Annotated in this window: 44 protein-coding genes and 1 pseudogene; 24 read left to right on the top strand and 21 right to left on the bottom strand. The window is 71.4% G+C overall.

Annotated elements, in window-relative coordinates:
- Positions 1-21: 21 nt before the first annotated feature.
- Positions 22-243, bottom strand: coding sequence for a hypothetical protein (locus J7F03_RS22770; protein WP_214952286.1), 222 nt, complete (start codon positions 241-243; stop codon positions 22-24).
- 230 nt (positions 244-473) lie between these two features.
- Here J7F03_RS22770 and J7F03_RS22765 point away from each other — a divergent pair, with 230 nt between their 5' ends.
- Positions 474-1,310 (top strand): hypothetical protein, encoded by an 837-nt coding sequence (locus J7F03_RS22765; protein ID WP_214952276.1) that lies wholly within the window; start codon positions 474-476, stop codon positions 1,308-1,310.
- A gap of 147 nt (positions 1,311-1,457) precedes the next feature.
- Positions 1,458-1,613, top strand: coding sequence for a hypothetical protein (locus J7F03_RS22760; protein WP_214952274.1), 156 nt, complete (start codon positions 1,458-1,460; stop codon positions 1,611-1,613).
- A gap of 36 nt (positions 1,614-1,649) precedes the next feature.
- Here J7F03_RS22760 and J7F03_RS22755 read toward each other — a convergent pair whose 3' ends face one another.
- Positions 1,650-1,994, bottom strand: coding sequence for a metal-sensitive transcriptional regulator (locus J7F03_RS22755; protein WP_251072319.1), 345 nt, complete (start codon positions 1,992-1,994; stop codon positions 1,650-1,652).
- A 193-nt stretch (positions 1,995-2,187) separates the two neighbouring features.
- On the opposite strand from J7F03_RS22755, the gene J7F03_RS22750 reads away from it, so the two are divergent.
- Positions 2,188-2,808 (top strand): DUF47 domain-containing protein, encoded by a 621-nt coding sequence (locus tag J7F03_RS22750; RefSeq protein ID WP_214952272.1) that lies wholly within the window; start codon positions 2,188-2,190, stop codon positions 2,806-2,808.
- Positions 2,809-2,813: 5 nt separating this feature from the next.
- Positions 2,814-3,815: an inorganic phosphate transporter gene (locus J7F03_RS22745; RefSeq protein WP_214952270.1), complete on the top strand. Its 1,002-nt coding sequence runs from the start codon at positions 2,814-2,816 to the stop codon at positions 3,813-3,815.
- A gap of 151 nt (positions 3,816-3,966) precedes the next feature.
- On the opposite strand, the gene pstB is transcribed toward J7F03_RS22745, so the two are convergent.
- The 7 genes from pstB to mshD all read right to left on the bottom strand — a co-directional run bounded on the left by pstB (position 3,967) and on the right by mshD (position 13,119).
- On the bottom strand, positions 3,967-4,743 hold the full coding sequence (pstB, locus tag J7F03_RS22740) for a phosphate ABC transporter ATP-binding protein PstB (RefSeq protein ID WP_112449306.1): 777 nt from the start codon (positions 4,741-4,743) through the stop codon (positions 3,967-3,969).
- Positions 4,744-4,799: 56 nt separating this feature from the next.
- Positions 4,800-5,882, bottom strand: a complete 1,083-nt coding sequence (pstA, locus tag J7F03_RS22735) for a phosphate ABC transporter permease PstA (RefSeq protein WP_214952268.1) — start codon at positions 5,880-5,882, stop codon at positions 4,800-4,802.
- Positions 5,882-6,871 (bottom strand): phosphate ABC transporter permease subunit PstC, encoded by a 990-nt coding sequence (pstC, locus tag J7F03_RS22730; protein ID WP_214952266.1) that lies wholly within the window; start codon positions 6,869-6,871, stop codon positions 5,882-5,884. The genes pstA and pstC overlap by 1 nt, the downstream gene beginning before the upstream one ends.
- 132 nt (positions 6,872-7,003) lie before the next feature.
- Positions 7,004-8,140: a phosphate ABC transporter substrate-binding protein PstS gene (pstS, locus tag J7F03_RS22725; RefSeq protein WP_214952264.1), complete on the bottom strand. Its 1,137-nt coding sequence runs from the start codon at positions 8,138-8,140 to the stop codon at positions 7,004-7,006.
- A 365-nt stretch (positions 8,141-8,505) separates the two neighbouring features.
- Entirely contained in the window at positions 8,506-9,453 is a 948-nt protein-coding gene (locus tag J7F03_RS22720) for a CHAD domain-containing protein (protein ID WP_214952262.1), read from the bottom strand.
- The gene (locus tag J7F03_RS22715; RefSeq protein WP_251072318.1) at positions 9,434-11,710 is read right to left on the bottom strand and encodes an RNA degradosome polyphosphate kinase; all 2,277 of its coding nucleotides are present in this window, start codon (positions 11,708-11,710) and stop codon (positions 9,434-9,436) included. Before J7F03_RS22715 ends, J7F03_RS22720 begins: the two co-directional genes overlap by 20 nt.
- Positions 11,711-12,186: 476 nt before the next feature.
- A complete protein-coding gene (mshD, locus tag J7F03_RS22710; RefSeq protein ID WP_214952261.1) occupies positions 12,187-13,119 on the bottom strand; it encodes a mycothiol synthase in 933 nt (310 codons plus the stop codon).
- Between the two features lie 215 nt (positions 13,120-13,334).
- Here mshD and J7F03_RS22705 point away from each other — a divergent pair, with 215 nt between their 5' ends.
- Complete coding sequence (locus J7F03_RS22705) at positions 13,335-15,158, top strand: bifunctional UDP-sugar hydrolase/5'-nucleotidase (RefSeq protein WP_214952259.1); 1,824 nt, start codon at positions 13,335-13,337, stop codon at positions 15,156-15,158.
- Between the two features lie 54 nt (positions 15,159-15,212).
- Here J7F03_RS22705 and J7F03_RS22700 read toward each other — a convergent pair whose 3' ends face one another.
- Positions 15,213-16,007, bottom strand: a complete 795-nt coding sequence (locus tag J7F03_RS22700) for an alpha/beta fold hydrolase (protein WP_214952257.1) — start codon at positions 16,005-16,007, stop codon at positions 15,213-15,215.
- Between the two features lie 105 nt (positions 16,008-16,112).
- On the opposite strand from J7F03_RS22700, the pseudogene J7F03_RS42720 reads away from it, so the two are divergent.
- From J7F03_RS42720 to J7F03_RS22685, 3 genes and pseudogenes are all read left to right on the top strand, one after another.
- Positions 16,113-16,187 (top strand): annotated as a pseudogene (locus J7F03_RS42720) (PT domain-containing protein); the annotation flags it as partial.
- Positions 16,188-16,236: 49 nt separating this feature from the next.
- On the top strand, positions 16,237-16,806 hold the full coding sequence (locus tag J7F03_RS22690; RefSeq protein ID WP_214952254.1) for a TetR/AcrR family transcriptional regulator: 570 nt from the start codon (positions 16,237-16,239) through the stop codon (positions 16,804-16,806).
- Between the two features lie 75 nt (positions 16,807-16,881).
- The gene (locus J7F03_RS22685; RefSeq protein WP_214952252.1) at positions 16,882-17,793 is read left to right on the top strand and encodes a phosphatidylinositol-specific phospholipase C; all 912 of its coding nucleotides are present in this window, start codon (positions 16,882-16,884) and stop codon (positions 17,791-17,793) included.
- Here J7F03_RS22685 and J7F03_RS22680 read toward each other — a convergent pair.
- From J7F03_RS22680 to J7F03_RS22660, 5 genes are all read right to left on the bottom strand, one after another.
- Positions 17,773-19,233, bottom strand: a complete 1,461-nt coding sequence (locus J7F03_RS22680; protein ID WP_214952250.1) for a cell wall metabolism sensor histidine kinase WalK — start codon at positions 19,231-19,233, stop codon at positions 17,773-17,775. The two genes, J7F03_RS22685 and J7F03_RS22680, sit on opposite strands and share 21 nt — an antisense overlap.
- Entirely contained in the window at positions 19,230-19,961 is a 732-nt protein-coding gene (locus J7F03_RS22675) for a response regulator transcription factor (protein WP_214952248.1), read from the bottom strand. Before J7F03_RS22675 ends, J7F03_RS22680 begins: the two co-directional genes overlap by 4 nt.
- A 53-nt stretch (positions 19,962-20,014) precedes the next feature.
- Positions 20,015-21,223: a S1C family serine protease gene (locus J7F03_RS22670; protein ID WP_214952246.1), complete on the bottom strand. Its 1,209-nt coding sequence runs from the start codon at positions 21,221-21,223 to the stop codon at positions 20,015-20,017.
- Positions 21,224-21,397: 174 nt separating this feature from the next.
- Positions 21,398-22,420 carry a LacI family DNA-binding transcriptional regulator gene (locus J7F03_RS22665; RefSeq protein ID WP_214952244.1) on the bottom strand — a complete coding sequence of 341 codons (1,023 nt, stop codon included), beginning with the start codon at positions 22,418-22,420 and terminating at the stop codon, positions 21,398-21,400.
- 70 nt (positions 22,421-22,490) lie between these two features.
- Positions 22,491-23,261 carry a response regulator transcription factor gene (locus J7F03_RS22660; RefSeq protein ID WP_214952242.1) on the bottom strand — a complete coding sequence of 257 codons (771 nt, stop codon included), beginning with the start codon at positions 23,259-23,261 and terminating at the stop codon, positions 22,491-22,493.
- A gap of 467 nt (positions 23,262-23,728) precedes the next feature.
- Here J7F03_RS22660 and J7F03_RS22655 point away from each other — a divergent pair, with 467 nt between their 5' ends.
- The 13 genes from J7F03_RS22655 (at position 23,729) to J7F03_RS22600 (ending at position 33,844) form a co-directional block, all read left to right on the top strand.
- On the top strand, positions 23,729-23,983 hold the full coding sequence (locus J7F03_RS22655; RefSeq protein ID WP_214952240.1) for a MoaD/ThiS family protein: 255 nt from the start codon (positions 23,729-23,731) through the stop codon (positions 23,981-23,983).
- Positions 23,984-23,993: 10 nt separating this feature from the next.
- A complete protein-coding gene (locus J7F03_RS22650; RefSeq protein WP_251072317.1) occupies positions 23,994-25,505 on the top strand; it encodes a hypothetical protein in 1,512 nt (503 codons plus the stop codon).
- A 178-nt stretch (positions 25,506-25,683) separates the two neighbouring features.
- Positions 25,684-26,400, top strand: coding sequence for a DUF2993 domain-containing protein (locus J7F03_RS22645; protein ID WP_214952238.1), 717 nt, complete (start codon positions 25,684-25,686; stop codon positions 26,398-26,400).
- Positions 26,401-26,559: 159 nt separating this feature from the next.
- Entirely contained in the window at positions 26,560-26,649 is a 90-nt protein-coding gene (locus J7F03_RS42715; protein WP_350875872.1) for an Ms5788A family Cys-rich leader peptide, read from the top strand.
- A 176-nt stretch (positions 26,650-26,825) separates the two neighbouring features.
- Positions 26,826-27,671, top strand: coding sequence for a sulfurtransferase (locus J7F03_RS22640; RefSeq protein ID WP_214952236.1), 846 nt, complete (start codon positions 26,826-26,828; stop codon positions 27,669-27,671).
- A gap of 53 nt (positions 27,672-27,724) precedes the next feature.
- Positions 27,725-28,015, top strand: coding sequence for a DUF1416 domain-containing protein (locus J7F03_RS22635; protein ID WP_214952234.1), 291 nt, complete (start codon positions 27,725-27,727; stop codon positions 28,013-28,015).
- A 155-nt stretch (positions 28,016-28,170) separates the two neighbouring features.
- On the top strand, positions 28,171-28,434 hold the full coding sequence (locus J7F03_RS22630; protein WP_214952232.1) for a DUF3099 domain-containing protein: 264 nt from the start codon (positions 28,171-28,173) through the stop codon (positions 28,432-28,434).
- 114 nt (positions 28,435-28,548) lie between these two features.
- Positions 28,549-29,355 (top strand): hypothetical protein, encoded by an 807-nt coding sequence (locus J7F03_RS22625; RefSeq protein WP_251072316.1) that lies wholly within the window; start codon positions 28,549-28,551, stop codon positions 29,353-29,355.
- A complete protein-coding gene (locus tag J7F03_RS22620; RefSeq protein WP_308379919.1) occupies positions 29,352-30,275 on the top strand; it encodes a hypothetical protein in 924 nt (307 codons plus the stop codon). Before J7F03_RS22625 ends, J7F03_RS22620 begins: the two co-directional genes overlap by 4 nt.
- A complete protein-coding gene (locus J7F03_RS22615) occupies positions 30,272-31,360 on the top strand; it encodes a hypothetical protein (RefSeq protein ID WP_214952230.1) in 1,089 nt (362 codons plus the stop codon). Before J7F03_RS22620 ends, J7F03_RS22615 begins: the two co-directional genes overlap by 4 nt.
- 276 nt (positions 31,361-31,636) lie before the next feature.
- Positions 31,637-32,209 carry an FABP family protein gene (locus J7F03_RS22610; protein WP_214952228.1) on the top strand — a complete coding sequence of 191 codons (573 nt, stop codon included), beginning with the start codon at positions 31,637-31,639 and terminating at the stop codon, positions 32,207-32,209.
- A gap of 162 nt (positions 32,210-32,371) precedes the next feature.
- Positions 32,372-32,842: a Fur family transcriptional regulator gene (locus J7F03_RS22605; protein WP_308379918.1), complete on the top strand. Its 471-nt coding sequence runs from the start codon at positions 32,372-32,374 to the stop codon at positions 32,840-32,842.
- A gap of 33 nt (positions 32,843-32,875) precedes the next feature.
- Positions 32,876-33,844, top strand: a complete 969-nt coding sequence (locus tag J7F03_RS22600) for a folate-binding protein YgfZ (protein WP_214952226.1) — start codon at positions 32,876-32,878, stop codon at positions 33,842-33,844.
- 46 nt (positions 33,845-33,890) lie between these two features.
- On the opposite strand, the gene dtd is transcribed toward J7F03_RS22600, so the two are convergent.
- Entirely contained in the window at positions 33,891-34,316 is a 426-nt protein-coding gene (dtd, locus tag J7F03_RS22595; RefSeq protein ID WP_136213713.1) for a D-aminoacyl-tRNA deacylase, read from the bottom strand.
- A 132-nt stretch (positions 34,317-34,448) separates the two neighbouring features.
- On the opposite strand from dtd, the gene J7F03_RS22590 reads away from it, so the two are divergent.
- The 3 genes from J7F03_RS22590 to J7F03_RS22580 all read left to right on the top strand — a co-directional run bounded on the left by J7F03_RS22590 (position 34,449) and on the right by J7F03_RS22580 (position 37,298).
- The gene (locus tag J7F03_RS22590) at positions 34,449-35,066 is read left to right on the top strand and encodes an AmfC protein (RefSeq protein WP_374104383.1); all 618 of its coding nucleotides are present in this window, start codon (positions 34,449-34,451) and stop codon (positions 35,064-35,066) included.
- Positions 35,067-35,176: 110 nt separating this feature from the next.
- Positions 35,177-36,421 carry a GNAT family N-acetyltransferase gene (locus J7F03_RS22585; RefSeq protein WP_214952222.1) on the top strand — a complete coding sequence of 415 codons (1,245 nt, stop codon included), beginning with the start codon at positions 35,177-35,179 and terminating at the stop codon, positions 36,419-36,421.
- 115 nt (positions 36,422-36,536) lie between these two features.
- A complete protein-coding gene (locus J7F03_RS22580) occupies positions 36,537-37,298 on the top strand; it encodes a putative protein N(5)-glutamine methyltransferase (protein ID WP_374104382.1) in 762 nt (253 codons plus the stop codon).
- 83 nt (positions 37,299-37,381) lie between these two features.
- Here J7F03_RS22580 and J7F03_RS22575 read toward each other — a convergent pair whose 3' ends face one another.
- The 5 genes from J7F03_RS22575 to J7F03_RS22555 form a co-directional block, all read right to left on the bottom strand.
- Positions 37,382-37,753, bottom strand: a complete 372-nt coding sequence (locus tag J7F03_RS22575; protein WP_214952220.1) for a hypothetical protein — start codon at positions 37,751-37,753, stop codon at positions 37,382-37,384.
- Positions 37,750-38,520: a hypothetical protein gene (locus J7F03_RS22570; RefSeq protein ID WP_214952218.1), complete on the bottom strand. Its 771-nt coding sequence runs from the start codon at positions 38,518-38,520 to the stop codon at positions 37,750-37,752. Before J7F03_RS22570 ends, J7F03_RS22575 begins: the two co-directional genes overlap by 4 nt.
- Before the next feature lie 64 nt (positions 38,521-38,584).
- Positions 38,585-39,382 (bottom strand): hypothetical protein, encoded by a 798-nt coding sequence (locus J7F03_RS22565; RefSeq protein ID WP_214952216.1) that lies wholly within the window; start codon positions 39,380-39,382, stop codon positions 38,585-38,587.
- 106 nt (positions 39,383-39,488) lie between these two features.
- A complete protein-coding gene (locus J7F03_RS22560; protein WP_214952215.1) occupies positions 39,489-40,289 on the bottom strand; it encodes a DUF6368 family protein in 801 nt (266 codons plus the stop codon).
- A gap of 308 nt (positions 40,290-40,597) precedes the next feature.
- Positions 40,598-41,506, bottom strand: coding sequence for an aminoglycoside phosphotransferase family protein (locus J7F03_RS22555; protein ID WP_214952212.1), 909 nt, complete (start codon positions 41,504-41,506; stop codon positions 40,598-40,600).
- Between the last annotated feature and the right edge of the window lie 201 nt (positions 41,507-41,707).

Here is a 41,707-nt window from a genome sequence, read left to right as displayed (position 1 = left end):
CCGCACCGGTTAAAGAACAAGTTAGGGCGAGCTGTGTCGGGCGGCGTCCTTGCGGGCCAGGTCGCGGGAGCGGCGGGCCGGGCCGCGCCAGCCGCAGGTGCAGGCGGCCAGCGAGAACGAGCCGCGGTCCGAGGTGCTCGTGGAGTGTCCGACGGGATCCTGGCCCACCGGTCCCACGGGATCGCGGGGCAACGGCACGGCGGCAAGCGGAGGGACGAGAGTCGCTTCGGTGTGCGGGTCCACGCCACCACGGTACCGGGCCGGGGCGGGGTGGGGGACTGCCCCGCACCGGGCGCCTCTCCGACACGGAGCCGGGGCCTGGACCCGCCCCGGGCGGTTCACAGGGGGGTTCGGGGCGCGGTGACGAGCCGTTCGTGCGGGGGGCCGGGCCGTGACGGGAGACCCCGGACCTCGTTAAGCGGAGCGGGTGGGCCTCGGGCAAACAGCGGTCACGCGTTGGGGGTTGGCAGGCGATGGTGGTGCACCAGCACAGGCGGAGGCCGGGACGCGCAGAGGCGGCGTTCGCGGTCGGCCTGGCTCTCACGGTGGCGGCGTTGAGCGGATGCGGCGGCGACGCGGTCGCCGGCGACGACGCCCGGCCCGCCGGCGACCCGGCGGCAGCGGTTCGCGGAGCCGCCGACGCGCTGGTGAAGACCGGCAGCGCGCGGGCCCGTACGGCGATGGAGATGGCGACCGGCGGCACCCGGGTCACGATCCGGGGTGAAGGCGGGGTCGACTTCAAGAACCGGATGGGCCAGCTCCTGGTGATGCTCCCGGACGACGCCCAGGGCAAGGCCGAGCACCGGCCCATCACCGAACTGCTGGTGCCCGGCGCGCTCTACATGAAGAACCGGGGCGCCGGCGTCCCCGACGACAAGTGGGTACGGGTCGACACGACGGCCCTCGCCGACGGGAACCTCGTCACGGGCGGGGCCACCGACCCGATGGCCGCCGCCGAGCTGCTGCGCGGCGCGCAGGAGGTGAGTTACGTCGGCGAGACCGAGGTGGCCGGGACCAAGGTGCGGCACTACCGGGGTACGACCGACATCGCGCGGGCCGCGGCTGCCGCCTCGCCGGCGGTGAAGGGAGCGTTGGAAGCGGCGGCGAAAGGGTTCAGCAAGGGTGCGGTGCCGTTCGACGCGTACCTCGACGCCGAAGGCCGGCTGCGGAAGGTCCGCCACCGTTTCACCTACGTCAACAATGGCGTGATCGATGTGTCCTCCACCACGCTGCTCTACGGCTTCGGGACTCCGGTCACCGTCGTATTGCCGGCAGAAGGGGACATTTACGCGGGGAAGATCGCCGACTAGCCGCCCGGGCCCTCGCGGGGCGGCGCGATCGGGCCATGCCGGGTATCCGGAAATGGTCCATCCGTGTCATGCGCGCCGCGCCGTGCGCTCCCTACGCTGAGAAACCGAGCGCCGACGACCGGACGACAGCAGAGAGAGGTGACACGAGTGACTCCCGCTGGCGGTACGACGGTGCAGGACAACGTGGCTCTCGCCGAGATCGAGCTGTGCGGCGAGCTGATCATCGCGGCATCGGCCGCGGCCGGGGAGCGGCTGAGCCAGGACCGCATCGACGAGGTGCTGATGGGCATCTGGTCCGGCTGACCGGACGGGCATCCGCTCCGGCCGGGCCGCCGTCGGTCAGGTGCGCAGCAGCCGGGCGATCGCCTTGGTCGCTTCCTCGACCTTGGCGTCGATCTCGCCCCCGCCCTTGACGGCCGCGTCCGCGACGCAGTGCCGCAGGTGCTCCTCCAGCAGCTGGAGCGCGAAGGACTGCAGCGCCTTCGTGCTCGCCGAGACCTGGGTGAGTATGTCGATGCAGTAGACGTCCTCGTCGACGAGCCGCTGGAGCCCCCGGATCTGGCCCTCGATCCGCCGCAGTCGCTTGAGGTGCTCGTCCTTCTGGTGGTGGTAGCCGTGCACCGTGCCGGGAGCGGTGTGGGTGCCCGCTTCGGCTCCGGAGCCCTCCGCCTGGATGGCAGTCATGCGTCCTCCCGTGGTCCGGATCGAGGGATGCATACCCCTCATGGGTATAGTTTACCGGCCTCCGCCGTGAGGGGAGGGGCCCGTGGTCCTCACTCTGCCTGATGGAGGACACTGGGGAACTGCCGGTTAGCCGTGGCCGGGGGATGCGCCTAGCATCAGCCTGACCGAATCCAATGCACCCCGAGGACCTCACGTGCGATTTCGTCTGACCCCCAGGGAGACGAGCTTCTACGACATGTTCGCCGCATCCGCGGACAACATCGTCACGGGCTCCAAGCTCCTGATGGAACTGCTCGGAGCGGACTCCTCCGCCCGAGCCGAGATCGCGGAGCGGATGCGGGCAGCGGAGCACGCGGGGGATGACGCCACCCACGCGATCTTCCACCAGCTCAACTCCTCCTTCATCACGCCGTTCGACCGCGAGGACATCTACAACCTGGCGTCCTGCCTCGACGACATCATGGACTTCATGGAGGAGGCGGTCGACCTGGTCGTCCTCTACAACGTGGAGGAGCTCCCCAAGGGCGTCGAGCAGCAGATCGAGGTACTGGCGCGCGCGGCCGAGCTGACCGCCGAGGCCATGCCGCACCTGCGCACCATGGAGAACCTGACCGAGTACTGGATCGAGGTCAACCGCCTCGAGAACCAGGCCGACCAGATCCACCGCAAGCTGCTCGCCCAGCTCTTCAACGGCAAGTACGACGCCATGGAGGTGCTGAAGCTGAAGCAGATCGTCGACGTGCTCGAAGAGGCGGCCGACGCGTTCGAGCACGTCGCGAACACGGTGGAGACCATCGCGGTCAAGGAGTCCTGAACCTCGTGGACACCTTTGCTCTGATCGTGACCATCGGTGTCGCGCTCGGTTTCACCTACACCAACGGTTTCCACGACTCGGCGAACGCGATCGCGACCTCGGTCTCGACCCGTGCGCTGACGCCGCGCGCCGCGCTCGCCATGGCCGCGGTGATGAACCTCGCCGGCGCCTTCCTCGGCAGCGGGGTCGCCAAGACGGTCAGCGAGGGCCTGATCGAGACGCCCCACGGGAACCGGGGCATGTGGATCCTGTTCGCGGCGCTGGTCGGCGCGATCGTGTGGAACCTGATCACCTGGTACTTCGGCCTGCCCTCGTCCTCCTCGCACGCCCTGTTCGGCGGCATGGTGGGCGCGGCGCTGGCGGGTGGCACCGAGGTGCTCTGGTCGGGTGTGCTCGACAAGGTCGTCATCCCGATGTTCGTCTCGCCGGTCGTCGGCCTCGTCGTCGGTTACCTGGTGATGGTCGCCATCCTGTGGATGTTCCGCCGCGCCAACCCGCACAAGGCCAAGCGCGGATTCCGCATCGCGCAGACGGTGTCGGCGGCCGGCATGGCGCTCGGCCACGGTCTGCAGGACGCGCAGAAGACGATGGGCATCGTGATGATGGCCCTGGTCATCGCCGATGTGCAGAACACGGGCGACGCGATCCCGGTCTGGGTCAAGATCGCGTGTGCCGTGATGCTGTCGCTGGGCACCTACGCGGGCGGCTGGCGCATCATGCGCACCCTCGGCCGCAAGATCATCGAGCTGGACCCGCCGCAGGGCTTCGCGGCGGAGACCACCGGCGCCTCGATCATGTTCGGCTCGGCGTTCCTCTTCCACGCGCCGATCTCCACCACTCACGTGATCACCTCGGCGATCATGGGCGTGGGCGCGACCAAGCGGGTGAACGCGGTCCGCTGGGGCGTCGCCAAGAACATCATCCTGGGCTGGTTCATCACCATGCCGGCCGCCGCCCTCGTGGCCGCGATCAGCTTCTGGATCGTGAACCTGGCCTTCGTGAACTAGCCGTACGGGCACCAGCGCGGCGGCGAACGAAAGCGGGCCGGCTCCCCCCACCCAGGGGGAGCCGGCCCTTTCGCCGTGCGGTGGCACCGCCATGCAGCACCGCAGGACGTGTGGTGGCCACGCGGCGGGGCCGCGTGGTGTCCGGGTCGGTTCAGCCGAAGCGGCCGGAGATGTAGTCCTCGGTCGCCTGGACGGACGGGTTCGAGAAGATCCGGTCCGTGTCGTCGATCTCGACGAGCTTGCCGGGCTGGCCGACCGCGGAGAGGTTGAAGAAGGCGGTGCGGTCGGAGACGCGGGCCGCCTGCTGCATGTTGTGCGTCACGATGACGATCGTGAAGCGCTCCTTGAGCTCGCCGATCAGGTCCTCGATGGCGAGCGTGGAGATCGGGTCGAGGGCCGAGCAGGGCTCGTCCATGAGGAGGACCTGCGGCTCGACCGCGATGGCGCGGGCGATGCACAGGCGCTGCTGCTGGCCGCCGGAGAGGCCGGAGCCGGGCTTGTTCAGGCGGTCCTTGACCTCGTTCCAGAGGTTGGCGCCCTGCAGGGACTTCTCGACGATCTCGGCCAGCTCGGACTTCTTGAAGGAGCCGTTGAGGCGCAGGCCCGCCGCCACGTTGTCGAAGATCGACATGGTGGGGAAGGGGTTCGGGCGCTGGAAGACCATGCCGACCGTGCGGCGGACCGCGACCGGGTCCACGCCGGGGCCGTACAGGTTCTCGTCGTCCAGCAGCACCTTGCCCTCGACGCGGCCGCCGGGGGTGACCTCGTGCATGCGGTTCAGGGTGCGCAGGAAGGTGGACTTTCCGCAGCCGGACGGCCCGATGAAGGCGGTCACGGAGCGGGGTTCCACGGTCATCGAGATGTCGTCGATGGCCTTGTGGGTGCCGTAGAAGGCGGACAGTCCGCTGACGTCGATTCGCTTGGCCATGAGGGTTACTTCGCTTTCATGTGGTCACCGCGGCGGAGCCGCTGACGGACTCGCTTCTAGCGACCGGTCTTGGGGGCCTTCCAGCGGGCGATGCCGCGGGCCACCAGATTGAGGATCATGACGAAGGCGATCAGGACGAGCGCTGCGGCCCATGCCCGGTCGTAGGAGGCTTCACTGCCGACCTTGTACTGCTCCCAGATGTAGAGGGGGAGCGAGGACTGGGGGCCTTCGAAGGGGTTGTTGTTGATCAGCTGGGAGCCGAAGACCAGCAGCATGATCGGGGCGGTCTCACCGGCGATGCGGGCCACTGCCAGCATGACACCGGTCGAGATGCCGCCGATAGCGGTGGGCAGCACGACCTTGAGGATCACGCGCCACTTGGGCACACCGAGGGCCAGGGCGGCCTCGCGCAGCTCGTTCGGGACGAGCTTGAGCATCTCCTCGGTGGAGCGGACCACGACGGGCATCATCAGGATCGACAGGGCCATCGCGCCGGCGAAGCCGGAGGGGCCGAAGCCGAGCATCAGGTTCCAGGTCGTCAGGATGAACAGACCCGCGACGATGGAGGGGATGCCGGTCATGACGTCCACGAAGAAGGTCACGGACTTGGCGAGCGCGCCCCGGCCGTACTCGACCAGGTAGACGGCGGTCAGCAGGCCGATGGGGGCCGCGATCGCGGTGGCCAGGCCGACCTGCTCGATGGTGCCGAGCAGTGCGTGGTAGACGCCGCCGCCGTGGTCGAAGCTGGTCACGCCGTTCATCGAGTGGCCGAGGAAGTCCGCGTCGAGGGCCTTCATGCCGCGGCTGATGGTGGTCCACAGCAGCGAGAGCAGCGGGACGACGGCGAGGACGAAGCAGACCCAGACGACGGAGGTCGCGACCCGGTCCTTGGCCTGGCGGCGGTTCTCGACCACCGAGCTGGCGGTGTACGTGACGACCACGAAGAAGACGGCCGCGAGCAGACCCCACTGGATCTTGCTGTGGAGGCCGAGGAGGGTGCCGAGGCCGCAGCCGAGTGCGGTCGAGAGGACCGCGATGCCGGCCGGGGCCCAGCGGGGCAGGTGGCCCTGCGTCAGGCTGCTGGGGGTGACGGACTTGCGGGCCCGGGAGGGGCGCGGGGCCTGGAGTGCGTGGCTCATCAGGCGTTCGCCCCCGAGAAGTCCTTGCGACGGGCGATGATCAGCCGGGCGGCGCCGTTGACCAGCAGGGTGAGCAGGAAGAGCACGAGGCCGGAGGCGATCAGGGCGTCGCGGCCGAACTCGTTGGCCTCGTCGAACTTCGCGGCGATGTTCTGCGCGAACGTGCCGCCGCCCGGGTCCAGGATGTGGCCGGAGATCAGGAAGCTCGGCGAGAGGACCGTCGCGACGGCCATGGTCTCGCCGAGGGCACGGCCGAGGCCGAGCATCGAGGCGGAGATGACTCCGGAGCGGCCGAAGGGCAGTACCGACATGCGGATGACTTCCCAGCGGGTCGCGCCGAGGGCCAGGGCGGCCTCCTCGTTCATGCGCGGGACCTGCAGGAAGACCTCGCGGCTGACGCTGGTCACGATCGGGAGGATCATGATCGCGAGCAGGATGCCGACGGTGAAGAGCGAGCGCGCGACGCCGACCTGGGTCTTGTCGAAGACGTAGGTCCAGCCCATGTACTCGTCGAGCCACATGTTCAGGCCGCCGAGGTACGGGACGAGGAAGAGGGCGCCCCAGATGCCGTAGATGATCGACGGCACCGCGGCCAGCAGGTCGACCACGTAGGCGAGCGGGGAGGCCAGCTTGCGCGGCGCGTAGTGCGAGATGAAGAGGGCGATGCCGACGGCGATCGGAACCGCGATGAGCATCGCGATGATCGAGCTGACGACGGTGCCGAAGAGCAGGACGGCGATGCCGAAGACGGGGGGCTTGGCCGACGCGTTCCAGTCGAACGTGGTGAGGAAGTTGCCCTCGTTGTCGGCCAGGGCGATCGAAGCACGGTAGGTGAGGAAGGCGGCGATCGACGCCATGATCACCAGGAGCAGGATGCCGGAACCCTTGGACAGGGCGGCGAAGACCTTGTCACCGGCGCGGCCGGTCGGCCTCTTGCTCGTGGAGACCGGCGGAGCCGTGTCTATCTGGGTGGGTGTGGTGGGAGCCATGTTCTTTCCGGTCTGGATGGGGGGCAGGCCCCCTGTCGGCGGTGCACCGGATCCCCTGGGTGGAGGGGAGGGGTCCCCGGGCCGGTCCGCGCCCCGGACGGGGGGAGCGGGCCGGGGGTCCGGGGATCAGGATCAGGCGAGCGAGGCGATGACCTCGCGGACCTTGGCGTTGATCTCGGCCGGGATCGGGGCGTAGCCGTTCTCGGTGAGGACCTTCTGGCCCGCGTCGGACGAGGCGTAGTTCAGGAAGGACTTCAGGGTCGGGAGCGTCTCGGCCTTGTTGCCCTTGTCGCAGACGACCTCGTACGTCACCAGGACGATCGGGTAGGCGCCCTCGGCCTTGGTCGTGTAATCGAGCTTGAGCGCCAGGTCGGAACCGGTGCCGGCGATCTTGGCGGCGGCGATGGCCTTGGAGGCGTTCTCGCCGGTGGCCTTGACCGGAGCGGCGGCGCCCGTGTTCACGTCCACGGTCTTGATGCTCTGCGAGGAGGCGTAGGAGAGCTCGAAGTAGCCGATCGCGCCGTCGACGGCCTTGACCTGGGAAGCGACACCGGAGGAACCGGAGGCGCCCTGGCCGCCGGGGGCCGGCCACTTCTTCGCGGCCTCGTAGGTCCAGGCCTCGGGAGCGGTCGCCTTGAGGTACTTGGCGAGGTTCTCGGTGGTGCCCGAGTCCTCGGAGCGGTGGAACGCCTGGATCGCGGTGGAGGGAAGCGCGACGCCGGGGTTCAGCTTCTTGATCGCCTCGTCGTCCCACTTCTTGATCTTGTCGTTGAAGATGTTGGCGATCGTGGGGGCGTCCAGGGCCAGCTTGTCCACGCCGGCGACGTTGAAGCCGATGGCGATCGGGCCGCCGACCATCGGCAGGTCGACGCCCTGGCCGCCGGTGCAGATCTTCTTCGAGTCCTCGACCTGCTCGGGCTTCAGCGCGGAGTCCGTACCGGCGAAGCCGACGGTGCCCTGGTTGAAGGCGACGATGCCCTCACCGGAGGAGACGGACTTGTAGTTGACCTCGACGCCCGAGCAGGCGGCCATGTAGTTCTTGACCCACAGGTCGACCGCGTTCTTCTGCGCGGAGGAGCCGGAGGCCAGGAGCTTGCCCTTGGCGCCTTCGCACTTGATGTCGCTCGCGGCGGCGGAGGGCTTGCCGGAAGCGGTGCCGTCGGTCTTGGTGTTGTCGTCCGAGCCGCACGCCGTGAGGACCAGGGCACCGGACACGACGAGGGCCCCGAGGGCGGAGGCGCGGAGCCGGTTCTTGCGCTGAAGCTTCACTTTCGGGTGTTTCCTTCCAGAAGCCGCCGGCCGCTTTCTGTATCGGGGCGGCGTGCGAAGAGGACTACGTCGGTTGCCCGGAGGAGCCGCCGCCTTGGCGGCGACTCGCCCCTTGCGTCTATGAAGTTAGGCAGATCAGGTGAAGCGGCCGACCGGGGTAAGTGAACGGATGGTGAACCGTGGCGGACGGGGTGGTGCGATGCGGCGCGGGCGCCGGTAGTCGTCATCTTCCGTTATCCCGCCGTTACCGGCGCGTGACGGCCGCCGTGGGCGGTGCGGCGCCATCGCCGGGCGCCTGCCCCCGGACCCCCGCGCCTCAAACGCCGGCGGGGCTGAAGAGGTCACACCCCGGCGGGGCTGAAAGGTCACACGCCGGCGGGGCTGGAATCGGCCAGTTTCCAGATGTGGTGGAAGGTGGCGCGGGAGGCCTCGACCTCGTGGCGCTGGTCCGCGTGCAGGACGCCGAGCGCGTAGGCCGTGGCGGGGGCGATGCGCGGGGTGCGGGCGGCCGTGGCCGAGGCCGCGGCGGCCTCCGCGGCGTCCCGGTGGTGGTCCAGGGCCTCGCCCGCGGCCGCCAGCTCGGCCACGTCCTCGCCCAGCGCCTCGCGCGCGTACAGGTGGACCCGCAGGAGGCGGCGTACCTCGTTCCACGGGCCGTCGTGGTCCTGGTTGTACGGGTGCGAGGGGCAGGGGGACGGCAGCGAGGCCACCGCCGTGGACAGGCGGGATCCGGCCACCGCCGCCAGCGGGCTCAGGACGTCGTCGACCGGGCCCCGGGCCGCGATCGGGTCCAGCGGGACCTCGGAGGCCATGACCGCCACCGCGTCCGCGACGGCGTGGAAGCGCGAGGAGCCGAGCGCCTGGAGGGTCGCCGAGTGGGCCCGGGTGCGCGACAGGGTCAGCTGGCGCTCCAGCAGGGCGCCCGCGCGGGCCGAGCCCACGGTCAGGGAGCCCGCGGAGGCGCGCGTCGCCGGGACCTCGGAGGTCCCGGTGAGCCGGTGCAGGGCGTCCATCAGCCGGGCCAGCCGGGCGGCGTACGCGTGCTCGTCGGCCAGCGTCGAGGAGAGCCAGACCAGCTCGGTGCGCAGCGAGTCCGCCCAGGAGGAGTCGGCGACCGGCCGGAAGGTGGCCAGCGAGGCCGAGATCCGGTGCGCGGCCCCCCGCAGGCCGCGCGCCGCCTCGCCGCCCCCGGCGGCCCCGCTCGCCGTGCCCTCGTCGTGTAGGCGCAGCCCGCGCAGGAAAGCGGTGGCCTGCGCGCGCAGGTACGCACCGAGTACGTCGCCCGCTATCGGGTCATGGTTTGGCTGAGCCACGCCGGCGCCTCCGGGCGTCTATGAGCATCTCCTGTACGTGCCGCAGCGGCTGGCCCTCGCCGTCCGTGCTGTGCCGGGTCCATTCGCCGTCCGGGCCCAGGTGCCAGGAGGAGGTGGCCTCGGACATCCCGGTCTCCAGCAGCCGGTCCAGTGCCGCGCGGTGGGCCGGGTCGGCGACCCTGACCAGTGCCTCGATACGGCGGTCGAGGTTGCGGTGCATCATGTCGGCGCTGCCGATGTACACCTCGGGTTCGCCGCCGTTGCCGAAGGCGAAGACCCGGGAGTGCTCCAGGAAGCGGCCGAGGATCGAGCGGACCCGGATGTTGTCCGAGAGCCCGGTGACTCCGGGGCGGATCGCGCAGATGCCGCGGACCCAGATGTCGATGGGCACGCCCGCCTGCGAGGCCCGGTAGAGGGAGTCGATGAGCGCCTCGTCGACGATCGAGTTCATCTTGAGGCGCACGTACGCGGGGTGGCCGGCCCGGTGGTGGGCGGCTTCCTTGTCGATCCGGGAGATCAGGCCGTCGCGCAGCGAGCGCGGGGCCACCAGCAGCCGGCGGTAGGTCTCGCGGCGCGAGTAGCCGGACAGCCGGTTGAAGAGGTCGGAGAGGTCCGCGCCGACCTGGGAGTCGGCGGTGAGCAGGCCGAGGTCCTCGTAGAGCCGTGCCGTCTTGGGGTGGTAGTTGCCGGTGCCGACGTGGGAGTAGCGGCGCAGCGTGTCGCCCTCCTGGCGGACGACGAGCGACAGTTTGCAGTGGGTCTTGAGGCCGACGAGGCCGTAGACGACGTGGCAGCCGGACTCCTCCAGCTTGCGTGCCCACTTGATGTTGGCCTGCTCGTCGAAGCGGGCCTTGATCTCGACGAGTACGAGGACCTGCTTGCCGGATTCGGCGGCGTCGATCAGGGCGTCCACGATCGGGGAGTCGCCGGAGGTCCGGTACAGGGTCTGCTTGATCGCCAGGACGTCCGGGTCGGCGGCCGCCTGCTCCAGGAAGGCCTGCACCGAGGTGGAGAAGGAGTCGTACGGGTGGTGCAGCAGCACGTCCCGTTCGCGCAGCGCGGCGAAGATGTCGGGCGCGGACGCGGACTCGACCTCGGCGAGGTCGCGGTGGGTGCCGGCGACGAACTTCGGGAACTTCAGCTCGGGCCGGTCCAGCGAGGCGATCCCGAAGAGCGCGGTCAGGTCCAGGGGGCCGGGCAGCGGGTACACCTCGGAGGGGTTGACCTTCAGCTCCTGCACGAGGAGGTCCAGGACGCCGGGGTCGATGGACTCCTCGACCTCCAGGCGCACCGGCGGGCCGAAGCGGCGCCGCATGAGCTCCTTCTCCAGAGCCTGGAGGAGGTTCTCGGCGTCGTCCTCCTCGACCTCCAGGTCCTCGTTGCGGGTCACGCGGAACATGTGGTGCGCGAGCACCTCCATGCCGGGGAACAGCTCCTCCAGGTGCGCGGCGATGACGTCCTCCAGCGGGACGTAGCGCTGCGGGGAGGCCTCCAGGAAGCGGGAGAGGAGCGGCGGGACCTTGACGCGGGCGAAGTGGCGGTGGCCGCTGACCGGATTGCGTACGACCACGGCCAGGTTCAGGGAGAGGCCGGAGATGTACGGGAACGGGTGCGCGGGGTCCACGGCCAGCGGGGTGAGCACAGGGAAGATCTGGTTGCGGAACAGGGTGAAGAGGCGCGCCTGCTCCTTCTCGGTGAGGTCGGGCCACCGGATGAGGTGGACGCCCTCCTCGGCGAGCTGCGGGGAGATGTCCTGCTGGAAGCAGGCGGCGTGGCGTGCCATGAGCTCGCGCGAGCGGGTCCAGATGAGGTCGAGGACCTCACGGGGCTGCAGGCCTGAGGCCGAACGGGTGGCGACGCCGGTCGCGATGCGGCGCTTGAGGCCGGCGACGCGGACCATGAAGAACTCGTCGAGGTTGCTCGCGAAGATCGCCAGGAAGTTCGCCCGCTCCAGGAGCGGGGTCGCCGGGTCCTCGGCGAGCTCCAGCACCCGCTCGTTGAAGGCGAGCCAGCTGCGCTCCCGGTCGAGGAAGCGGCCCGCGGGCAGTTCCCCGGCGTCCTTGTCCTCGTAGGCGTCCAGGTCCGCGTCGAGATCCGGTTCCAGATCGACGTGCGGGCGGTGGGCGGCTATGGAGCCGAGTCGCGCGTGAGCGCCGCTGGTGGCGCGCGAGGCAACGGCTTCCGCGGAGGCCGCGGACGCGTGGGACGGCTGCTGCGCGGGGACCTCGGTGGGGCCGGCGCCGGGCTTGTGGCTCATGACTCCATTCTTCCGCGCACGCGGCAGGACAGGCGCGTCGGAAGTGTCGGCGGTCAGTCGGAGTCGGGGCTGCATGCGGTCAGCTTCGCGAGCGTGCATTAATGCCCGGTTAATGGCATGTGGCTTCCCGGCTCTGGCTGTGGTGCCGGCTGGTGCACGATCCGTCGCGGCGGGGGTGGGGTGCTTGCCGGGTGCCGGGTGCCGGGTGCCGGGTGCCGGGTGCCGGGGGGCGCGGGGGTGCCGGGCCGGTGCGGCGCCGTTGCGGGGGCGCTGCCCCCGGGCCCCCGCGCCTCAAACGCCGGCGGGGCTGGATTTGGCGGTGCTCTGCCCCGGCCCCGCGCCTCGAATGCCGGCGGGGCTGGATTTGGCGGGGCTTTGCCCCGGGCCCCCGCGCCTCGAATGCCGGCGGGGCTGGATTTGGCGGGTGCGCTGCCCCCGGGCCCCCGTGCCTCGAATGCCGGCGGGGCTGGAATTGGTCAGCTTTCCGTGCGGTACATCAGGTCGATCTCGTGGGTGGAGAAGCCGAGGCCCTCGTAGACGGCGAGGGCCGCCGGGTTGTCGGCGTCCACGTAGAGCATGGCGGTGGGCAGGCCGGCCGCGGCCAGGTGGCGCAGGCCGATCGCGGTGAGGGCCTTGCCGAGGCCGCCGCCCTGCGCGCCGGGGCGTACGCCGACGACGTAGACCTCGCCGAGCCGCTGCTCGGCGTGCACCTTCGTCCAGTGGAAGCCGACGAGTTCGCCGTCGCGCTCGGCGAGGAAGAAGCCCTTGGCGTCGAACCAGGGCTGTGCGACGCGGTCGTTCAGGTCCCGCTGCGTGAGCGAGCCCTGCTCGGGGTGGTGGGCGAAGGCGGCGGCGTTGGCGACCAGCCAGGCGGTGTCGTCCGCGCCGGGCACGAAGGTCCGTACGGTGACGCCGGGTGGCAGGACCGGCTCGGGCAGCGGGGCGGCGTCCGGGCCGAGCGGGCGGCGCAGCTGGCGCAGTTCGCGGAACAGGGTCAGGCCGAGGACCTGCGCGAGGTGGCGGGCGGCGGACTTGCCGCCGTGCGCCCACACCCGGATCCGCTTGCCGGAGGCGGCCAGCAGCGCGGTGCCCAGCGCCCGGCCGTGGCCGCGCCCGCGCATCGAGGGGTGTACGACGAGTTCGGCGGCGGGGGCTTCCACCGGGTCGGTGTCCTCCAGTTGCCCGTATCCGGCGAGGCGGCCCTTCTCGGTGAGCAGGAAGTGCCGGATGCCCTCGCGGGGGCCGCCGCGCAGCTGGAGGCGGCCCTGCTCGGACACGGCGGTGGTGCCGTCGGTGCGGGCCGCGTCCGCGATCAGGGCGAGGACGGAGTCGGCCTGCTCCTCCGTCAGTTCGTCGAGGGTCTCGATCCGGCGTCCCGGCTCCAGGGCCGCTGCTGCGTCGTCAGTCATGGGGCGAGCCTACGACCACGGCGGGAGCCTGTCCGGGTGCGGGCGCGGCGGCCTTTCGAGCGGGGGCGCGGCGGCATCGCGGAAGCGGGCGCGACGGCCGTCCGTCGTTCGCGTGTAACCAGCTCGATACCAGGTACCCCCTGTCGCGCTACGCGCGTTGACTCTAGGCTTCGGCAGACCTCCCAAGATGTATCGCTGTCCGCAAAGGGGACTAAATGTCAGCGACGCCACAACGGCACCGCCGAGCCCGCCGGTTGACCTTCACCGCCCTCGCCGTCACGACGGCCGCCGGTGCGATGGTCGCCGCCGCCCTTCCGGCCGGAGCCGCGAGTGGTGGCGGTGGCGGCCACGACCACGGCCTCACCGTCGACGTACAGATGCTGTCGTTCAACGACCTCCACGGCACGCTGGAGCCCCCGCAGGGCTCCTCGGGCACCGTGACCGAGCGTCAGGCCGACGGCACCACCAAGGCCATACCCGCGGGCGGTGTCGAGTACCTGGCGACCGGCCTGCGCGAGGCCCGCAAGGGCCACCCGTACTCCGTCACGGCCGCGGCCGGCGACATGATCGGCGCCAGCCCGATGGTGTCCGGCCTCTTCCACGACGAGCCGACCGTCGAGGCGCTCAACGACCTCGGCCTGGACGTCTCCAGCGTCGGCAACCACGAGTTCGACGAGGGCAAGACCGAGCTGCGCCGCATGCAGTACGGCGGCTGCCACCCGGTCGAGGGCTGCTTCGAATACGGCAAGACCTTCGAGGGCGCGGACTTCAAGTACCTCGCGGCGAACGTCGTCGAGGAGAAGACGAAGCGCCCGATGATGAGCCCCACCTTCGTCTGGAAGAAGGGGGACGTGAAGATCGGCTTCATCGGCGTCACCCTGGAGGGCACGCCCGACGTCGTGACCGCCGACGGGGTCAAGGGCCTCCAGTTCGGCGACGAGGTCGAGACGATCAACAAGTACGCCGAGCAGCTGAACAAGCAGGGCGTGAAGTCGATCGTGGCCCTGGTCCACGAGGGCGGCCTGCCCGCGAGCGGCGCCTACAACTACGACTGCGACGTGCCGGGCGCCGGCGCCGGCGTCTCCGGTGCCATCGTCGACATCGCGAAGAACGTCTCGCCGAAGGTCGACGCCCTGGTGACCGGCCACACGCACCAGGCGTACGCGTGCAACATCCCCGACCCGGCGGGCAACCCGCGCACGGTCACCTCGGCAGCCTCCTACGGCCGGCTGTTCACGGACACCACCCTCACGTACGACCGCAAGACCAAGGACATCGTCCGTACGCCGGTCAGGTCGCCGAAGCCGGTCCAGAAGGTCGTCGACCGGGACCAGCCCAAGGCCCCGGACCTGACCGCGCTGATCCAGCGCTGGAACGCGCTGGCCGCGCCGATCGCGAACCGTCCGATGGGCTACATCTCCGCGGACATCCCGGGCCGCGGCTCGGCGGAGTACGAGAAGCCGCTCGGCGACGTGATCGCCGACGCGCAGCTGGAGGCCCTGGCCCCGGCCGCGAAGGGCGGCGCGCAGATCGCCATCATGAACCCGGGCGGCATCCGCGCCGACCTGGCCTTCAAGGCGGCGGGCGCCGAGGGCGACGGTGTGGTGACCTACGGGGAGTCGTACACGGTCCAGCCGTTCACCAACATGATGAACGTCGTCGACCTGACCGGCGCCCAGCTGGTCACCGCGCTCCAGCAGCAGGTCAGTGGCCCGGTCAACGGGCCGAACCCGAAGATCCTGCAGATCTCCAAGGGTCTGACCTACACCCTGGACACCACCAAGGCGGGCGCCGAGCGCATCGTCGTGGACTCGGTGAAGCTGAACGGCGCGGCGATCGACCCCGCCAAGACCTACCGGGTCGCGATGAACGAGTTCCTCGCGGGCGGCGGTGACGGTTTCACCGTCCTGAAGGAGCACAAGAACAAGCTGGTCGGCGCGTCCGACCTGGACTGCTTCAACGCCTACCTGGCCGCGCACTCCTCGGCGGCCGCGCCGCTGGCGCCGCCGGCGGCGGACCGGATCACGGTCGTCAAGTAACACCTCCATCCCCTGAGGGGCGGCGGGCCATCGGCCCGCCGCCCCTTCGGCGTTCTACGGGAGGGTGGCCAGGAAGGCGCGGACGGCCCCGGCGAAGCCCTCCGGGTCCTGGAAGGGCACGAAGTGCTCGGTGTCGAGGGCGGCGTACGAGGTCCCGGGGCGGCGGGCGACCATCGCGTCGGCCTGCTCGCGGGGGAGGACCTCGCTGCGCAGCCCGTGGACGAGCAGGGCCGGGCAGTGGCCGGCGAGCCAGGCGTCCCAGTGGGAGCCGTCGCCCGCGGCGAGGGTGGCCAGGGTGGCCCGCGGGTCGAAGGGGAGGCGCCAGCCGGTCCCGTCGGGCAGCGGGCGCAGGGTCTGTGCGTAGGCGGGGCCCAGGGTCGGGCCGAGGGCGGTGAGCAGCTCCTCGCGGGTGGGCGCGGTGTACGGGAGCCCGTGCAGGAAGTCCCACGGGCTCGGGCGGGCGGCGGCCTGGGGCGGGGACTCGACGGGGGCGTCGACGTTGATCAGGGCGGACACGAGGTCGGGCCGGGCGGCGGCCAGGTGGTAGGCGTTGATCCCGCCGAGGGAGAAGCCGAGGACGGGCACCGGCCCGCCCGGGTCGAGGTGTTCCAGCAGGGCGGCGGCGTCGCTGACGTATCCCTCGCGGCTGTACTCGGGTGCGAGGTCGGAGTCGCCGTGGCCGCGCTGGTCGGGGGCGATGACCCGCCACTCGTCGCCGAGGGCGGTGGCCAGGGCGGCGAAGTGCGCGCCCTCGGAGATGCCGCCGTGGAGGGCGAGCAGCGGGCGGCCGGCGCCGCCGAAATCCAGGTAGGACAGGGTGCGGTCGTCGATCTTCAGCTCGTGGCGCATGGCGTTGCTCTCCCCTGTGTGCGGTTCGGTGGGCCGGTCATCAGCCTGCCACCGGTTGGGCAACTGCGCAATACGTTCGTGTAGGGCACTTGCCCAACCGCTTGCCCGACTGCTCGTCCAACCGCTTGCCCGACTGCTCGTCCAACCGCTTGCCCGACCGCTCGTCCAACCGCTCGTCCAACCGCTTGTCCGGCGCCCTGCCCGAATCGGGCGCGGATACGATCCGGCCATGGGAAATCGCGAGGACCTGCTGGCCGGAGCCCGGCGCTGCCTGGAGGAGAAGGGGTACCTGCGGACCACCGTGCGCGACATCGCGGCCGCGTCGAACGTGAGCATGGCCGCGATCGGCTACCACTTCGGCTCCCGCGACGTGCTGCTCAACCAGGCGCTGTTCGCGGCCATGGACGAGTGGGCCGCCGGGTCCGGCAGGCTCACGGGGCAGGGCGACACCGCCCGGGAGCGCTACGCCGACACCTGGGACCGCAAGATCCGCGACTTCGCGGACACGCGCTGGCTCTGGACCGCCTCGGTCGAGGCCTTCGTGCACGCGCAGTCCTCGCCCGAGCTGCTCGCGATCCTGGCCGAGGGGCAGCGCCAGAACCGCCGCATGGTGGCCGCGCAGCTGCGCGCGGTGCCGCAGGAGGCGGTCGAGGAGGAGGACGTACGGGCCCTGGGGTCGGTGCACATCGCGCTGCTCACCGGGGTGATGGTGCAGTGCCTGACCGACCCGGAGCAGGCGCCCGACGGCCGGGAGATCGCCCAAGGGCTGCGCGCGCTCGTGGAGTTGCTCGAAAGCTGAAGTTTACCCGTGGGTAGTAATGCCGGGCTCCGCGCGCCATAATCCCGCCACCACTGGGTCGGCAAAGGGGCGGGCATGGGCTTGGACACGGGTACGGGCACGGGGCGCGGCGCGGGGCTGGGGCGGCGGGGGTTCCTCGCCGGAGCCGCAGCCGTCGGGGCCGGCGTGGCGCTCGGGGCGGGGGCCGGGGCGGCGTCCGCGCAGGCGCTGTCGACGCGGGACTGGATGGCCGGACTCGGCGACTCCACCGCCCTGCAGCGGATGACGATCCCCGGCACCCACGACTCAGGCGCCCGCCAGGGCGGCCTCTACGTCGCCTGCCAGAACACCTCCATAGCCGAGCAGCTCGACTCCGGGATCCGCTTCCTCGACGTGCGCTGCCGGGTGACCGGCGGATCCTTCGCCATCCACCACGGCGCGTTCTACCAGAACCTGATGTTCGGCGACGTCCTCGCCGCGTGCTGGAACTTCCTCGCCGCGCACCCCTCCGAGACCGTCCTGATGCGGCTCAAGCAGGAGTACTCTGAGGAGGGCGACGCCACCTTCCGCGCCGTCTTCGACGACTACCTCGACAACCGGGGCTGGCGGCCGCTGTTCAAGATCGCCGACGCGCTGCCCACCCTCGGGCAGGCGCGCGGGAAGGTGCTCCTGCTCCCCGACAACGGCGGCCTGCCCGGCGGCCTGCGCTACGGCGACGGCAACGTCTTCGACATCCAGGACGACTACATGGCCGAGCCCTTCGCCAAACGCGGGAAGATCGAGAACCACTTCCGCAAGGCCGTCACCCAGCCCGGCAAGTTCTTCATGAACTACACCAGCACGGCCGCGGCCCTGCCGCCCCGCTGGAACTCCGACCGGCTCAACCCCCAGGTGCACGCCTTCGTCGACGGCTCGGAGCTCGCCGGCCGCACCGGGCTCGGGATCGTCCCGATGGACTTCCCCAACACGCGTTCCGGCCTGGTCGCCTCACTCATCCGGCACAACTGACGGCTGCGCGGGCGGCGGTGGCGTCGGCGCGCCGGGGATGCGGAGCACCGCCTCCGCGCCCGGGCCGCCGCCGGCCGGTGCCCGCAGCTCGGCCGTGCCGCCCGCGCGCAGCACCGTACGGGCCACGATCGACAGGCCGAGGCCGCTGCCGGGCAGCGCGCGGGCCGAGGGGGAGCGCCAGAACCGCTCGAAGACGTGCGGGAGGTCGTCGGCCGGGATGCCGGGCCCGTGGTCCCGCACGGTCAGCTCGCCCGCCCGCAGCGAGACGGCGACGGCGCCGCCCGGCGGGCTGAACTTGACCGCGTTGTCGAGGACGTTGACCACCGCGCGCTCCAGGGCCGCGGCCTCACCGCGTACGTACCAGGGCGCCAGGTCCGAGGCGAATTCCAGCTCCGGACCGCGCAGCCGGGCCCGGGACAGCGCGGCGCCCGCGATCTCGTGCAGGGCCACCACGCCCAGCGGGCCGGGCGAGGCCGCGTCCGGGCGCGACAGCTCCTGCAAGTCGCCGATCAGCGAGGCCAGTTCCGTCATCTGCGCCTTGACCGAGGCCAGCAGCTCCTTGCGGTCCTCGGGCGGGATGGCCCGGCCGGTCTGCTCGCTGCGCGCGAGCAGCTCGACATTGGTGCGCAGGGAGGTGAGCGGGGTGCGCAGCTCGTGGCCGGCGTCCGCGATCAGCTGAGCCTGGCGCTCCTGGGAGGAGGCGAGCGCGGCCGTCATCGAGTTGAAGGAGCGCGACAGCCGGGCGATCTCGTCGTCGCCCTCGTCGGGGATCCGCACGGTCAGGTCCTCGGTGCGGGCGATGTGCTCGACGGCGCCCGTCAGTTCGTCGACCGGGCGCAGCCCCGTACGGGCCACCCACAGGCCGGCGGCGCCGGCGCCGACCACGCCGATGCCGGAGACGAGCAGGAGCACCCAGGCCAGGGTGGACAGCGTCTTGTCGACGTCGGTCAGTGGCTTGGCGACCGAGATCCCGAAGAGCGGCGAGTTCGGCGTGACCCGCGCGGGCTGGGTGTAGACGCGCATTTCGATGCCGTCGGCGGTCGTCACGTCGTGCAGGGTGGCATTGCGGCTGCCCGCGGCGATCTGCTTGTCCACCTCGGTGACCGGCAGGGTCGACGGGCCGCTCACCCAGCAGTGGCTGCCGTCGGCCGTCACGATCTGCACGGACGCGTTCAGGTTCCCGGCGATCTGCTGGCCGGGCTGGGTGGGCTGGGTGGGTGCCTGCTCCGGGCACGGGCGGCCGTCGCGCAGGACGCTCCGTACCTCCGCGGCCGCGTTCGTGGACATCAGGGACCGGTCCAGCTGGTCACGCAGCTGCGCCCGCACCATCACCCACGACACGGCGGCGACGGCGGCCACCGCCACCGCCACCGCGGTCGCCACCAGCAGCGCGAGCCGCGAGCGCAGCGGGAGGGCGCGGAATCTGGCGATCGGGCTCACTCGGGGCCGCTCTCGCCCGCGCGCAGTACGTAGCCCACTCCGCGCACGGTGTGCACGACGCGGGGCTCACCCCCGGCCTCGGTCTTGCGGCGCAGGTACATCACGTACACGTCCAGGGAGTTGGAGCTCGGCTCGAAGTCGAAGCCCCACACGGTCTTGAGGATCTGCTCGCGGGTCAGGACCTGGCGCGGGTGCGCGAGGAACATCTCCAGCAGGGTGAACTCGGTACGGGTGAGCTCCACCAGGCGCCCGGCCCGGGTGACCTCGCGGGTGGCGAGGTCCATGCGCAGGTCGCCGAAGGCCAGGGCGTCCTCGGGCTCGGTGCTCCCGGCGGAGGGGGCGGCGTAGGAGCTGCGGCGCAGCAGAGCGCGGACGCGCGCGAAGAGCTCGTCCAGCTCGAACGGCTTGACCAGGTAGTCGTCGGCGCCCGCGTCGAGGCCGGTGACGCGGTCGCCGACCGTGTCGCGGGCGGTCAGCATCAGGACGGGCGTGGTGCTGCCTGAGGCGCGCAGCCTGCGGGCCGCCGTCAGGCCGTCCATCCGGGGCATCTGGATGTCCAGGATGATCAGGTCGGGGGCGTACGAGGCCGCCTTGTCGAGGGCGTCGAGCCCGTCGACGGCGGTCTGCACGCCGTACCCCTCGAAGGCCAGGCTGCGGCGCAGGGCCTCGCGTACGGCCGGTTCGTCGTCGACGACGAGGATGCGCTGCTGGTCGCCTTCGGCGCTCATGTGGGGTCCCCCAGGGGTGGTGGTCGGTCTTCTACCAGGCTCGCACGGGCCGCCTAGAAGGAAGTCCCGAAACCGTTGGTGCCGGTGCTGCCTTCGCTGTCGCCGCCGCCCGTGCCGCCCGAGCCGCCCTTGCGGAGGGAGGGCAGGTCGGCCTTGATCGTGTTGACGGGGATGGCGAAACCGAGGCCGACGCTGCCGGCGGAGCCGCTGCCGCCGGAGGGGGAGTAGATCGCGGAGGGCATGCCCACGATCTCGCCGTTCAGGTTGACGAGGGCGCCGCCGGAGTTGCCGGGGTTCAGGGAGGCGTCCGTCTGGATGGCCTTGTACGAGGTGGTGTTCGAGCCGGTGTTCCCGTTGAACTGCTTGCCGCCGTAGGAGAACGGGAAGCCGTCCTGCGGGGACTGCTGCTGCTCGGACTTCGGGACGTTCACCTCGCGGTTCAGGGCGGAGACGATGCCGCTGGTGACCGTGCCGGTGAGGCGGTCGGGGGAGCCGATGGCGACGACCTCGTCGCCGACCTTGACCTTGTCGGAGTCGCCGAGCTTGGCGGGGGTGAGGCCGCTCGCCCCTTCGAGCTTGATGAGGGCGAGGTCCTTGTCCGGGTCCGTGCCGACGGTCTTCGCGGTGTACTTCTTGCCGTCGCTCATCGTCACCTGGATCTTGGTGGCGCCGTCGATGACGTGGTTGTTGGTGACGATCTCGCCGTCGGCGGTGATGACGACGCCGGAGCCGGTGCCCGTGCCGGCGGCGGTGCTGGTATCGATGCGGACGACGGAGGGGCTGACGTTCTCGGCGACGCCGGAGACGGTGCCTGTGTTCGACTGCGAGATGTTGCTGCCGTTGACGCCGGTGCCGGTGGCGCTGCCGTTGTCCAGCAGCTGCTGGACGGCCGCGGCGGTGCCGCCGCCGACGACCGCGGCGGCGAGTGCGACGGCGGCGAGGAGGGCGACCGGGCGCTTGGCCCGGGCGTGGCCCCGCGGGGCGGCGGGCGCGGCGGGGGCGGCCTCGCCCCAGGTGGCCCAGCCGGTGCCGGTGCCGTTTCCGCCGCCCCCGCTGCCCTGGGGGACGGTCTCGCCCTGGATGACCGGGGGCACGTGCGCCTCGTGCCAGCCCGGGGCGGCCGGGGGGTACGCGGGCGGCGGGGGGTACGCGGCGTCCTGCTCGAGCCGGTCACGACCGCGCCGCCGGTCCTCGCCGAAGGGGGCGGGCTGCTGGGGGAGGTCCTGGGGGTACTCGCCTTCGCGGCGGAAGCTGTCCGTCATGGATACGACTGTGTCCGCGGATCATGAGAGCTTCCTGAGTCCCCGCTGAGAAGCCCGACAGAACCGTGTATGCCCGATATAAGGCCGGGTTGGGTCGCCGCCCTCCAGCCCGCGGCCCTTCAGCCCGCCGGCGTACGAGGCACGGGTCCGGGCAGCGCCCGGAGCGGCCGGCGGCTAGCGGCAGCCGCAGGAGCGGCGGATCACCAGGGCCGACGGGAACTGCTTCAGGCGCTCGCGGCGGGAGCCGGCCACCCGCAGGGAGTCGTCCAGGACGAGGTCCACCGCCGCGCGGGCCATCGCCGGGCGGTCCGAGGCGATCGTCGTGAGCGGCGGGTCCGTCAGGGCCGCCTCCTTCACGTCGTCGAAGCCGGCCACGGCCAGCTCCCCGGGCACGTCGATGCGCAGCTCGCGCGCGGCCCGCAGCAGACCGATCGCCTGGTCGTCCGTGGCGCAGAAGATCGCCGGGGGCCGGTCCGGGCCGGCCAGGACCTCCAGGGCGACCTTGTACGCGTCGTAGCGGTTGTACGGGGCCTGGAAGAGCCGGCCCTCCACCGAGCGGCCCGACTCCAGCATCGCCCGGCGCCAGCCCTCGACGTGGTCGGCCACCGGGTCGCCGACCTCCGGCGTGGTCTCGACACCGCCGAGGCAGGCCACGTACTCGTGCCCGTGCTCCAGCAGGTGCCGGGTGGCGAGCTGCGCGCCGCCGATGTCGTCCGTCACGACCGCGACGTCGTCGATGGCCTCCGGGCGCTCGTGGAGCAGGACGACCCGTGCGTCCCAGGCCTCGATCTCGGAGGCGGCGCGCTCGCTCATGCCCTGGCTGACCAGGATCAGGCCCGAGACCCGCATGCCGAGGAACGCCCGCAGGTAGTGGACCTCGCGCTCGTCCCGGTAGTCGGAGTTCCCGACCAGCACCATCTTTCCGCGCTCGGCGGCGGCCTGCTCGACCGCGTGCGCCATCTCCGCGAAGAACGGCTGGCGGGCATCGGGGACGATCATGCCTATGAGGTCGGTGCGCCGTGAGGCCATCGCCTGGGCGACCCGGTCCGGGCGGTAGCCCAGCTCCTTGATCGCGGCGAGGACACGCTCGCGCGTGGCCGGGGCAACCGGCCGGGGTCCGTTGTTGATGACGTAACTCACGACGGCGGTCGAAGTACCCGCAAGTCGTGCCACGTCATCCCGCGTCACCTTGGCCACGCGCGGAAGTCTACGCGGGGTGACCAGCCTCTGGGCAGGGCGCCCGGAGGTGGTCGTTCCCACAGGCTCCCTAGTCCATCCGGGTGAGCGCCGCGGCGGCCTGTGCCGCGGCCTCCGCCGCCGCCTTCGTGGCCGCCTGCGCTGCCGCTTCCGCCGCCGCCCGCTCGACCTTCTCCGGGGTGACGAAGCGGTAGCCGACGTTGCGGACGGTACCGATCAGCGACTCGTGCTCGGGGCCGAGTTTCGCGCGCAGCCGCCGTACGTGCACGTCGACGGTCCGGGTGCCGCCGAAGTAGTCGTAGCCCCAGACCTCCTGCAGCAGCTGCGCGCGGGTGAAGACCCGGCCCGGGTGCTGCGCGAGGTACTTCAGCAGTTCGAACTCCTTGAAGGTGAGGTCCAGGACCCGCCCCTTCAGCTTCGCCGAGTACGTCGCCTCGTCGACCGACAGGTCGCCGTTGCGGATCTCCATCGGGGAGTCGTCCGAGCCGAGCGCCTGGCGCCCGGTGGCCAGGCGCAGCCGCGCCTCGACCTCGGCCGGTCCCGCGGTGTCGAGGAGGACGTCGTCGATGCCCCAGTCGGCGGTGACGGCTGCGAGTCCGCCCTCGGTGACGACGAGGATCAGCGGGCAGCCCGGTCCCGTGGAGCGGAGCAGCTGGCACAGCGACCGCACCTGCGGCAGGTCGCGGCGGCCGTCCACGAGGATCACGTCGGCGCCCGGGGTGTCGACGAGGGCGGGGCCCTCGGCGGGCGCCACCCGGACGGTGTGGAGCAGCAGGCCGAGGGCGGGCAGCACCTCGGTCGACGGCTGCAGGGCATTGGTCAGGAGCAGGAGGGAGCTCATGCCCCACCACCTACCCCGGTCGGGCTGTGGTGTGCGTGCGTGTGCGCCTGCACGGTTCGCTGGTCCATCACGTCGGTTCCTCCTCGGTCCCGTCGAGGACTTTCGCGGCACTGCTTCGTACGACTTGCCTGGTGTCCGCCCGGTCCCCGCGCCCTGAGGTCCGGATGGATACCACTGTTCTCGGTCCGTTCAACGTGCTGAAAGCACAAAAGGACCCGGGGGCTACGTTGCCCGGATCCTCTCGCCAGCAGAATAGCTCACCCGCCCTGGCCGGGCCGAGGCTTCGAAGGTGGCTCTTCTGTGGTTCGCACCACCCCGTGATCTGCTTATGCGCCGGTTTCACCGGATCGGCGGACTGATCGCGGGCCGCCCGGGCGCACGCGGGGCGCGCGAAGCCACGCCGGGATCGGGGGCTCGAGGGTTCATGATGGAGGCCGACGGCAGAGCGCCGACGAGAGGAGCGTGCAGTGGCAACCGGAACCATCCGCTACTGGGCGGCGGCGAAGGCCGCGGCCAAGACGGCGGAGGAGCCGTACTCGGCGCGGACACTGGCCGAGGCGCTCGACGCCGTGCGGGAGCGCCACCCCGGGGAGCTGACCCGGGTCCTGCTGCGCTGCTCCTTCCTCGTGAACGAAGAGCCGGTGGGCAAGCGCCCGCACGATCGCGTCGAGCTGACCGAGGGGGGCACCGTCGAGGTGCTCCCGCCGTTCGCGGGCGGGTGAGCGGAGTCCGATGAGCACGCCCGAAGAACAGCAGCGGCAGCAGCAGGAGCAGGAGCTGTACCTGCAGCAGCAAGCGCAGTATCAGGACCAGCAGCCCCAGCAGCCCCAGGAGCAGCCGGACCCGTACGGGACCCAGACCTGGCAGGCTTCGACGTGGGACACCTCCTACCAGCCGGTCCAGAGCCCGCTCGACGGCGTCCCGGCGCAGTATCCGGACCCGTACGCGGGCCCGGCGGCGGTGTGGCCGGAGGGTGCCGGGGCCGAGGGATACAGGGCCGAGGGGTACGGGGCCGAGGGCTACGGGGCCGAGGGCTTCGGGGCCGAGGGCTTCGGGGGCGGCGCTCCCGACCACGGCGCCGCGCCCGCCTACCCGCAGACGGCCGCGCCGGACCACTGGTTCCGCGAGGAGCCCCCGGCCGCCCAGCAGTACACCGCCCAGCCGCAGGCCCCGGCCGCCGGGCAAGAGTGGGGCGAGGGTGCGTACGCGCCCTCCTACCCCGGCCCGACGGATCCGCCGGGGCAGGTGCGGCAGACGGCCGCGCCGGACCACTGGTTCCGTGAGGAGCCCGCGGCCGCCCCGCCGCATGCTTCCCAGCCGCAGCCCCAGGAGTGGGCGGACTCGACCGCCTACCTCCCGCCGCAGTCGGCGGCGGACCCGGCGCAGGCAGCGGTGCCGGCACCGGCTCAGGCACCCGCCCCGGAGCCGGGGCCGCCCGGGGAGGAGCCCGCGTACTCCCCGCCCACCCTCGCGGGCAACACCCTGCGCGCCGTCGACCCGGCCCAGGCCCGCGCCGAAGGCCGTTCGCCGATCATCGACCCCGGCCCGCAGGCGGCCATACTGACCGCCGCCCTCGGGCTGGTCATCGCGGCGGCCGCGGCCCTCGGGAAGCTCGCGCTGCTCGCACCCCTGATCGCCCTCCAGGGCCTCACCGCGGCCGGCTGGTTCCGGCTGAACGGCATGTGGCCGGCCCGGCAGGGCATCGCGCTGGCCTTCGCCGGAGCCGTCGTCGCCGACGTGGCCGTGCTCGCGGTCGACGACGCGTACGGGCCCGGTGCGATCATCGGCACGCTCGGCGCCTGGGTGCCGCTCACGCTGGTGCTCCAGCTGCGCAGCCAGGCCGATCCGGACGAGCGGATGTACGGGCTGATGGCCTCGGTGGCCTCGGCCGCGCTCGCCATCGTCTGCGCCGGCTACCTGGCGGCCGACTCCGCCGCCGCCACCGTGGGCGCGGCCGCCGTGGCGGTGGCCGCCTTCGCCCGGGCGCTGCCGCTGCCCACCGTGCCCTCGGTCGGCGTCTCGCTGGCCGCCGCGGCCGGCGCGGGCATCGCGGTCGGCGGGCTGACGTCCGTCGGGGCGGGCGGTGCGCTGATCGGCCTGGCGGCCGGGGTGTGCGCGCTGATCGGGCTGCGCGTGGCGGCGTACGACTACCCGTCCAAGTTCGTCCACATGACGGCTGGTGTCGCGCTGCCGCTGGCCGCGGCGGCTCCGGCGGTCTACCTGATCGGCCGGGTGGTCGGCTGAGGCCCCGGATGGTGGGCTGAGGCCCCGGATGGTGGGCTGAGGCCTCGCGCCCACACTCCCCGCGCCCCACACTCCGCGCGCCCCGCGCCCACCCGCCCCCCGCCGGCATGCTCACGGCGCCCTGACAGCCGGTCATGGTCCACTAGACAGCTGGTACCGATCGTCTGGGGGTGGGCGCGTGCGCGTCCTGCGTGTCGTTGTGATCATCGGAGTGGTCCTCGGTGGCCTGTTCGTCGGGCTGGACCGCTGGGCGGTCGGCTATGCCGAGAACCGGCTGGCCGACCGGATCCAGACCCGCCAGGGCCTTGCGGGCGGCGTGGAGGTGGACATCCACGGATTCCCCTTCCTGACCCAGGCGCTCTCCCACGACCTGGACGAGGTCGACCTGAAGGTGGCCGACCTCGACGTGGCCACCACGGACGGCCGCAAGACGCGCCTGTCCCGACTCGCCGTCACGTTCCACGGCGTGGAGCTGAACGGCGACTACAGCGGCGGCACGGCCGCGCGTGCCGAGGGCTCGGCTCTCATCACGTACGCCGACCTGAGCGCGGCGGCGCAGCCCGGGGTGACGGTCGCCTACGGCGGGGCGCCGGGCAAGGTGAAGGTCAGCGCGAGCGTGGAGTTCCTCGGCAAGACGATCAGCCGCAGCGTGGTGTCGACGATCTCCCTCGTCGAGGCCAAGGACGCGAAGGGTTCCAAGATCGTCAGGGTGCGCGCCGACGAGGTTCCGGGTGAGGGGCTCCCCGGGATCGAGGGCGTGATCCGCAAGAAGACCGACTTCGACCGGCGGCTCGACGGCGGTCTGCCGTCCGGGGTCCAGCTGACCGCGCTGACCTCCGACGAGGCGGGTGTGCACCTGACGCTGGGCGGTACGAATCTGGCTTTGGCCGGATAGTGAGACGGGTCGGTCCGACCCGCAGATGGGAGGGGTCGTAAGAGGGGCCCCCGAGGCCGGGACGGAGCCGTCGGCGAGGTTCTGATCCCAGTATTCGGACGATCCTGTCTCGGAATATGACACGGCGGTGACAGGGCGGCCGATTCGTCCCTACGATCCATGGCTATGAAGCATCAGCAGGCGGACCTCACGAAGCGACGGGCAGTAGACCTGTGTCGCGTCGCCGCCATGCTCTGTCGATCCATGTGACGTGTGAGCGCATCCCGCTCCATAGCCGGACGACGGCCTTCCGCTTTCCCGTGTGACCACCTCTGCCTCCCGCCCTCCTGAAGCCTCCCCGCAACAGGATCCGCGAGCGCACCCGGACGCACGCACCCAGCACGACCAGCACCACCCCGCCGCACACTGCCCCGGAGGAGAACATCATGAGCCGCAGCGACGTCCTCGTAGACGCCGACTGGGTCGAGGCCCACCTGAACGACGCGAACGTCGTCATCGTCGAGGTGGACGAGGACACGTCCGCCTACGACAAGAACCACATCACCAACGCCGTGCGGATCGACTGGAAGAGCGACCTCCAGGACCCGGTCCGCCGCGACTTCGTGGACCAGGAGGGCTTCGAGAAGCTCCTCTCCGCCAAGGGCATCTCCAACGACGACACCGTCGTCCTCTACGGCGGCAACAACAACTGGTTCGCGTCCTACGCCTACTGGTACTTCAAGCTCTACGGCCACCAGGACGTCCGCCTGCTCGACGGCGGCCGCAAGAAGTGGGAGCTCGACTCCCGCGACCTGGTCGACGGCACCGAGGTCCCCGGCCGCCCGGCCACCCAGTACAAGGCCAAGGCCCAGGACACCTCGATCCGCGCCTACCGTGACGACGCGGTCGCCGCGATCGGTACGAAGAACCTGGTCGACGTCCGCTCGCCCGACGAGTTCTCCGGCAAGCTGCTCGCGCCGGCGCACCTCCCGCAGGAGCAGTCGCAGCGTCCGGGCCACATCCCGAGCGCCCGCAACATCCCGTGGTCGAAGAACGCCAACGACGACGGCACGTTCAAGTCCGACGAGGAGCTCACCGCCCTCTACGCGGCCGAGCAGGTCGACCTGGCGAAGGACACCATCGCCTACTGCCGCATCGGTGAGCGCTCCGCGCTCACGTGGTTCGTGCTGCACGAGCTCCTGGGCCAGGAGAACGTCAAGAACTACGACGGCTCGTGGACCGAGTACGGCTCGCTGGTCGGCGTGCCGATCGAGCTCGGCGCCAACAAGTAATTCCGGGCACGCGACGCCCCGTAGTCATCCCTCTCTAGGACAGGACAGAGAACATGTGTGGAGCACAGATCGGCGGGCCCGACCTCTCGACGCTGAAGCCCGGCGAGACCGCCATCCAGGGCCAGGTCACCAAGGACGGCGAGCCCATCAGCGGTTACGTCCGCCTGCTGGACTCGACCGGTGAGTTCACCGCGGAGGTCCCGACCTCGGCGACCGGCCAGTTCCGCTTCTACGCGGCCGAGGGCTCCTGGACGCTGCGGGCGCTCGTGCCCGGCGCCCAGGCCGACCGCGCCGTGGTCGTCGTCGAGACCGGCGGCGTGACGGACGTGGCGATCGCGGTCTGAGTACCGCACTCGTGACCGTATGACCGGCCGAAGGGCCGCATCCCCGGGGGTTGGACGCCACTGGATCGGGGTGCGGCCCTTCGTGCCGTTCCCGGACCCGTCAGGGAACGGCACGGGCCCTTCGCGGGAGCGGGAAGCGGCTCTACCCTGAAGACATGTACGCCCGGCGGCGCCGCGCCTACTTCCTGCTCATGGGCGGATGCCTGTTCCTCTTCGTCTCCGCCTGGTCCTTCGTGCGCCTGTTGTCCGTCGAGGCCGCGGTCGCGCTGTGCGTGGTCGCCATGGTCATCCCGCCGGTCGCCGCGATCGTCGCGAACCGGCGCGGACCGGACGACCGCTGGTGGGACGACCCCTCGGGCGACGCGAAGTCCGACGAGTGGTGGGACGAACTGGACGGAAAGCGGCGTCCTGAGGATTGAAACCAGTCGATATAAAAACGTAATAAGGGTGCGTACAACATCCCCCCGCAGCAAGGTGTCATCTCTGTACGCGGTCAATCGACCCGCGACACCAGTCCTGTGGGGGGACTTCTTTTGGAACACGAACAGACTCTTCCCGAGCAGCGGAAAGAGGAGGAGAACACCCCGGAACAGGGCACTCCCGACGCCGCCGCGACCGGCCCCCGCCGCCGTCGCGCGGGCCGCACGGTCCTCCTGATCGCGGGCGCGGCCGTCCTCGGAGTCCTGGCGGGCACGGTCGCCGGCTACGCGGTCCAGTACGACCGCGAACCGACGCCACTGGTCCCGCTGGCGCAGCAGGACCTGGTGTCCCCGAAGGCGCTCGCGCCCGATGACGCCACCACGAACAAGACGATCAACGCCAACCGCTGGCACAAGACGGACGACGACCTCACCAAGCTGCTGATCGAGGCACCGGGCGGCGCGAAGAAGGAGGGTTCGGGCTACGGCACCCTCGATTTCCTCGCGCTGGGCTTCGAGCACCCGGACCGCGCCCTGAAGGGCTTCGCCCAGGACAAGACCCGCCGGATCGCCTCGGTGAGCTGGTCGGAGGACGACACCACCTTCGTCGAGGTGAGCGTGCTGCAGTTCTCCGACCGCAAGGGGGCGGACGACTACCAGACCGAGCAGTCCGGCTACATGGACGACAAGAAGTTCGCGGGCAACGACGGCGTGGCCATTCCCGGCCTCGCCGCGGACCTCGGGCACGTCTGGGTGTACTCGGAGGCCTACGAGAAGCCGGGCTACCTCCCGATGCGCACCGCCCGGGCCATCGCCCGCCGCGGTGACCTCGTGCTGGACATCCATTACATGAACAACCGGGGCAAGATCGCCGAGAGCGATGTCGTGGACCTGGCCAAGCGACAGCTGGAGCGACTGTGACCGAGCCGCAGAACGACGTGACCCCGGTCCCGGTCCCGGCCGAGGCTCAGGTCCCGGCCGAAGCCCCGGTCCCGGCCGAGGCGCCGGCGGCCGCTCCGGCGCCCGAGGCGACCCCTGAACCGGCCCCCGCCGCCTTTGAGGCGGCCCCCGGGGCGGACCTCTACCCCGCTGCGCCGGCGAAGCCCGCACGCAAGGTCAACCGCAAGGCGGTCGCCCTGATCGCCGGCGGTGTGGCCGTCGCGGCCCTCCTGGGCGGCGGCGTCTGGGCGTCCTCCGCGATCGCGGACGCCGACCGGGACGCGCCCACCGCCTACTGGGTCCCCTTCGGCGAGCGGCTGGACGGGACCTCGGAGCCCGACTCCGTCCCGTCGAACGCCCTCTCCGGCAAGCTGCTGCCTGTCCCGTCCGGCTTCACACTCGGCCCGGACCTCGGGTCGGACGGCAACAACTTCTTCGTCTCCGGTGACCAGGCGATCGAGGGCTTCAAGGAGTCCCGCAACGGCCTGTCCAGCTCGGACCGCAAGAAGCGTGACGAGATGCTGGCCGAGCTGAAGCTGAAGGGCCTGGCCGGACGCAGCTACACCAAGTACCAGGGCGGCTGGATCGCCGAGGTCCGCATCATGCAGGCCGACCCGAAGGCCGTGGGCAACCTGTCCGAGGTCACCAAGAAGCTCCTCGAACTCACCGGCGACAAGCGCGAAGCGCCGAAGGTGGACGGGTTCCCGGATGCCAAGTGCTCGCTGATGGCGATCGGCGCGGAGGGCAAGGAAAAGATCGACTCGATCGACTGCGCCGCCGTCGAGGGCGATGTGGCCGTCACCTTCCGCGCCTACGGGCCCAAGCCCTTCTCCACCTCCGACGCCGTCGCGTTCTTCAAGAACCAGATGAGCCACCTGAAGTCCCCCGGGGAGTCCGTGTGACCGAGCAGAACACCACCGGTGCCGAGGCGGCGCCCCCCGAGGACGCGGCGGCCCAGCCCGCCGTGGCCACGGCCACCGTCCCCGACGCCGCCCCCGTTCCCGAGCCCACCGTGCCCGCCCGGGCGACGGCTCCCGCGGCCGAGTTCCAGGACGCCGTGCCCGGCCAGGACGCCGTGCCCGGCCAGGACGCCGTACCCGGCCAGGGCTCGGCCCCGGCCGCCCCGGTCTCCGGCGCTCCCGCGGGCGAGGCGGCCCGGGCCGACCTGTTCGCGGCCGACCCGCTCGCGGCCAACCCCTTCGCCGCCCCGGAGGTTCCGGCCGCGCCCAAGGACCGCCGCAAGCTGTTCGCCGCCCTGCGCTGGACCGCCGCCGTACTGGTCTTCGCGGCCGTCGGCACGGGTGTCGCGTACGAGGTCGCCCAGCCCGAGCGCACCGACATCCCGGGCTTGTCCACCAAGGCCGACGGCCGCTGGGCCTACCCGGCGCTGGTCAAGCCGACGCTGCCGGCGGGCGCCGCCGTGCCGTTCGCCAAGGACAACGAGGACGGCATCCACTACGCCGGCCTCATCCAGCTGCTCCTGCCGCCGCCCGCCGGCTCCACCCCCGACTCCACGATGAAGCTGGAGAAGGACGAGGTGGTGACCACGGACAGCTTCCTGACCGAGTACGAGGACTCCGAGCACGGGGCGATGAAGGACCAGTTCGCCAACGACGGACTGCGTCAGATCGTCGGCCGCGGCTGGACCACCCCGGACGGCACCCGCACCCGTGTCTACCTGCTGCGCTTCCACGGTTCCGATTTCGCGGACACCTTCAAGGGCTGCAACGTGAACATGCACCTGAAGGGCGCCGCCAACACCGGCGCGGACCTGTCCTGGAGCAAGGCCAAGTCCGGCCAGTCCGCGCCGGTCCTCTCCGGCGTCTCGCTCTACAAGGAGACGGATCCGGTCGGCGACGAGCAGGCCAAGATCGGCTGCATCCGCTCCGGTGACGTCGTGGCCGTCGTCCTCCAGACCCGCAAGGGCGAGGTGGCCACCGTGCCCTTCCACCAGACGGTGATCCTCCAGCACCAGCTGCTCGGCTAGCAGGGGAGCCCGTCGTACGGGCTACCTCACAGAGTGCGCCGGTCCCCAGGCCAGTAGGCTTGGGGACCGGCCCCGTAACGCCACCCACACTCCGAGGAGCACCCCGTGCTTGAGGCAGTCTTCACTTCCCTGCTGGTCCTGATCTTCGTCGGTGTTATGGCCTTCACCGGACTGGCCGTGAAGAAGCTGTACCAGGGCCAGCGCTGATCTCCTGATCGGCCGCCGCCCCTCCCGGATACCGGAACCCCCTCCCACAGATCGCCTGAGCAGCCATTCATGATCCAGATCCCGTCCGACCTGAACCCGAGCCTCGTCCCCCTCGCCTTCCTCCTGGGCAATTGGGAAGGCGCAGGCGTCTTCGACTTCCCCGGTGAGGAGAAGTGCAACTTCGGCCAGGAAGTCGTCTTCAGCCACGACGGCCGGGACTTCCTGGAGTACCACTCGCACTCCTGGGTCCTCGACGCCGAGGGCAACAAGGTGGGGCCGCTGGAGTCCGAGTCCGGCTACTGGCGCATCGACAGCGACCGCCGGGTCGAGATGGTCATGGTCCGCGACCACGGCGTCGTGGAGATCTGGTACGGCGACCTCGCCGCCCAGAAGCCGCAGATCGACCTGGTCACCGACGCGGTGGCCCGTACCGCCACCTCCCGCCCGCACAGCGGCGGGAAGCGGCTCTACGGCTACGTCAAGGGCGACCTGATGTGGGTCGGCGAGAAGACCACCCCCGACGTCGAGCTGCGCCCGTACATGTCGGCCCAGCTCAAGAAGGTCGTCACGCCCGAGGAGGTCGCCGAGATGGCGCGCAACCTCCCGGACATGCCGGACGACGGCATCGCCTTCTTCCGCTGACCTGTCGACCTGCCGACCTGGCCGATCAGCCGATGAGCTGACCTGCTGACTCGCGCGAGAACGTGGACGAGCCCCCGGCCGGCGCTGCCGCCGGGGGCTCCCTCCCGTCTCACGGGCGCACGGACAGTTGGGGCGGTCCCGGCCGAGGCCTACACTGGCCGGGTGGTGACCACCGACAGCACGGACAGCGCCGAGAGCGACACCGGCGACTGGAAGAGCGACCTGCGCCAGCGCGGATACCGCCTGACCCCGCAGCGTCAGCTCGTGCTGGAAGCCGTCGACGCCCTGGAGCACGCGACCCCGGACGAGATCCTCGTCGAGGTGCGCAAGACGGCCTCCGGCGTCAACATCTCCACGGTCTACCGGACGCTGGAGCTCCTTGAGGAGCTGAAGCTCGTCTCGCACGCCCACCTCGGGCACGGGGCCCCCACCTACCACCTCGCCGACCGGCACCACCACATCCACCTGGTCTGCCGGGAGTGCACCGAGGTCATCGAGGCGGACGTGGACATCGCCGCCGAGTTCACGGCCAAGCTCCGCGCCACCTTCGGCTTCGAGACCGACATGAAGCACTTCGCGATCTTCGGACTCTGCGGGAAGTGCGCCGCCAAGCACCAGGACGGCCGGGCCTAGGTCTGCCCCGAGCAGGGTCGTAGGCTGGGTGGCATGACCAGCAGCCCTTTGCTCCATCTCCCCGGCGCCGTCCAGGCCGAAGGCCGCGACGAGGGCGTCGCCGCCCACTACGGCGAGCTGTACGGGGAACAGCGCACCCTCGCCGACGGCCGCGGCTTCGTCGACCTGTCCCACCGCGGGGTCGTCACCGTCACCGGCCCGGACCGGCTGAGCTGGCTGCACCTGCTGATCACTCAGCACGTCACCGCGCTGCCGGCCGGACAGGCCACCGAGGCGCTGATCCTTTCCGCGAACGGGCACATCGAGCACGCGCTCTACATCGTCGACGACGGCGAGACGACGTGGATGCACGTCGAGCCCGGCACCCAGGAGGCGCTGATCGCCTATCTGGAGTCGATGAAGTTCTTCTACCGCGTCGAAGTCGCCGACGCCACCGCGGACTTCGCCATCGTGCACCTGCCGGCCGGATCCATCGCCGAGGTCGCCAAGGAGCACGCCGTACGGGAGACCGCGCACGGCCGCGACGTCTTCCTGCCCCGCGCCGAGCTGGAGGCCTTCGCCGCCTCGCACGGCCCCGCCGCAGGCCTGCTCGCGTACGAGGCCCTGCGCGTCGAGGCGCACCGGCCGCGGCTCGGCCTGGAGACCGACCACCGCACCATCCCGCACGAGCTGGGCTGGATCGGCACCGCCGTGCACCTGCAGAAGGGCTGCTACCGCGGCCAGGAGACGGTGGCGCGCGTCCACAACCTGGGGAAGCCGCCGCGCCGGCTGGTCTTCCTGCACCTGGACGGCTCCGAGGTGCTGCTCCCGGCCCACGGCACGCCCGTACGACTGGCCGCGGACGGGGAGGAGGGCCGCCAGCTGGGCTTCGTGACCACCTCGGTCCGCCACCACGAGCTCGGGCCGATCGCGCTCGCGCTGGTCAAGCGGAACGTTCCGGTGGACGCGCCGCTGCTGGTGGGGAAGACGGCCGCCGCGCAGGAGGTCGTCGTAGCTCCGTAGCTCCGTAGCTCCGTAGCGCCATAGCGCCGTAGGCCCGCCGGCGGGCCTAGATGTCGATGACGATGGTGAACGGGCCGTGGTTGGTCAGCGAGACGCGCATGTCCGCACCGAACCGGCCCGTCTCCACCGTCGCGCCCAGGGCCCGCAGTTGTGCGACGACCTCGTCCACGAGCGGTTCGGCGACCGGTCCGGGCGCGGCCGCGTTCCACGTGGGGCGGCGGCCCTTGCGGGCGTCTCCGTAGAGGGTGAACTGGGAGATCACCAGCAGCGGCGCGTTCACGTCGCTGCAGGACTTCTCGGCCTCCAGGATCCGCACCGACCACAGTTTGCGCGCCAGCAGCGCCGCCTTCTCCGGGGTGTCGTCGTGGGTCACCCCCACCAGGACGCACAGTCCCTCGCCGACGATCTCCCCGACGGTCTCGCCGGCCACCACGACGCTCGCGCCGTCCACCCTCTGCACCACTGCTCGCATACCACCTGTGTACCAGGCGTGCACCCGTCCGGGGCCGATCGGGTGGAGTGGGACTGCGTCGACACCACGGAGAGTGGCACGATGCAAGCAGGCGGTGCCCCCAGCACCGGTCGAGGGGACGGACACGAACGTATGAACATCTCTGGTACCTCCGCACCTGCTTCTGTACCCGCTGCATCCGCCGCGTCCGCCGTGGCTGCTCCATCCGCCGGGTCCGCCGAGCTGTCGGCGCCGCGCCCGCCCGCGCAGCGCACCGGCGCCGCGGACGCTCCGCCGGTGGCGACCGCCGCGCTCGGCCTGCCGGAGCTGCGCGCGCTGCGCCGTGACGCGCAGCGCGACGAGGCCGACCTGAGCTACGTGCGCCGGCTGCTCCAGGGCCGCATCGACATCCTGCGCGCCGAGCTCGCCCGGCGTACGGACCCCGAGGCGCGGGTGGTTGACCGGCTCTCGGAGATCCTCGCGGACGCCCCGTCCTCCCGCAGCGCCTCCGCCCGGCACGTCACGCTCGGCACCCCGCACGGCGAGGAGTACCGGCTGCTGGCGGCCGAGATGCTGTCGGACGTGGAGCTGTCGGACCTGGGCGCGCGCACGGACGAGGAACTGCACGAGGGCATGGGCCGGTTGGTGCGCTACGAGCAGCAGGTCTCGCGGCGCCGCTCACGGCTGCAGCGCACGGCGGACGACTGCAGCGCGGAGATCACCCGGCGCTACCGCGAGGGCGAGGCGCAGGTGGACGACCTGCTGGCCTGAGCCGGCGACCTGCCGGGCCCGGGCCGGCGATCCGCCCGGCCTGAGCCGGCGACCGCGCATACGGGAAATTCGGGCGACGGGGCAGACCGGGCCGATTAGCGTGGGCCGTTATGAGTGCTGACGTCCGGCCCATCGCCGAATCCGACCTCCCCGCGTGGCTGCGCGCCCAGAACACCGGTTTCCTCAACACGGAGCCCGGTACCGCCGCGGATGTCGCCCAGCTGGCCGAGTACACCGACCTGGCCCGGACGCTGGGCGGGTTCGACACCGACACCGGCCGGTGCGTGGCGACCTTCCGCTCCTTCCCGCAGGAACTGACCGTGCCCGGCGGGGCGTTCGTACCGTCGAGCGCCGTCAGCAACGTGACCGTGCTGCCCACGCACCGCCGCCAGGGCCTGCTGACCCGGATGATGGCCGTCGAGCTGGCCGCCGCCAAGGCGCGCGGCGACGTGCTGTCGACGCTGATCGCCGCCGAGTACCCGATCTACGGGCGGTACGGGTACGGGCCCGCGACCTCGGCCTCGGAATGGGAGATCGACGTACCGCGCACCGGGCTGGACGGCCGCCGGCCCGCGCCCGGGGGCGGCGGGCGGATCGACCTCGTGGACGCGGCCGAGGTGCGGGAGGTGGGCCCGGCGCTGCACGAGCGGCTGCGGGCGGCCACGCCCGGCGCGGTGGGCCGCGAGGCACGCTGGTGGCGGCTGGTCACGGGGGTGCAGGAGATGTCGCACCGCCCCTACAAGCCCGCGTTCCACGCCGTGTACCGGACGGAGGGCGGCGAGGTGGCCGGCCTGGTCTCCTACACCACGGACGACCACTGGACCGACGCGAAGGTCCCGCTGAACACCCTGCGGGTCAAACAGCTCCTGGCCGTCACCCCGGACGCGGAGCGCGAGCTGTGGCGGTTCCTGTGCTCCGTCGACTGGGTGCTGAAGGTCCGCACCGGCCTGCGCGCCCCCGACGACCTCGTCGCCCGGCTGCTGCCCGACGCGCGCGCCGCCCGGCTGGTGACCTCGGCGGACTGGCTGTGGGTGCGGCTCCTGGACGTCGTACGGGCCCTGCGCGCGCGGACGTACGCCGTGCCCGGGGTCCTCGTCCTGGAGGTCGCCGACAAGGCGGGGCTGGCGGACGGGCGCTATCGGCTGGACGCGGGATCGGGGGACTGCGTACGCACGGACGGGCCGGCCGACCTGCGGCTCGACGTGTCCACACTGGGGGCCCTGTACCTCGGTGACGAGTCGGCGGTGCGGCTGGGCGCGCTCGGCGAGATCACCGAGGAGCGCGGCGGGGCGCTCGCGCTCGCGGACGCTGTGTTCCGCACGGCCCGCCGGCCCTGGTGCCCGGACATCTTCTGAGACCGGCGGGCCGGCGGGACTGCCGGACTGCCGGTCCGGTCTGTCTGCTGTCCGTCCGTCCGTATACGGCCGTATGACCCGTCATGTCGAAGTGAATTCCTGAGGACTGAGGTACTTGGCAACACTGGTGGAAACCCTGCGCGCGGCCGGCTGCGTCTTCGCGGAGGAGGAGGCGGAGCTGCTGAGCGCCGCTGCCGGGGACGAGGGTCAGCTGGCCGCTCTCGTGGCCCGGCGGGTGGCGGGCGAACCACTGGAACACGTCGTCGGCTGGGCGGAGTTCTGCGGTCTGCGCATGGAGGTGGGCGAGGGGGCCTTCGTACCGCGCCGGCGCAGCGAGTTCCTCGCGCAGGAGGCCGTGGCGCTGGCCCGGCCCGGCGCGGTGGTCGTGGACATGTGCTGCGGAGTGGGCGCACTGGGCGCGGCCGTGGCCGCGCAGGTGCCGGGCGCCGAACTGCACGCGGCGGACATCGACCCGGTCGCGCTCGCGTACGCCCGCCGCAACGTGGCCCCTTACGGGGGCCGGGTCTGGGAGGGCGACCTGTACGCCTCCCTCCCCGCCACGCTGCGGGGGCGGGTGGACGTCCTGGTCGTCAACGCCCCGTACGTCCCGACCGCCGAGATCGGCCTGCTGCCGGCGGAGGCCCGCGACCACGAACCGGCCGTCTCCTTGGACGGCGGCGCCGACGGCCTGGACATCCACCGCCGGGTGGCGGCGGGCGCCCGGCCCTGGCTGGCCCCCGGCGGCCGGCTCCTGATCGAGACGAGCGCCCGCCAGTCCCCGGTCACGGCGTCGGCCCTGACGGCGGCGGGCCTCTCGGTGCGGGCGCTGACCTCGGAGGAGTACTACGCGACGGTGGTCATCGCGACGGCGGGGTAGCCCGGGTACGGCTGCGGCCCCGGGGTTCCTCAGAACACGCAGAACACGCAGAACACGCAGAGGACGCAGAGGAATCGGAGGACTCAGAAGACGAACGTGAGGCTGCCCAGCGAGACGAGGATGCCGACGATGGCGAGGGCCCACATGACCAGGGTCCCGAGCAGGGCGCCGGTCGCCGCCCAGAGTCCGGTGCGGCGGCCCGAGAGCGTCGCGCACATCCAGCCGGTCAGCGCCCCGGCGGTGGGCACGCCGCCGATCAGCAGGCCCGTGCGCTGGAGCTCCTGCTTCGTGCGGTGGTTGCCCTGCCAGTCGGTGCCGCTCTTGTTCTGGAGCGCGCTCTGCGCGCTGATGTACCACCAGAGCGCGGCGGGCACCAGGAGTACGGCCGCCAGGACGAAGAGCACCACGGGCAGGGACCGGCTGTGCGCGGGGGCCTGGGCGGAGGGGGCCGTCATGCGGGGACGACCTCGACGCCGGCCGCGAGCATCCTGGCGATGATCTGCTCGGCCAGTTCGTCGTGGCATATGGGCAGGTGCATGGGTGGGTCGCCTTTCGTGGTGATCAGATAGCCGCTGCCCGTGTCCTCGAGCTGCCAGTCGTCCCGGCCGGTGGTCCACATGTCCGCGTACGAGGCGAGGTCGGGCCCGCCGGCGCCGCCGTCCTTCGGGGGCGGCGCGTCCCACAAGCAGACCGAGGGCGGATAGCCGCCCGGCGGGACGCTGCGGAACCCGCGCCGGGGCTCCCGCCCCGGCGCCTCCAGGGCCTCCAGACCTTCCAGACCCTCCAGGGCCTGTGCCACCTCGTCCGCTGGGTACCCGAACAGGTCGATGTCGCCGAGTACGACGGGCACCGCCGCCGGCCCGTGCCAGCGGGCCCGGCCGGGCATCCCCGGTCGGCCCGGCTGCCCGGTGAACCGTTTCAGCACCACACCCGCCAGGGTCGGCCCGCCGCCTGGTTCCACCGGCCGGTCCGGGGCGCACGCGTGGGCGGCCACCTCGGCATCGCTCCACCGGGCGGCGTAGACCCACGCCACATCCGAGAGCACATCCGAGAGCACATCCGCGACCACATCCGCATCGGCCGGCCCGTCCACGCCCCGGTCCCCCCAGACCTCCCCGAGCCCGCCCAAGACCTCGCGCACGGCGTCGCCGCCCATGCCGAAGCGCAGCACTCCCGCGCCCCCCGGCAGGAGCACCCCGATCCCCGGCAGCAGCTCGAACACCCACCGATCCTCCCGGCTGACGCCCCCTCACCGCAACCGCGTTGCGGGCGACTCGGGGCGGGGCTCAGAGCGTGAGCACGGGCCGGGTGGAGAAGTCCTCGCACTGGTCCTCGCCGTCCGGGCCGTACACGAACTCGGCCATGGAGGGGTTGCGGCAGGCGGTGGCCAGGGGCAGCCACGCCAGCATGTGGCCGTAGCCGCCGCACACCGATTCGCCGCCGTCACCGCCGTGGACGGCATCGGCGTCGCTCGTCAGCTCCACGCTGTAGGTGTCGTAGGCGATGCGCAGGCCGAAGCCGCTCGGCTGCTGGTGCGGGCCGGTGGGGTCCCCGTAGGGGATGCGGTCGAGGGGGCAGTCGTCGCCCCACCGGAACAGCGTGCCCGCGCCGGCACCGCAGGCGTGCTCCCACTCGTCGGAGCTCGGCATCCGCAGGCCGCGCGCGGCGAGTACGGCCGGCATGTCGGCGGGCGACTCGGTCAGGGCCTCGTCCTCCACGGCCATGAGCACGGTGGCCAGGACGACGCTCCGCCGCGGGCTGAGCACCTCCGCGAGGTGGGCCCGCAGGTCGGCGGCGCAGCCGAAGCCCCGCTCCAGGGTCTGCGCGTAGTCGGCGGCCTGCTCGGGCGTGGGCCGCCAGGCATCGAGATCGAACCCGAGTGTCACCGCGCCGCCGGGTATCAGGGCGAACTCCTGCCCGTTCCGCTCGATGCGCACCCGGTGCAGCGGCCCACCGAGATGCTCGACGGTGTCCACGACGGACACCCGCCCTCCCACGAGCCGCGCCGTGTCCTGGGCGATACGCCGCGCGGCGGGCAGCCCGAGGGACCGCCATTGTTCGAGACTGAGTTCGGCAACAGACATGGGCGGCAGTCTGGCACCCGGCTCTGACACAACTCGCTCCCGCGCGGCCTGTCTTCACCGGCGTCCGAAGCTCAGCCCGCATCGCAGAGCTCGGCCGTCGCCTCACCTATGAACCCTGGCCGAACCGAGATCCGATAACCATGCGTTTTCGTCCGCCAGGGTGCGGGGCGGACCTTCGCCGGAACTCGGCGGTGCCGCAGATGAAGGTGGTGTCCTGTGCGCGGGGAGCCTCGGGGAGGTGCGGACAGGAACACCGCTGGATTTGCCTACAGAACGACCGGGACGACACCCCGCATGCCCGCAGAAGTCCGGGACTGCCTACACATCGCGAGGCCGGGACGCTGTCGGGATGTTGCAGCCAGGCTTCCAGAAACTCCACGTCTCCGACATGCCGAATCCAACGGCCCCCACCTCCGGGGTCATATGAGACCTCAGCGAGCCTTCCCGGGAGGGCTGACGCCAGTGCTCTCGCCCGGGCCAGGACTGCCTCGTTGCTCGTGTTGTCTCCCGCGGTGGGGGGACCACTCAAGAGGCCGTCGAAATCGACCAGCGCATCGAGACGGCGGGCGAGAGCGAGCGTCAGGTGGCCGAGCAGCACGTGGTTCACCGACCCCGAGCAGCCAGCGCCGACTATCAGCCCCTGCACTGGTGGCTGCGAGAAAGCCGAGTAGTCCTCGTCCTCGGCAGGGATCTCCTCGTCCTCCGACAGGAAGAACACGCCGACGTCGGCGGGGTCGAAGGCCCGCAGGCCCAGGGCCGAACCGTCTCGCACCCAGAAATCCACGTCGTTGCTGGCCTTGACCTCCACCGGATCGCAGAAGGTCTCCAACCACGGGACCACATCGGACAGGATGTCCGCGAAACCGCGTGGTTCGAAGAGCCACAGTCCAATTGCCGGTCCCGACATATCGCCCCCAGAGCCTCGTGGCCCAAGTGCCACCGGGACCCGGTTCTACCAGGTCGCGGCGGCAGACGTCTGATCATTCTGGGCCACAGCCCAAGCTCAAGATCGATTCCAGTGCTGGAGCACTCCGGTTCCAACAAGCGTGACCAGGTTCCAGCCAGCCCGTTGTCCTGCCCCTTCCGAGTTGGCACCTGGCAGGTCTCCAACCCGTGGGGTTGCCAGGTGGTTTGGGAACGGAGCCGGATGTCATTCTCGAACGAGTTGGCTTTTTGCGGAACCGGAGCTCGCGGTGAGGCCTATCCGGGACTGGTTCACCGGTCGCCGGCATCCTCCAGGATCGCGCGGAGACGCGAGAGGCATTCGTTGACGAAGGCGGGATAGGTGGCCCAGTAGTACGACACTCCGCTGACTCCGACGGCGATTGCCCACGCCCGGGCACGCAGCCAGGTCTCGTTGTCGAGGCTTATGGCGTCCCAGTACGCCTGTCGGGCCCCGGGTGGAAGGTCCCACAGAGGCGAGTGCTCGGCGTCGGGGAAGCCGACTGAGAGGGCTCCGAAGTCGATGACCGCGTGCAGCTTTCCCTGCTGTACCAGGAGGTTGCTGGGTTTGAGGTCTCCGTGAAGCCACACCTGGTGGCCGGATGGCTCGGGCAAGGCGAGCGCACCCTGCCACAGGTTTCGCAGGTGCGCGATGTCGAGGTCGAGGCCCTCGATCATTCGGCAGTTGTCGAAGCACTCGCTGATCCACCGGTCACAAGCTTGCAGGCCACCTCCGCGGTACCAGCTGAGCTCGCCCTGGCGAGTGGCTCCCATGAGGGGGGTGGAGTGCAGGCTCTGCACGATCGCCGCCAGGTCGGCCCCGAAGGCGGGCCAATCGGTGACCGATCCCAGGCCGGCTTCATCGCCGTCGATCCAGCGGTACACCGACCAGGCGAGCGGAAATGCGGAACTCGGGGTGCCGGCGTGCACTGGCTCCGGGATGTGACAGGGAACGTGTGGCGCTAGCCGCGGCAGCCACGTCTGCTCTTTGCGTACGGCCTTCGCGTTGTCCGGGGTACGCGGCAACCGCATGAGTAGCTGGTCGCCGAGCCGGTACATCCTGTTGTCGGTGCCCTCGCCGGCCGGTGAGATGGGAAGGGCGGACCACTCCGGTTGCTGCTCCCGCAGCAGCGACCGGACGACCGCCTCATCCACACGGATCTCGTTCTCATGAAGTGTCACGCTGAGAGCCTTCTGCCCGGGCCTCGCCGCCGCCAGTGATTTTCAAGTCGGTCGCCGCTCAGAACACGATCCGCCATGTCATGTGAGGACACCCGTCACGGCTCACCGCTCGACGGCTACGGACGGCTGGTGACAGAAACCCCTGCGAAGTGACAGTTATCGCTGCGAGTCACAGCCCCGTGTGGTCGGGTAGCCGGGTCA

It is taken from the genome of Streptomyces sp. ISL-43, from assembly GCF_018614195.1.
Lineage (GTDB): Bacteria > Actinomycetota > Actinomycetes > Streptomycetales > Streptomycetaceae > Streptomyces.
Note: the sequence above shows the minus strand (reverse complement) of the source record. Positions and strands in the feature narration are given on the sequence as shown.

What these genes read in the sequence shown, in the direction of transcription:
- J7F03_RS22765 (WP_214952276.1), top strand. Translation starts at nt 474, where the DNA reads ATGGTGGTGCACCAGCACAGGCGGAGGCCGGGACGCGCAGAGGCGGCG.
- J7F03_RS22755 (WP_251072319.1), bottom strand. Translation starts at nt 1,994, where the DNA reads ATGACTGCCATCCAGGCGGAGGGCTCCGGAGCCGAAGCGGGCACCCAC.
- pstB (WP_112449306.1), bottom strand. Translation starts at nt 4,743, where the DNA reads ATGGCCAAGCGAATCGACGTCAGCGGACTGTCCGCCTTCTACGGCACC.
- pstA (WP_214952268.1), bottom strand. Translation starts at nt 5,882, where the DNA reads ATGAGCCACGCACTCCAGGCCCCGCGCCCCTCCCGGGCCCGCAAGTCC.
- pstC (WP_214952266.1), bottom strand. Translation starts at nt 6,871, where the DNA reads ATGGCTCCCACCACACCCACCCAGATAGACACGGCTCCGCCGGTCTCC.
- J7F03_RS22715 (WP_251072318.1), bottom strand. Translation starts at nt 11,710, where the DNA reads ATGAGCCACAAGCCCGGCGCCGGCCCCACCGAGGTCCCCGCGCAGCAG.
- mshD (WP_214952261.1), bottom strand. Translation starts at nt 13,119, where the DNA reads ATGACTGACGACGCAGCAGCGGCCCTGGAGCCGGGACGCCGGATCGAG.
- J7F03_RS22705 (WP_214952259.1), top strand. Translation starts at nt 13,335, where the DNA reads ATGTCAGCGACGCCACAACGGCACCGCCGAGCCCGCCGGTTGACCTTC.
- J7F03_RS22700 (WP_214952257.1), bottom strand. Translation starts at nt 16,007, where the DNA reads ATGCGCCACGAGCTGAAGATCGACGACCGCACCCTGTCCTACCTGGAT.
- J7F03_RS22690 (WP_214952254.1), top strand. Translation starts at nt 16,237, where the DNA reads ATGGGAAATCGCGAGGACCTGCTGGCCGGAGCCCGGCGCTGCCTGGAG.
- J7F03_RS22685 (WP_214952252.1), top strand. Translation starts at nt 16,882, where the DNA reads ATGGGCTTGGACACGGGTACGGGCACGGGGCGCGGCGCGGGGCTGGGG.
- J7F03_RS22675 (WP_214952248.1), bottom strand. Translation starts at nt 19,961, where the DNA reads ATGAGCGCCGAAGGCGACCAGCAGCGCATCCTCGTCGTCGACGACGAA.
- J7F03_RS22670 (WP_214952246.1), bottom strand. Translation starts at nt 21,223, where the DNA reads ATGACGGACAGCTTCCGCCGCGAAGGCGAGTACCCCCAGGACCTCCCC.
- J7F03_RS22660 (WP_214952242.1), bottom strand. Translation starts at nt 23,261, where the DNA reads ATGAGCTCCCTCCTGCTCCTGACCAATGCCCTGCAGCCGTCGACCGAG.
- J7F03_RS22650 (WP_251072317.1), top strand. Translation starts at nt 23,994, where the DNA reads ATGAGCACGCCCGAAGAACAGCAGCGGCAGCAGCAGGAGCAGGAGCTG.
- J7F03_RS42715 (WP_350875872.1), top strand. Translation starts at nt 26,560, where the DNA reads ATGGCTATGAAGCATCAGCAGGCGGACCTCACGAAGCGACGGGCAGTA.
- J7F03_RS22640 (WP_214952236.1), top strand. Translation starts at nt 26,826, where the DNA reads ATGAGCCGCAGCGACGTCCTCGTAGACGCCGACTGGGTCGAGGCCCAC.
- J7F03_RS22635 (WP_214952234.1), top strand. Translation starts at nt 27,725, where the DNA reads ATGTGTGGAGCACAGATCGGCGGGCCCGACCTCTCGACGCTGAAGCCC.
- J7F03_RS22630 (WP_214952232.1), top strand. Translation starts at nt 28,171, where the DNA reads ATGTACGCCCGGCGGCGCCGCGCCTACTTCCTGCTCATGGGCGGATGC.
- J7F03_RS22610 (WP_214952228.1), top strand. Translation starts at nt 31,637, where the DNA reads ATGATCCAGATCCCGTCCGACCTGAACCCGAGCCTCGTCCCCCTCGCC.
- J7F03_RS22600 (WP_214952226.1), top strand. Translation starts at nt 32,876, where the DNA reads ATGACCAGCAGCCCTTTGCTCCATCTCCCCGGCGCCGTCCAGGCCGAA.
- dtd (WP_136213713.1), bottom strand. Translation starts at nt 34,316, where the DNA reads ATGCGAGCAGTGGTGCAGAGGGTGGACGGCGCGAGCGTCGTGGTGGCC.
- J7F03_RS22590 (WP_374104383.1), top strand. Translation starts at nt 34,449, where the DNA reads ATGAACATCTCTGGTACCTCCGCACCTGCTTCTGTACCCGCTGCATCC.
- J7F03_RS22585 (WP_214952222.1), top strand. Translation starts at nt 35,177, where the DNA reads ATGAGTGCTGACGTCCGGCCCATCGCCGAATCCGACCTCCCCGCGTGG.
- J7F03_RS22575 (WP_214952220.1), bottom strand. Translation starts at nt 37,753, where the DNA reads ATGACGGCCCCCTCCGCCCAGGCCCCCGCGCACAGCCGGTCCCTGCCC.
- J7F03_RS22565 (WP_214952216.1), bottom strand. Translation starts at nt 39,382, where the DNA reads ATGTCTGTTGCCGAACTCAGTCTCGAACAATGGCGGTCCCTCGGGCTG.
- J7F03_RS22560 (WP_214952215.1), bottom strand. Translation starts at nt 40,289, where the DNA reads ATGTCGGGACCGGCAATTGGACTGTGGCTCTTCGAACCACGCGGTTTC.